Below are 57,270 nucleotides of genomic sequence, written 5' to 3' on the forward strand. Positions count from 1 at the left end.
GGTGGACGCCTGCGCCACCGCGACGACGAAGCACAGGTCGGAGAAGAGTTCCAGCGAGGTGGCGGATCGGTGCGGTTCGCCGGGGTCGCGGCCCGTCATGGCGCGCCACCGCCTGCCACCCCGGTCCGCCCGCATGGTCGGGGCGCCGTTCAGCGGAGGGCTCCCAGGGCCGCCTCGATCGTCCGGTGGAAGGTGGGATAGGTGTAGATCATGTGCCGAAGCCGGTCGACGGGCACCTCGGCGTGGACGGCCACGTTCAGCCCGTACAGCACCTCGCCGCCCATCGGCCCCGCCGAGGTCGCACCGATCAGCACCCCCCGGTCGGCGTCCTCGACGAGCTTGATGAACCCCTCGTTGCCCGCCCCGTGAATCCAGCCACGCGTCGAGGAGGCGACGCTCACCACGCTGGTGCGCACGCGCAGCCCCCGCTCTCGCGCCTGTAGCTCCGTCAGGCCGACGGCCCCGATCTCCGGATCGGTGAACGTGACGCGAGGCAGCGCCCGGTAGTCGGCGGCGGGTCCTGGCTGCCCGAGGATGTCCCGGACGGCGATCTCGGCCTGGTACATCGACACATGGGTGAAGGCGCCCCGGCCGGTGATGTCGCCGACCGCCCACAGCCCCTCCCCGGCCCGCATCAGCCCGTCCGTGGGGACGGCTCCCGCCGCCGGGTCGAGCCCCACCGTTTCGACCGCCAGCGGAGTCAGGTCGGCCTCGCGTCCGGTCGCGACCAGGAGCCGCTCAGCGCTCAGCAGCCGTTCATCGCCCTCAAGGCGGACGGTGAACCCGGAGCCGTCATGGCTGACCTGCCGCGCCCGGGTGCCCGTGAGGACGGTGACGCCGTCCGCGCGCAGCGCCTGAGCGGCCAGCTCCCCTGCTTCCGGCTCCTCCTGCGACAGCAGCCGGTCCTGCCCCTCGACCACGGTGACCGCACACTTGAAGCGGGCGAAGACCTGGGCGAGTTCGACGCCGATGGCGCCCCCGCCGAGCACCACCATGGAGGCCGGCAGTTCCTTGGCGGCCATGGCGTCCCGGTTGGTCCAGTACGGCGTTCCCCCCAGACCCGGCACCGGGGGGATCCGGGGCCGGGTGCCGGTGGCGAGCACGACACCGCGCCGGGCCTCGAAGATGCGGTCGCCGACCGTCACCCGGTGCGGCCCGGCGAGGCGCCCCCTCCCCCGGACGAGCCGACCGCCCTTCGCTGTGAAGCGGTCCGCGGCCACCTGGTCGTTCCAGTCGTCGGTGGCCTCGTCACGGATCCGTCCGGCGACCCTGGCCCAGTCCGGAGTCACGACCGCTTCACCGGAGAGAGCGGGCACCCGGCCCGCCTCGGCGAGCAGGTTCCCGGCCCGGATCATCATCTTGCTGGGCACGCACGCCCAGTACGGACACTCGCCTCCGACGAGTCCCGACTCGACCCCCACCACGTCCAGTCCCGCTTCGGCCAGCGTGCCGGCGACGTACTCGCCGCCCGGCCCCAGCCCGACGACCACAACATCCGCCTGCTCGTACGCGCTCATGCCTCTCCTCGTTCCGCCGGCTCCCCGGGGATGGACTCTCCCGGCCGACGCTAGAGCGGCCGGCAGGCGGCCCGAGTCCACCGGCGCACGGAAGCTTGCCCGAGAGCGAAACGAGGCACACGAGACGCTCCTCACCGACGCGCACGACGCCCTGTCGTCCGCATACGATGCGGCCAAGATCGAAGCCCGTCGCCTTCACCGCGGACGGAGCACTGCCTGACCGGGGAGCGGATGATGGATCTGCGGCAGATGGAGGTCGTCGTCTCGGTGGCGGACACGGGCGGTTTCACGGCGGCGGCACGGCGGCTGCACGTGGTCCAGTCGGCCGTGTCCAGCACGGTCCGCGCCCTCGAACGCGAACTGGGTACCCCCTTGTTCGACCGCACCACACACCGCGTCTCCCTCACTCCGGCCGGCGAGGCGTTCGTCCCCGCCGCGCGCGCGACGCTCCGCGCCGCCGAACTGGCCCGGGAGGCCGTCGACGCGGTTGGGGGGCAGCTGCGCGGGCGGGTGACGGTCGGCACGATGCAGGGGGTATGGGCGGGACTCCACCACGCCTTGGCCGCGCTGCGTGCGGAGCATCCCGGCGTGGTCGTGCAACTGCGGCAGGCGGCCGTCGCCGACATCCGGCAGGCACTGCGTGAGGGCACGGTGGACCTGGCCGTGGTGGCGCTCGACCGCCAGCAGCAGCGCGGGCTCACGACCCGGGTGCTCTCCAGCGAGGACATGGTGCTGCTGGCGGCGCCCCGGCGGGTGCTCGCCGGAGCGACACCGAACGGCGAGGTCCGGCTCGCCGACATCGCCCAGTCGCCCCTGGTGGACTTCACACCCGGCTGGGCCATCCGCTACGCGGTCGACCGGGCCTTCCGAGCCGCGGGCGTCGACCGCAGCACGACGTTCGAGGTGAACGACATCGTCGCGGCAGCCGAACTGGTCCGCAACGACCTGGGCGTCTGCATCATGCCCAAGTCCATTGCGGACCGCTTCCCCGATCTGCCCCAGTACCGGTTCGACCGGCATGCCCCGAATTGGAAGATCATGGTGGTACGACCTCCCGGCGAGGCGTCACCGGCGGTCGCCGCGCTGCTGCGGCACATCACCTGACGGCGACTGGGCCGCGCTCGGCCGCCGCCGTCGTCGTGAAGGGCAGCACCAGGCGGGAGGGGTGCGCCGCGTCCTGGTAGATCTTGTGGGTGACGGGCCGGCCCACTGGGAGGTGGAAGGCGTCCGGCGGCAGCAGCGCGTTGTGTTCGTCGGCGAGCGGCTCGTCGTTGGACAGTTCCGCGACCAGCCTGTGCCCCGGCAGGAAGGTCGCCGCGAAGGGGTAGATCCGCAGCACGTACTCCTCGATCTTCCCCGGCTCAGTTGGTGTCCGCTGGTCGATCTCGGCGAAGAGGTGGGCCGCGCCCTGGCCGATCATCTCGGTGGGCTCGGTGAAGGGGGCGGTGGACCAGCTGAGGATCTCCACCTTGTCGGTGACCGTGAGCGGTGCTTGGCAGAAGCCGTCGGGGGCGGCGTGTCCGGCGCCCATCAGCTCGGGTTCGAAGGAGAGTTTGCGGCGCGGGCGGAAGTACAGCGAACGGAACTCGACGTCCTTCGGGGGCCACTGCGCGCCGGTGGCGGTCTCGTGGGAACCTTCGACGTGGACGGTGACCGCGGGCTCGTCCATGACGCCGTTGTCGATCCCCTTGAGCCAGTACTCGTACCAGCGGAACATCTTGTCGTGCTCCTCGACCCAGGGACGCGACTGCATGGGCGGGTACGGGCCGATCTGGAGCCAGACCGGGATGTCGATGTTCGGTGCGAGGGTGATCGGGTTGCGTGCTTCGTACCAGTCGCCGTCGACCTCGTTCATCACGATGTCGAACCACGCCTCGTGGTGCTTCGGGTAGTTGAGCACATGGACCAGGTTGGGCCAAGCGGCCACGTCCGGGGCGTTCAGGCGCTCGGCGACCCGCTTCTTGATCTCCTCGGCCGAGTACGTCTCCAGCATGCGGGACTTGACACCGTCGGTGAACGCCCAGCCGGAGTCGCCGCCGCGCCCCTCTCGGGCGGCGCGCGGCATGAACCACATCACGCCGCCGTGGTACGTCGTCTCGTAGAAGTCGTAGTGGCCGCCGCTGACGAAGATGGCCTTGAGGCTCGGCGGGCGTTCGGCCGCGGCAAGTACCTGCATCGAGCCGAAGCAGGAGATGCCGATCATGCCGACGTTGCCGTCGCACCACGTCTGCGCGGCGACCCACTCGATGAGACGTCGTTGATCTCGTCCTCGGTCCAGCCCTGTCGGGAGATGCCCTGGAGCTTGTCGGTCACCGGCTTGCGGGCGGCCTGATACCGGACGAGGCCTTCCTTGAGGGAGCCCGCCTCGCGCAGGGCGTCGGCGAGCGCGCCCGCGTCCTCGATGGCGGAGTTGGCGCCCTGGCCCTGGTGGTGGAGCATCGAGTGCGCGGCGTCGCCGACGAGGACGACGGAGTCCGAGTGCCAGGTGGCGACCGGGTCGATGTCGTAGACGGCGCGGATGTTGACGGTGTCCATGTCGAGGCCGCGGGTGATGTCCACCAGGCGCTCGTCGAAACCCTCGACCGTGCGCAGCATGTCCTCCTTGGTGACCTGCGGCGTCCAGGTGCCGTCCGGGCACAGGGCGGTGATGTCGAAGGACACCTGGCCGCGGTGGCGCAGCGGCAGCAGGGCGCCCCGGGGTCCGCGGCCCACGGCCTGGCACTGGACGCCCTGGGCAGCGGATTCAGCACCGCGTTCCTGGTGTGCGCCGCGGCCGCGGCCCTCACCGTGTTCGGCATGATCGGCCTTCACACCGGCAATCGCGCCGCGGACGAGGCGCCCTCATCCGTGTCATCCGCTACGTGGTCAACTCCTTGACGTCGTTGCGGTTTCCGCCAATGAGGATGACCGCGAGCGACCTCGAAACCATGCTCGACCGCACCGGCCCGGCATCTGACGAGGCGGGCACCACGAGTCTCCGGGCGTCCTACTGGCACCACGCTCCGGGCAGGTCGTGTGAGGAATCCTGGGATTTATGCCACCGTTTCCCTGTGTCCGCGAACCGGCGGTTAGCGTGGCGCGGGTGACTCGACAGAGGACTTTCCGGACAGAGGCATCCCATCGATTACGAGCCAGACCGGCCGCCCTGATCAGGTCCGCCGCCCTGGCGTGCGCGGCCGCGCTGGTCACCCTGGCCGTCCAGGCGCCCCCGGCGCTCGCCGACGACGCCACGATCTGCGGCCACCATGTCGGTGGGGACATCCTGAAGAAGTACCAGGACATGGGCGGGGAGCAATCCCCCTTGGGCTGCCCCACGACGGACGAACTCACCACTCCGAACGGGCGCGGCAGGTACAACACCTTCACCGGCGGCTCGATCTACTGGACCGCCACCACGGGAGCACACCCGGTCTGGGGGGCGATCGGCGCCAAGTGGGGCGCCCTCGGCTGGGAGACCGGCACCCTCGGCTTCCCGACCGGCGACGAGCTGACCAACCCCGACGGTCAGGGCAAACGTCAGCAGTTCGAGGGCGGCACCGTCTACTGGCACCCCACCCTCTCCCACGGCGCCCATCCCGTGTGGGGAAAGATCGGGGAGTTGTGGGGGCAGTACGGCTGGGAGAGCGGGCCGTTCGGCTACCCGACGTCCGACGAGCAGCCGGATGACCCGGACAAGGAGGTCTTCCAGACGTTCTCGTCCCACGGTCTGTCCATCTTCTGGAGCGCGAGCAACGGCATCGAGGGGTGCCACGGCGAGTGCGTGGGCTACGAAGGCACCACGGGGACGGACTGGTTCAGGAAGGTCCGGGTCGAGATCCCGTACGGGACCAGCAATGCCGTGGTCCGGCCATACCCCACGGACGACGGATACCGTGACGCCCGCACCGACTTCCAGGGCGCGTGGGCGCAACTGTGGCAGGTGGTGCCCTATCCGAACGACGTGGACGAGACCGAACACCGTTCCCTGTTCGAGCAGTTCGCCTGCCATGCCAAGTTCGTCGTCGAGGATCCCCTGGACGACAGCGGCTGGAGCACCGGACCGACCTTCGATCTGGAGTCCTGGCACGCGGACGTAGGCATGGACAACGCCACGAGCCTGGTCTACTTCCTGCAGCATCGGTGCAACTGGGACTGAGCTTGTCCACACAGGGGGCCGGGCAACTCGCGTCCGGCCCCCTGTCGCGTCTGAGAGCCGTGCCGCGTCGAGGACGGCCTGGACGAAGACCGCGGGTGCCTTCTGGGGGAGGTTGTGGCCGATGCCCTCGACGACCCGGGTCTCGTAGGGCCGGTGAAGCGGTCGCGGGTGCCGTCGCCGGGCGCGGTGAAGGGGTCGAAACGGGGGTTCAGGGTGATCGTCGGGCGCGAGTCCCGGCCCACCAGCCCAGGACCGGGCTCCACGTCCCCGTCCTTCCTGGCGGCAATGGCCGGATACCTGGCGGCGCACCGGATCGACCATCTCAAGGCGGTGCCGTCCCACCTGGCAGCGGCGTTTTCGGCCGACGGCGCCGACAAGGTGATGCCGGCGAAGCCCGTGGTCCTCCGCCGGCCCGGCCCGGCCAGGGTCCGGCATCTGAGAGTCCCCCCGGCGAGGGGCCGGCGACCAGGCAGTCCTGGCTGGTCTCCCGGGGTCTGCTGCTCGAACCGGGGCCCCCGCGGACGCTGACGATCGCGACCTTCGTCAACCAGGTGGGCAGCGGTCTGTTCATGATCAGCGCGGCGCTCTTCTTCACCTGCTCCGTCGGCCTGTCGGTGGAGCGGGTCGGCCTCGGCATGGGTATCGGCGCGCTGGTCGGCCTGCTGTCCGGCGTACCGATCGGGCGGTTGGCCGACCGGCGGGGTCCCCGAGAGGTCTACCTCGTCACCCTGTGCGTCCAGGCCGCGGCGATAACTTCCCCGGTGCTGGTCCGCTCGTTCCGGCTGTTCGCACTGGTGGTCTGCCTCACCGAGGCAAGCGCGCTCGTCATCGGCCGACTGTCGCATCTGGAACCGCTCGGAGCCCCGGCCGGCGCCAGGCAACGCAGCGCGATGAAGGACTACCCGTACCTCGTCTCTGGCGCCCGCGCACGCCCCGGGCCAGTACCCCGGCATCTCCAAGATCGCCAACGGTCTGGCCGACATCGCCTCGCCGTCCGTTCTCGGCCTGCTCTGCATCAGTTGGGGCGCCCCGGGCTGGTTGTCGCAGGTCGAGCGAGCACTCGGTCCGTGACCGTTAGTAACCGGCGGCGCCAGTGTGGTTCGCCCAGTCGGCTTGGCGAAGCGGCTCGGCAGTCGCCGGTCAGGGAAGCGCGGTGGTGGTACGGCGGCCGCCTGTGACGCGAAGAAGGTCGAGTTTCCCCGCGTCGTCGCTTCCGGTCGCGGCCGTGTAGGTGACCATGCGCAGGTCGACGCCGGGGACGATGAGGACGTCGCAGTCGAGCAGGATGTCACCGATCTCCGGATGCCGGATCGTCTTGCGGTCAGTCGTGTGCGGGGCGGCGGTCGACTGCGTGGCCCAGTGACGAGCGAAGACGTCGGATGTCTCGCGCAGTTCCGTCACGAGTCGATCGAGTTGGGGGTCCGCGGGATAACGGGACACGGCGTCCTTGAGATCCGCGACGATCGACGCCTCGGAGGCGTCCGGTCCGCGCTCGGACCGGATGGGAGGCATCGAGGCGTGTGCGACGCCGTTGCCGAAGACCGCCCGGGCGAGGTTGCGTTCGGCGGTCGGGAGGGCGGAGGGGTCGCCGTGCAGCGCGCTCCACATGGTGTTCCACCACACCAGGGTCCAGCCGGCGGTGAACACGCCGATCGGGACGTCACCGAGGCGCACAGCAAGCCGTTGGATACTCGGGGGCACATGGGTGCTGACCGTCCCGTCCCGTGGCGGCAACAGCCCGGCGCTTCGGTACAGCTGGTCGCGCTCCGCACGGGAGAGCTGAAGTGCCCGGGCGAGGGCGCCGACCACTTGGTCCGAGGGGTTCCTCGCACGACCCTGCTCCAGACGCAGGACGTAGTCGACGGAAAGCCCCGCCAGTTGCGCCAATTCCTCACGGCGCAGCCCCGGAGCCCGACGGCCTGCCGCCACGGTGAAACCGGCGTCGGCCGGGGAGAGGCGGTCGCGCCAGGCTCGCAGGAGTGCGGCGAAATCGGAGCGGGAGGCGGCCATGACTCCATTCTCGCAGTGCGGCACCGCATCAGCCTGGGTACTGCCGGTCCTACTGACGAGGAGGGCACTGGTCGTTGGTGGTGGAAGCAACGAAGGTGCAACTGCGTCCAAGCCGGACACCATCGGCTGACCAGTGAGGGAGCCTTCCATGAAACACACCATCGTGATGACGGGCGCGAGCCGCGGGATCGGCCGCGTCGCCGCGGAACAGATCCTGCGCCAGTCACCGGATGTGCGCCTTCTCGTCGTCGCCCGAGGCTCCTCCGGCGCCCAGGTCGCCACGGAACTCGGCAAGGGCGGGAACACGGTCTCGCACATCGCGGCAGATCTCGGTTCGTTGGACAGCGTCCGCTCGGCCGCCACCCGGATCCGGGACCTGCTCGACAGCGGTGAGCTGCCGCCGCTGCACGGCTTCGTGGGCAACGCGGGTATCCAGTACACGAACGCGCTCACCGAGGGACCCGACGGGTTTGAGGCCACGTTCACGGTCAACGTGCTCGCCAACCACGTGTTCGTCCGCATGCTCCAGGACCGCTTCGTCGCTCCCGCCCGGATCGTGATCACCGTCAGCGACACTCATTTCGGCGACTTCAGGCACAACCTGGGCATGGTGCCCGGCCCGGCCTGGAAGTCGCCGGACGTCCTCGCCCGCACCGGCGCGTTCCCCGAGCCCGACACCGCGGCCGCCGGCCGCACCGCGTACTCGACGAGCAAGCTGGCCGCCATCTATCTCGTGCACGAGTACGCGCGTCGCCTGCCGGCCGGGATCGACATCGTCGGCTACAACCCGGGCTTCGTCCCCGGTACCGGCCTCGCGCGCAACGCAGACCCCGTCTCCCGGTTCGCGATGCGGCGCATCCTGCCGGCGATGACCCTCACTCCGTTCGCCACCAGCCGCCATGCGGCGGGCCGCTACCTTGCCGACGTCGTCCTCGGCTCGATCCAGGCGCCGACCGGTTCCTACGTCGACCGCAATCGTGTGGATCGCTCGTCGGAGGAGTCCTACGACCCGCGGCGTGAAGGCGAACTCTGGGATGCCGCTGAACGGTTCACCGCTGCGCGAGCGGCCAGGGATGCGTTCACGCTGTCTCGACCGTGTAGGCGTGCGGCGCCGAACACCGCCTGAAGCTTGAGGGCTTGAGGACTTGAGGGGTTGAGGGACGGTTCCGGGGGCGGAAGACCACCGCCGGCCTCGGCGGCGCTCCGGGAGCAGATCTCGTCGACCGCGCGCGTGCCGCAGCGAGGGGCCATGAGAGGGCCGCCGTACGCCGATGTTCGACGGGCCCTCAGTCCGGCTGGTGCGCGCGCAGGCGGTCGGACCAGTTCACGACGAGCGGTACGGCCTGGCCGACGGCGAGGAAGAGAGCTCCCATGACGAGCCAGCCCGGCTCGCCCCAGCCGAGGCAGACGAGGCCGAGCAGCGGCGGGCCGACGGCGTTGGACAGGCCCTGACCGATGGCGAACAGACCCGAGTACTGGCCCTGCGCGTGCTCCGGGGCGAGGCCGAAGGACAGCTCGAACGAGGCGGCGGAGTGCCACAGTTCGCCCACCGTGTGGACGATGACACCGAGTACGACGACGACCACGGCGATCCATCCGGGCGCACCGGCCGCGACCGCGATGAGAGCGGCGGCCAGGAGGAACGCCGCGCCCGCGCGGCGCGCTGTCCGGCCGGCCGCCGCGTTGTTGTCGACGCCGCGGCTGACCCGTACCTGGAGACAGACCACGAGGGCGGTGTTAACCGCCACACTCGCGCCGACGAACCATCGCGGCGCCTGAGTGTGCCCGATGATCCACAGCGGCAGGGCGAAGATCAGCACCTGGGTCTGGATGGACATGATCCCGTCCAGGACGGTGAGCACCACGTACGGCTTGTCCTTCAGGGCCGGCCAACGGCCGCCCTCCGCCGGGGCCCGCACCGGCGGCACGGACGGAACGCGGGAGGCGACGGCCGCGGAGAGAAGGAACATGACGGCGGTGCCGAGGACGAGGCTCACGTACGCGGTCCTGGTGTCCAGCTGGACGACGACGCCGGCCGCCAGGGCTCCGCAGCCGACGGCGATGTTGTTGAGGGCGCGCAGGTAGGAGCGGTAGCGGGTGGGATTGGGGGCGCCCAGGGCGCGGGTCAGCGGACCGCGGGCGGCGGTGCCGGCCGAGATGGCGAGTTCGGCCACGCACAGGAACACGATCAGCGAGGGAACGGCGCGCACGAACACCAGCCCCGCCACGGCGAGGGCCTGCACGACGACCGCGAGCCGGAAGACCTCGCGCGGGCCGCGCCGGTCGGCCAGGTGGCCCACGGGGACGCCGGCCGCGAGTCCGATCAGGGCGGCGGCGCCCAGGGCGAATCCGACCCGGGCGACCGGAAGGCCCACGGAGCGGGTGAAGAACAGCGCGGCCCCCGAGATGAACAGACCCTTGCCGATCTGGTTGACGAAGGTCGCAGCGGCGAAGGCGCGTTGGGGGCTCGTCTCGGGTATGAGGCCGCGGGCCACCAGCCAGGCCGGTAACCCTCCTGCGCTGCTCTTCTCGGCCGGCGTCTCGCTCTCGCTGTGCCGACGCCGCGTCCTGGTGTCCAACTGCTGTCCCTCCGACTCTGGTTGATGACGGACGCTCGGGCGCTCCCCTGGCGCAAGGGCCGTCCGCGCCGCGTGGCTGCCGGGTGCTCTCGGGTTCGCCCCCGGGTTCAGGCGGACCTGTGGCGGGCGCCGCCGTCGATGTGGATCGTCTCGCCGGAGACAAAGCCCGCACGCAGGAGCCACATCACCGCCTCGACGACGTCCTCGCTCTCGCCGTGGCGTTTGACGAGGGTCGCGTCCGCGCTCTTGCTCAGCAGGGCGGCCTTCCTGTCACCGAGGCGGTCCCATGCGCCCGAGTCCACGACACCCGGCGATACGGCGTTGACCCGGACCGGCGCCAGATCCGCCGCCAGGTGGCGCGCGGCGAACTCGACCGCGCCGTTGGTGACACCCTTGACGAGCGATCCGGGCCCGGGGCGCCAGCCGACCACACCGGAGAACAGCACCATCGACCCGGTCGGCCGCAGTACCGGCGCGAAGTGCTTGGCCACCAGCATCGGGCCGACCACCTTCGCCGTGAACGCAGCCAGCAGCCTGCCGCGGTCCAGTTCGGTGGCGCGGACGTCGTGCGGCGCCGAACCGGTCGTCACGATGTGGTCGATTCCGTCTTCCAGAAGCTGCGCGGCGGCCGCGAGCGTCGACTCGTCCTGAAGATCGACCCGTACCGCTGTGGCGCCGATCTCGCCCGCCAGCGCGTCGGCCGCCGCCCGGTCGCGGGCACCGACGACAACGTCGTACCCGTCCTTCGCCGCACGCCTCGCGACGGCCGCGCCGAGCGCCCGTGCGCCTCCGATGACCAGGATCCGTTCCATGCGTCTCGACTCCCTTTCGTAGGGTCAGATCTGACGGTATGGTTTTGATACCGGTATCTACAACGAAACTGGGAGCGGCGATGGGCAAGGCGTACAACGTGATGGCGGCGACCTGCCCGAGCCGCACGGTGCTGCACCGCATCGGCGCCCGCTGGACCGTGTTCGTCGTCAACGCCCTCGCCGACGGCCCCCGCCGCTTCACCGAACTCAAGGGACACATCCGGGGTATCACCCCGAAAGCGCTGACCGAGACCCTGCGCTCCCTGGAGGCCGACGGTCTGATCAGCCGCCACGACTACGACGAGAACCCGCCCCGCGTCGAGTACGCGCTGACACCGCTGGGCCGCTCCCTGCTCGTCCCGCTGCGCGCCGTGCGGGCCTGGGCCGAGGAGCATGTCCCGGACATCGAGGCGGCCCGCGCCCGCCAGCCGGTTCCTGACCCGTGAGCCGGCAGCCGGCACGAACCCTCCGGCCGCACGCTGGCCGCGGCCCGGGTGACCGTCGGCGGCAGACCCCAGAGCCCGCAGCTTTGTCGCCGTACCTGGGCGACGACGTGGCCGGGACCGGCGCCAGCCTCAACCTTCCGTCCTCCGGCTGCGCGAACGGAGGCACCAGGTGATGGGCGCATGGGCCGCCGTGGACCGGCTGGGGGGAGCAGCCGCGCGGCTGGCCTGGGCGTGCCGCTGCACTCCCTGTTCGCCTTGGACGAGCTGAGACGCCATCAGGTCTCGGACTGATCAGAAAGCACAACCGGATGCCCAACCTGCATGACGTATTGTCCACCAACCCGTATCCCGGCCGCGGAGTGCTGTGCGCACGCGCTCACTCCGGTGCCGTCCTGGGCGGCTACTTCCTCACCGGGCGCAGCCCGGCCTCGCGTGACCGTGCCCTGCGCCTGGTCGGGGGCGACCTCCTGGTCGGCCCGCTGACCGAGACGGAGCACGACCCGCTGCGCCACTACGCCGCTGCGACCACCGCCGGGGACTGGCTCGTGCTCGGCAACGGCGAGCAGGTGTCTCAGGTGGCGCAGCGCCTGACCACGGGAGCGGCACCGGCCGAAGCGCTCGGCGGGCTCGAGTACGAGCCGGACCCTCCCATCCGCACCTCCCGCATCACGGCGCTGCTCCACCGCGACGCGGGGCGCACCGCGGTGTTCGGCGCGGCCCGGCCCAGCCGTGGCAGCCGCCTGACGACCAACGTGATGACGCTGACCGTCCAAGCCCTGGAACCCGGCGAGGCTGTCCTGTTGACGACTTATTTCTCCGACGGGGAGCAGGTTGCCGTCGCGGATCCGTTCGTCGAGACCTCCGTCGAGGCGAAGACGGGTGAGAACCTCCTGGAGGAGATCTGGTCCGCGCTCGACCCCCGGTTTCGCATCGCCGCCACGGTGGTGGACCCCATACAGGGACCGGCCTCGGCGATCCAGCGCTCCGCCTGACCGACACCCTCCAGCCCGGCGGCCGGTCGGCCGCCGGGCCCGACCGACGTCACGCGAGATTTCCGGCGCATCACCACGCTCTGTGCCGCACACACAGGCCGCGTGTCGGCGTCGGTTGCCCTTCCAGACCCGGCCCTCGCCCCGTCCCCTGTCCTTGTGGACCTGGACGTTGGGCATGCCGTGCACTGGGATGGAGTTCCCCGGAACCTGAGGAGTCTGTGTGCGTGCGACTGGAAAGCGTCCCGATTCCGAGCGCCCGGAGCACCGTGGAGCCGCGATTGCGCCGGTCGAGAGAGTCCGTACGCCGGAGCGTGCGTACCGGCCCGGCCGGGGCCGCCTGTCGGTCGACCTGATACAGGACCTGCAGGGCACGGTCGGGAACCTGGTGGTGTCCCGGATGGTGGGCGGGCATGAGGGCCCGGCACCCGCACCGACCGGTGGGGTGCCGGTGCAGCGCGTACTGGAGCCTGCCGCGACGCGGCTGGAGCACTACGCGAATGCCTTCGAGGACGGTGGCGAGCGTGAAGGCATGGTGGCCAAGAACTCACCGGCGCTCGCCGCGTTCGGTGAGGAGTTGCCCCCGAAGTTCATCGAGTTGGACGAGACGACGTCGAACTACGTGCCGGATCCCGAGCAGCCGGAAGCCAAACCCCCGTTGTCCGGTGGGCACTTCAAGAACGTCTTCGGCAAGGACAAGGATAGTGACCGCGCTGTCGCCGTGATGATGGAGAACTACCGGGCCAAGGAGGAGAAGTACACGGCAAGTGACGCGTTCATCCACCAATGGTCCCAGGCGCAACAGCTCCTGGATCAGGAGGATGTCTCGCGCAGCCGGCTGGAACGGCAGGCGGCGGCCGCGCTCGGCAACCGCACGGAGGTCACGGACGTACCGGACCGCCTTCCGAACTCCATCTACCGGCAGAACGTCTCGGGGACAGCGGCCAAGGCGGTGCTGGGGGCGCTGCTGCCCGAAGGGAAGGACACGTTGACCTTCAAGGAGGGCGAGGATGAGTTCGAGAGTGTGATGGGGACGGTGAACGGCAAATCCACCCTCAACATCGTACGGACGTTCAACCAGATCAAGAAGGACTCAGGAGGCCCGCAGTACCGGATCAAGGGCGGCGGCCTCAGGCGGGTCGGCGAAAACTTCCAGCTGAGGTTCGACATCGTCGAGGCGTGAGGGCTGTCCCGGCTCTACTCCTGAAAGTACTCACGGCGCATCGTCGATCATTCCGAAGGCTTCGGGGAACTCATCGAGGAACTCGCGGCGAGCTGGGTCGCTCTCGGCGGCCGCCATCTCCCCGATCAGCTCGATCAGCTCCTGTCGCTGATCATTGGGCAACGTGCTGACCACGTGGGCGACGCCCTCCAGCACCTTGACCGCGTCGTCCGGGTTCATCTGCTCGTCTTCGCAGCCGTCGATGAACCACAGAACATCGACCAAGGCCTCGGCCAAGGCACGAGTCAGGGACGGGTACGAAGACGTCATCACGACGGCCTCCCAGCAGATCAACGGCAGAGTCCGGCCATCCCACCACGCCACACTGACATCACGATCCGTGAGCCCCCGCATGCGATAGGTCTGCCCGCCCAGTTTCTCCAGTGTGGCGCGGGGCGTTGAGGAGTCGCTCGCCCAGGACCAGCGCTCGGCCAGTACGCGGCAATGCCGTCGGGGCCGGGGCCAGGTGGTGCGGGTGCCGGGCGCCGACGTGGTCGACGGCCATCTGCGTGCCGCGCACGAACAGTTGGTCGCCGCGTTCGCGCGCGGGCCCGATATGCGCGTGCGCACGACACTGAGGGTGCCCATCACGTCATACGTGGCGATGGCAGGCCGGTCGGGCCAGAGGGCCAGCGACACGGTGATCGGAACGTGCGCCCACTGGTCGAGCTGGTCGGCCAGGGCATCGTGCTCACCGGCGTCGACGCCGCTCCCTCCGCCCCGGTTCTCGACGGAAGCACGGCGCGCAGATGGCGGGGGAACTGCCTGGCATCTGCCCTGCGCGGCGGTGCCACCGGCTGTTCTTCCGGCGAACCATGGCAGGACCTCGCCCGGATGCAACACGTGACAGACACCGACGGAGTCCGATGCCCAACTATCCGCGGCCGCCATCCGACCCCGAAGTCGAGGCGGCGATGACCGCCCCGGCCGAACAGATCCCGGCGCTTCCGCCCGGGTCGGTCCCGGTCTACGGCAAGCCCCTCTACCCGTCATCTCAGACGAGACCCTGTCCGCCGCCGGGATCACGCGCTGGAACGCGACCATTCCCGGCCGCCTGATCGGTGCCGGCGCTGGAGGAGAGTTCGTCGCAGGCACCGCGCTCTTGGCCCGCGACGCAATGGACCCGGACGGGATGGGAGGCCGCTGCTGGGCGACCGGTGCGGTACCGACGACGCGTCGGTCTACGCCGCACCCGTCCGCGCGCGACCGACCTCCAGTCGCACGTATGGCCCGGCAACTACCACGGACTCGACATGCTCGCGCCGGACTCCGGCAGACACGGGCGGCGATCGCGGCCCGGGACATGCCTGAGCGCGGGAGCGGCATACCTTCCGGCGCATGACGGGACGGTCCGCGCCAAAAGGAACGGTCACCGGGGATCGGTGGCCTCGGAAAAGGAGTTGAAGGAGAAATATGAAGGCAGCACGGTTCTACGGCAAGGAAGACCTCCGCATCGAGGAGGTGCCGGAACCCAGTCCCGGCCCGGGGCAAGTGAAGCTACGCAACGCGTTCGCCGGTATCTGCGGCTCCGACCTGCACTTCTTCTTCTATCCCGAGTCGCTGCCGTTCTCCCTGGACGAGCCGCACCCGCTGAGCGGGGCCACTCTGCCGCAGATCCTCGGTCACGAGTTCTCCGGCACTGCGCTCCCCCTCCCACCGTGGCGTCAGCACACGACGCACATCCGCTCCCCCGCATCGACCGCACCAACACAGCCGACAAAGGCCCCGTGAACCACCACACGCCGTCCCTTCCAAGCCCGAGCCCCGCTCCCCCCGATCGCAACCAAGGGGCCACAGCGAAGAGATCGCGGTTTCTCCGCGGGCACGCTGGTGTCACAGGCCTGCCAAGGCGAGGAGCCGGTGCATGTGTTCGGGCGGCAGGTTGGGGTTGCCGGCCGCGGCGGCAGCGACCGGTTCCGATGGATCGGCCAGCAACTGCGTCAGCTCGCGGGTCAAAAGCCGGGGATGGCGCGCGATCGCGCGGCGCACCGCGTGATCGGGATCGGCGGCCAGGCGATGGACGAGTTCCACCGGCAGGTCGGGGTCGCGCGGGGCCAGTTGCCGCATCCGCGGGTCGGGATCGGTGGCCAGACGCCGAAGGACGTCCGCCGGGAGGAGGAAGTCATCGACCGGACGCCACCGGGTCTTCTTCTCCGGGCGGTAGCCGCGATCGATGCGTTCGGCGGTGGCGGGGTCGATCCGGTCACGGGCGTGCAGGGCCATGGTCGTACGGACGCTGCTCTCCTCGTCGTCGAGCAGCCGGGCCACGACCGGCGCAGGGAGGCGGTCGGACATCGCGGCGGACGCTCGGAAGCAGACGTAGGGCGAGTCAACGTACGGCAAGGGGTCAGCGGTCACCCACGGCAGACGCAGTGCCCGGAGCTCCGCGTACGCGATCCGGCTCACGATCTGCCGTTCAAGCGCCTCGTCGTCCAAGACTTGGGGATCGGTGAGCCAGTCCGGCCCGGGCACGTCGGACAGGATCTGCGCGTGGATCGCTGCGCGGGTCGGCTCGGGGGTGTCCTGGCGGGCGAAGACGCGGAGCGTGACCCGCGGGCTGGGGTCCTCGGCAAGGATGTCACGCAGCGGCGGCGGGAGGTCGGGGTGCTCAGCGAGTTCCCTGCGCACCTCCTCGTCCGGGTCGTCGGCCAGCCGGCGGGCTCTGTCGGCAGCCAGCGTGCAATGGCGCACCGCTCCGGCGCGGGTGACCGGGTCGTCCATCAGCGCCGGGAGCAGGTCGGCAGGCGGGACGGGATGGGGAAGCCGTCGGTAGTAGGTCGCACAGGCTGCTGCGCGCACCGCGTCCTCGGGATCCGTCAGCAGAAGCCGACGCACCGCTTCCGGGGCCTGCGGCCACCATTGGGCAAGCGTCGCCCGGATCTTCGGTTCCGGGTCGGCCGCCAGCCGGGCGCGCAGATCCGCCGGCACGTGATCGCTCTCCGCCAGGTGCTGACGCACCCGCGGGTCGGCGTCGCCGAGCAGCCACTCGAACAGCTCTCGCGGCGCGTCGCCCGCGCCGACCACTACAGCCGCGCGTATCGCCGGATCCGGATGCTCGGCAAGCGTCATCCGGAAGGCATGCGGAAGGCTGCGGTTGAGCGCGAGCGAGTGCGTGAGCCAGTGATCGCCGAGAGCGGCGATCTCGGCGATCATGTCGTCGGTCAGGTCCGGGCGCTTGGCAACGCTGCCGAAGCCCCCGCGGTGGGCGAAAAGCCGGCGGACGAGCTCGGGCGGTAGCGCGGGGTTCCCCGCGAGTCCCTCCACCACCTTGTCGAGGTGGACCGGCGGCGTGACGTCCGACACGGCAAGCGCCCCTTCTGGCTCGGCGAGTTGACCGCCGAGTCTGTCATGCGCGGTCGTCCTTTGGCGCTCCGCCAAAGACAGACGGGGAACTTCATCGAGCGGTCTGTTCCATCACCGAGCCCGGAGTGGGCGGAACGGCGAACTCCCGGTGCGCGGCGAGCGTTTGCTGGAATCCCGGCGATCACATCCCCGCCGACGCGGGGACGTGCCGACAGGCCGAACCCCCTCCCCCTTGTCAAGCCGCGGACTTCAGCACCCAGGCCGTTCCCAGTCTGCTGCGCAGCCTTGACGGTATTGGTCTGGGCCAATACCGTCTGCTTCGCACAGAACTCCACATGTCTCAACACCGCGAGTTTTCATCAGAGTTGACGATGCGTCCGCCGGTCGGGGGACGAGTGCCCGGCGCCAGAGGCGGCACAGCGACAGACGCGATCATGTCCTTCCTCGGAGGCCAGACCTATGCAATTACCCCCTGCAAGGGCACAGCGCGGCGGGTGGAAGAGAGCGCTCTCTCTGATTCCCGTCGTCGTATTGACGGTGGCGGCCAGCCTCGCCACGGCACTGGATGCCCAGGCGGCAGTGCCCCCGGCACCGTCGGGCTTCACGCTCACTTGGAGCGACGACTTCAACGGTGCGTCCGGCACCGGCATCGACCAGAGCCTGTGGAAGTACGACACCGGGCCGGGCAGCAACTTCGGCACCGGTGAGATCGAGACGATGACCAACAGCACCTCGAACGTCTACTACGACGGGCAGGGTCATCTGGTCCTCCAGGCCCTGCACTCGGGTTCCGACGCCCGGAGCGGATGGACCTCCGGGCGCGTGGAGACCCAGTCGGCGGGCTTCGGCGCCCCGGCGGGCGGTGTCGTACGCATCGAGTCCGTCCTCCAGCAGCCCAACGTCACCACCGCCAACGGCGCGGGCTACTGGCCGGCCTTCTGGATGCTCGGCGCGCCGCTGCGCGACGGTGTGACCTGGCCGAAGTCCGGCGAGATCGACGTCATGGAGGACATCAACGGTCGCAGCTCCGTCTTCAGCACCCTGCACTGCGGTGTGAACCCGGGTGGGCCGTGCAACGAGTCGACCGGCATCGGCTCGGGTGAACGCGCCTGTTCGGGCTGCCAGACCGGCTTCCACGACTACGCGGCGGAGATCGACCGCTCGGTGTCACCGGAGCAGATCAGGTTCTACCTCGACGGGAACAACTTCTTCACCGTCAACGCCAACCAGGTGGACGCCACGACCTGGTCCGACGCGGTCGACCACCCCTTCTTCATCATCTACGACCTGGCGATCGGCGGCGGCTTCCCGGACGCCTTCGGCGGGGGCCCGAACGCGTCCACGGTCTCCGGCGGCAAGCTGGTCATCGACTCGGTGGCCGTCTACAACAAGACGCCCGGCTCCGGAGGCGGTGGTGGCGGCGGTTCGGTGAACGGCCAGACGATCACCGGACCCGGCGGCAAGTGCGTGGACGTGGCGGGTGACGACACCGGCGGCGACGGCACCGCGGTCCAGCTCTGGGACTGCCAGTCGGCGGCCAAGGACCAGCACTGGACCTGGAGCGGCCAGACCCTGCAGACCCTCGGCAAGTGCCTGGACATCGCCGGCGGCAACAGCGCCGCCGGTACGCAGCTGCAGCTCGCCACCTGCAACAGCGGCGGCTACCAGTCGTGGGTGCGGCAACCCGACGGCTCGCTGCGGAACCCGACCAGCGGCCGGTGCATCGACTCGCCGTCGGGTGCCACCGCGAACGGCACACGCCTGCAGATCTGGGACTGCAACGGCTCCGCCGCCCAGCAGTTCGCCATCGGCACCCCGATCTACGGACCGGGCGGCAAGTGCGTGGACGTGGCGGGTGACGACACCGGCGGCGACGGCACCGCGGTCCAGCTCTGGGACTGCCAGCAGGCCACGTCGCTCGACCAGAAGTGGACCTGGAACGGCCAGACCCTGCGCACGCTGGGCAAATGCCTGGACATCGCAGGCGGTGTGAACGCGGCCGGCACGAAGCTCCAGCTGGCCAACTGCAACGGCGGCGGCTACCAGAACTGGGTCGCCAACGCCGACGGCTCGATGTCCAACCCGACCACCGGCCGGTGCATCGACTCGCCGTCGGGTGCCACCGCGAACGGCACACGCCTCCAGATCTGGGACTGCAACGGCTCCGCCGCCCAGAAGTTCTCGCTGGCGTGATCGCCGGCATGAGCAAGGTGCACCCGGTCTGAAATGAGACGGGGCGCACCGAAGGGCCGCACCTCGACCGGTGCGGCCCTTCGCTGTATCGCCGCTGCGCAACGAATCCGCTGATGCCTTGCTCTAACAGCAAGCTCGCCCGGGCGGGCATGATCCGCGGCACCGACCAGCCCGAGAGCACCCTGCGAATGACGCAGATCGCTGAACTGCTCGGCCGCCCCAAGACCCGCTTGACCTATCAGGTGGCCTGCCTCCAGCACGCGGATCTGGTCGCACGCGACTCCGTCTGCGGCGACCGGCGCGGCGTCGCCCTGACGCTGACCGACAAGGCCCGGCGACTGCTCGCCCAGCACTTCCCCATCCTGACCGAGACGGTCAACCAGGTCCTGGCCGACGCCCTCGGCCCCATGCAGTTCGAAGCCCTCACCAACCTGCTCGCCCAGGCATCCAACGCTGCCACCGCGACACCGGCCCCGGACTCCCGCACCGGTGGTTCGAAAACGGCCGGCTGAACGCTCGGGACGGGAGAATCACCCCACGTGTCAACCCGACGCAGGCGGGGTGGAATGCACAGGGATCGAGCGCGGCCGGGGCCCGCATGCTGTCAGGCGGATTCAAACTCAGGGGGTGGTCCGTCTCGACCCCGAGCCGGCCGTGTTCCACGCGATGCTGGACGGCTGGTCGAGGCAGCAGCGGTCGCGGTTCTTGAACTTTGATGCCACAGTCAAGCCGCGTCTGGCGCTGCTGAAGCGGTTCGCGCCCTACGACGGTGGCGCCGACGTTTTCCTCGCCACGTCAGAGGAACGGGACCGGGTGTGCGATCGGCATACCGGCTGGCTTTCCCGTTATCCCTCGGCTCTGTGACCCGCTCGGATCTCCGCCCCACTCAGAATCGTCTCCACCGCGAATACCGGGTCGAGAGGCTCCACGAGCTCTTTGTGGGCGACGGCCACGAGCCGCGCGGGCGCATCACCGTCCAGCAATGCGCTCACATATTCGATGGCCTCCGCAGGCGAGAACATCGGCAGCCTCTGGCGCAGTGTCCGCACGGCGTGCAGGCGTCCGCGAGCAACGGCGACTTCGCACAGCGCATCGTGCAGATCGTCTACGGCGGAGCGCACCGGCAGCCCGCGTATCCGGGCTCGATAGTCGGCCTCCCACTTCCCGGTTACCGCGGAGACGACGCCGACGCAGTGCAGTCCCCCGTCGACACGGTCGACCAGGTAAGGCCCGTTACCGGCCAGCATGAACTTCGGGTTCCGCGTGCGTACGAACTCCTCAGAGGTCCAGGTGACGATCCACACCAGCTCGTGCTCCCTGACGTCGACCACAGCCATCCGCATCGCGTCCACGTCCGCAGCCCGCCACTGCTGATAGTCCCGCTCCAACTGGTCCTCGACAGCCCGAACGGCGGCCTCTCGCTCAATCACGCATGCAGCTTCCCGCACAGGCCCCTCCCTCGACCAGCGAATTCGCCCGGACCAGGGGCACCGTGGCCGCCGCCCCGGGCAAGCCCCTCGCGCGAAGGGCTTGCCCGGCGGCGTGCGCGGCGTCAGCGGCCGACGGGCTCTGGGTGGCGCCGGCAACGCCGGTCAGGGTCGTCAGCGTTGATCTCCATGAGGGGCGGGGTGTTCGTCAGGCGGGAAGTGGCTCGATGCGGGCGGGGACGTGCTTGTGCCAGGGAGTTCCGGCGATGGGGTCGCGCCAGGTGAGGTCGGTGAGGGTGTTCAGGGCGACGCCGGTGCGTTCGGTGCCGCCCTCCTCGGTGGGCAGGTCGAGGCCGAAGCCGTTGGGCAGGGCCGCATGACCTGGCTGGAGGCGGTCGTCGACCTCGACGAACGCCTGCGCCGTCCCGCGCGACGTGGTGATCCGGGCGAGGGCGCCGTCGGACAGCCCGAGTTGTTCGGCGTCGTGCGGGCTGACGCGCAGCGTGCCCTGCTGGTCGCGCTTGCGCCAGGTGTTGTCCCGGAAGATGGTGTTCGCGGTGAAGGCCCGGCGCTGGCCGGCGGCCAGGACGATCGGGAAGTCGTCGCTGGTGTGCACGGCCGGAGTGGTGTCCAGGCCGGCGAGCAGGCCGAGGAGTTCGGGGATGGGCAGCGGGATGCGGTGGCCGGGGTGGGGCACGTAGTTCCAGGCGTCGGCGTACTCGTCCTCGGTGAACGTGATCCCGGAACGGCCGCCCAGCATCGCGTCGAACAGCGCGTCGGCGCTCGGGTGCCCGGCCCGGCGCATGGCGGCGGGGTACTCCTTGGCGATGCGCTGGGCGAGCGCCCACAGCACCGCGGCGGAGCGGGCGCCGTCGGGAAGAGTGGGTCCGAGGGTCTCGTACAGCAGGTACGGGGCCATGGCGAAGGTGCTCTTGTCGACGGCGGCCAGGGCGGCGAAGGCGAGCTTGTAGGGGGTACGGCCCAGGCGGGCCGCGGCGCGCAGCAGGGTCAGCCTGCTGCCGGGGACGGCGTTCAGCTCGCGGACGAGGCGGGCGTAGATCTCGGGTTCGGGCAGGGTGCCGGGCAGGGGTTCGAGGACGGGGGCGCGCAGGTGGAAGGTGTTGTGCGGGAACTCGAAGGTGAAGAAGGTCGCTTCCCACTTCTCGAACTGTGAGGCGGCCGGGAGTACGTAGTCGGCCTGGCGGCCGGTCTCCGTCAGGGCGACGTCGATGACGACGACCAGGTCGAGTGCGGCGAGTGCCTCCGTGAACGCCGCGGAGTCCGCCAGGGAATGCGCCGGGTTGGACGACTCGATGATCATCGCCCGGAAGCGGTCGGGGTGGTCGGTGAGGATCTCCTCGGCGATGACGTTGCAGGGGACCAGGCCGCCGAGCATCCGCGCGCCGGTGACGGGGGTGCGGCGCGGGCGGGTCGAGTAGCGGGCCAGCGGGGCGATCCACGAGTGCGGCTGCATGGCGCCGGGCTTGGCGAAGTTCCCGGTCAACAGCCAGGTCAGCTTGTTGAGGTAGGACACGAGCGTGCTGTTGGGGCTCTGCTGCACGCCCAGGTCCTCGTACGTGGAGACGCTGGAGGCGGTGCCGATGACGCGGGCCGTCCGGCGCAGCAGATCCTCGTCCACACCGCAGGTCCGCGCGCAGCGGGCGACGTCCACCGTCCTGAGCTGCTGGAGCACCGTGTCCGCGCCGGTGGTGCGGGTGGTGAGGAAGGAGTGGTCGACGAGGTCGTCCTGGACGAGGACACCGAGGATGCCGGCCAGGCACCAGGCGTCGGTTCCGGGCCTGACCTGGAGGTGGATGTCGGCGAGGTCGGCGGTCTCGGTGCGGACGGGGTCGATGACGATCATCGTGCGGGCGGGGTCCTTGGCGATGTCCTTGAGCACGGTGCGGGCGCGCGGGACGCCGTGGGACTGCCAGGGGTTCTTGCCGAGGAAGAGGGACACTTCGGCGCGGGTGAAGTCGCCGGCGGTGTGTCCGCCGGTGAGGTGGGCGTCGACGTGTCCCTCGCCCGTCTTCTCCTGCGCGAGGGGGTTGGAGCGGTAGCGGGCGCCGAGGGCGCGCAGCAGGGCGCCGCTGTAGGCGCCGCCGAGGTGGTTGCCCTGTCCGCCGCCACCGTAGAAGAAGATCGACTCACCGCCGTGGGTGTCGCGCACGTTCTTCAGCCGTGCGGCGATCTCGCGGATGGCGGTGTCCCAGTCGATCGGCGTGAAGCTGCCGTCCGCCTCCCGTCGCAGCGGCGTCGTCAGCCGCACGCCACCGTTTTGGTAATGGTCCAGCCGCAGGGCCTTGTTGCAGGTGTAGCCGGCGGTGGCGACGTGTTCCTTGTCGCCGCGGATCTTGGTGAACCGGCGGCCGTCCGTCTGGATCTGGATGCCGCAGTTGTTCTCGCACAGGATGCAGGCGCTCTTGTGCCAGGCGGTGTCGGCTGTCATTGCCCTGTGTCTCCTCGTGCGGTGGGTGGTCGGGGCAGCCCGCGCCCCTGGGACGTGCCCGACGGCGCGGGGGTGAGCGGTCGGTGAGGTGCTGGTCAGCCGAGCGGGTCGGCGGTGTCCCGCAGGGTGGCCAGGACCGGGGCGTACATGCGGGCCTTGATGGTGCCGAGGGTGTCGCCGGCCCTGGTGACCTGTGCCTGGGCGATCCCGATCGCGGTGGACCGCACGGCGTCCTCGCTGACGGCCTGGTCGACGATGCCAAAGGCCGCGGCGTCGGCGCCGCCGTAGCGGCGGGCGGTGAGCATGGCCTCGTGCGCGGTCTGCGGTGCCAGCCGCGACTGGATGAGGGCGGCCATGCCGGGGGTGAAGGGGATGTTGATGTCCGCTTCGGGCAGGCACCAGTAGCCGCGGTCGGCGCGCATGACGCGGAAGTCATGGGCGAGGGAGAACATCGCGCCGGCGGCGAAGGTGTGCCCCTGTAGTGCGGCCACCGTGATGACCGGCAGCGACAGCATCCGCGCGAGCAGCTCGTGGACGGAGACGACGTAGTCCCGGTGCTGGTCGGCATGGGCGAACAGCCAGTCCAGGTCGAGTCCGTTGGACCAGAACTTGCCGGTGGCGGCGGTGACCAGGGCACGCGGCCCTTCCGCCTTCTCCACCTCGTCGAGCGCGGCACTGACGGCGGTGAGCCAGTCGGGGTGGAAGCGGTTCTCACCGTCTCCCAGGTCGAGGACGAAGACGTCGTCCTGACGGTCGAGCGCGGGCATGGCGGCTCCTTCGAGCTGAGCTGATCTGATGGTGAAGAGATGGGGCGGCCGCGGGCTACGGCCGGGGTTCGGCACCGGGACGGTCGCGCAGGGCGTAGAGGAGCAGGTCGTGGATCTCGGCGGCGGCTGCCTCGATCGGGGCGGTGCTCTGCTCGGCCCGGCACATGATCACCGCGCCTTCGACCGCGGCGATGATGAAGGCACCGAGCCGGCGGCTGCGCTCCTCGGTCAGGCCGTGCCGGACGAAGAGGGCCGCGAGGGCCTCCTGCCAGCGGGCGAAGACGGCGGCGGCGGAACGGGCGAGTTGCGGGACGTCGTCGTTGGTCTCCACGGCCACCGCCACGATCGGGCAGCCGGCCCGGAAGCCGCTCTCCACGAGCCGGTCGCGCCAGAGCACGAAGAAGGCGTCGACGGCCTCCACCGGATCGTCCGCCTGCGTGGCGGCGTCGATCAGACCCGCGATGAAGTCCCCCGCCAGCGCCACCGCCTCGTCGATGAGCTGCGCCCGCCCGCCGGGGAAGTGGTGGTACACCGAGCCTCGCGGGGCTCCGCTGTGCGCGAGCACCCGATCGATGCTGGTCGCGCTCGCCCCGAACTCACGGAGCAGAACAGCGGCACTGAGGATCATCCGCTCCCGGCTGTCACTCTTGCGCGGACTCACACGCCATCGCCCTCCCGTCGACATGGCGGCCCGCCGAGCGGGCTACCGGTTGGTAACTTATGGGGTATGGCATAGAACATGCAAGAGGCTGTAGCGATCATTCCTCCAGTACGACGAATGCCGCTCAGGCGAGGCGTCGCGCTCGGACCGACACCTCGGGCCGCCGGCGGCGAGCGGGAACCCGCTGTCCTACGACGCGACGCACGCTGCCCGGCACGATCCCGGCCGTCCGGGCGCTGCAACTTGCGCGGTACCGCGCACGGCTGACGTCCGGCGGGCGGATCCGGCATACGCTGCTGCGATGCGGATCCGCCCTCTCGCCGTCGACGTGCTGATCGCGGCGGCGCTGGCGAGCGTGGCCGTACTGCTCGGGCAGGACGCCGTGCACCAGGGGCACGATCGACTCGGCGCGGCCGCCTACACGTTGGTGCTCCTCGTCCACCTGCCACTGGTGTTCCGCGGACGGGCGCCCGTCGCGGTCTGCTGCCTCATGCACGCGACCTGGCTGCTGTACATCAGCGGCGGCTACTGGCCCGTGGTGTGCAGCTTCGGCCCCATGCTGGCCGTCTACACCGTCGCCTCCCTGCGGTCGCCGCGCATCGCCGTCCCCTGCGCCGCGCTGATGGGCGCGACCTGGATCTACGCGGGCGCGGTGAGCCACACCGACGGCTGGCCGTCCGTCGTGGGGCAGGCCCTGATCTACCCGGCAGTGTTGTGGCGCTTCGGCGAGACCGCCCGCCGCTCGGCCGAGCTGACCCGGCAGTTGCGCCGCGAGCAGGCCGAGCGGGCGCGGCGCGAGGTGGCCGAGGAGCGCGGCCGCATCGCCCGCGAGCTGCACGACGTGGTGGCCCACCACATATCCGTGATCTCCGTGCAGACGGGCCTGGCCCGCTTCGTCTTCGCGTCCGACCCGCGGACCGCGCGCGGCGCGATCGACACCATCGACGCGTCGGCCAAGGAGGCCCTCGACGAGCTGCGCCGCATGCTCATGGTGCTGCGCTCCGACGACGAGGGAGCCCCGGCCTCCCCGATGCCGGGCCTGGCCCGCCTGGAGCAGATGGCCCAACGCCTGCGCACCGGCGGTGTCCCGGTGGCCCTGACCGTCGAGGGCACCCCGCGCCCGCTCACCCCGGGCGTGGAGCTGTGCGCCTACCGGGTGGTGCAGGAGGCGCTCACCAACGTGGTGAAGCACGCGCCCGGCGCGAGCGCCGAGATACGACTGGCGTACGAGGCGCACCAGGTGACGGTTTCGGTCACGGACGACGGGCAGGGGGTGATTCAGGACAGAGTACGGACCGACGGCGGGCACGGCTTGCTCGGCATGCGGGAGCGGGCCAAGCTTTACGGCGGGCGGATCAGCGTCGGTCCGCAGGAGCAAGGCGGCTTCGCCGTGCGGCTGACCCTTCCCACCGCCGCGCGGACGGCCGGGCAGGGGGACGACACCACCACATGATCACCGTGCTCGTCGTGGACGACCAGTTCCTCATCCGCGCCGGTCTGGTGGGGCTGCTGCGCGCCGCGCCCAGCATGGAGGTGGTGGGCGAGGCGAGCGACGGCGCCGAGGCCGTGGCGCTCGCCGCCGAGACCAACCCCCAGGTGATCCTGATGGACGTCCGGATGCCCGGCCTCAACGGGATCGACGCCACTGAGCGCATCCTCGCCCGGGCCGCTGACCCGGCGCCCCGCGTCCTCATGCTGACCACTTTCGACCTCGACGAGTACGTGTACGGGGCGCTGCGCGTCGGCGCGTCCGGCTTCCTCCTCAAGGACGCAGGTCCGGAACGGCTGTTCGCCGCGATCAACGCGGTCGCCAACGGTGACGCGCTCTTCGCCCCGAGCGTCACCCGCCGCCTGGTCCAGGCGTACGCCCGCCAGCTCGCCAGGGAACGGCCCCCGGCCCTCGACGCGCTGACGACCCGTGAACTGGAAGTCCTGAAACTGACCGCACGCGGCCTGTCCAACGCGGAGATCGCGGAGCGCCTCTACATCAGCGAGGCCACCGTGAAGACCCACCTCAACCGCACGATGGCCAAGCTGGACCTGGGCAGCAGGGCGCAGGCCGTCGTGGTGGCGTACGAGTCGGGCCTCGTCGTCCCCGGCCGCTGAGGCGTGTTTCCGAAGTCCCATCTGGCCCGGTCGCTGCGCCGGAGGTCAACCGCTGTGCGCGGATGGTCAATGCGGGCCGTTCCGGCCGGGGCGACGATCGGTGCACCCGTCGTACCTGGACCGAGCGGAGGCGGTGCGCGGTGCGGATCGTGTGCGTGGACGAGGACGGCGAGCGGGACGCGGAGCTGCGGTTCGGGCGGCCTGACGCGACGTTGGGCGATCTGGCGGCGGCGCTGGGGCTGTCCGGGCGGGTGCTGGCGGTGGACGGGCGGCTGCTGCCCGAGGACACGGTGCTGGCCGAGTCCGGGCTCGTCAACGGTTCCCGGGTGGCGGGCACCGCCCGGTCCGGCGCTCTCGGGCTGCGCAAGCCCGGGGCCGTCCTGCGGGTGGTGGGCGGGCTGGAGGCCGGACGGGAGCTGCCGCTGCCGGCGGGCCGTACCGTCGTCGGGCGGGGCCGGGACGCCGGCGTCCGGGTCGACGCCACGGGCGTCTCGCGGCGGCACGCGGTCTTCGAGGTGCTGCCCGAGGGGCGGGTGACCGTCACGGACGCCGGCTCGGCCAACGGCACCGACGTCAACGGCGCCCGGATCGTCGGGCAGGCCGCGATCGGGCCGGACGACCTGGTGTGCCTGGGCGGCGAGGTCCTGGTCCGCGTCCTTCCGGCCGGCCCGTCCGGAACCGTCCAGCGCGTCGACCCGGTCCGGCAGGCGGGTTCCGCCGGGACACTGCCGTTCAACCGGGTGCCGCGCGGCGGCCGACCACAGGAGCCGGCGCCGCTCACCGCCCCGGAGCCGCCGCCGCGTACGGACAAGACCCCGTTCAGCGTGTCCGCCATGGTCGGACCGCTGCTGCTGGCCGCGGCCACGGTGGTGCTCACCGGCGATCCGCGGTTCGCCGCCCTCGCGGCGCTGACCCCCCTGATGTTCCTGGGAAATTTCATCGAGGAGCGGGTCCGCGGCAGGACCGGTGGCAAGCGGGGCCGGCGCGACTACACGGCCCGGCTCACCGTGTTCGAGAAGCTCGTGGACGAGCGGCGGGCCGCGGAGACTCTCCGGCGGCGGTCGGCGCTCCCCGATCCCGCGGAGGTGGTCTTCCGGGCGACCGCCCCCTCCGTCGCGCTGTGGGAACGGCGGCCCGGCGCCGAGGACTTCCTGCGGGTGGCGGTGGGGTGGGCGGACCTGCGCTGGACGCCGCGGCTGGGGAGCGGCCGGGCTGAGCCCGCCGCCGAGCCGACCGCGATCCTGGCCGAGCGCGCGGTGCTGCCGCAGGTGCCGGTCGTGGTCACGGTCGAGGCGGGGCGGGCGGTGGGGTTCGAGGGGGACCGTGCCGCGTCGCTGGCCGTCGCCCGCTCGCTGCTCTGCCAAACCGTGGTGGGCAGCGGGCCCGCGGACGTCACGGTGGCGCTGTTCACGGACCCCGACAGGCTCGCGGACTGGGACTGGACGAAGTGGCTGCCGCACGGCACCGACCCGGTGTCGGGGACGGCCCGCCTGGTGGCCGTCGGCCCGGAGCAGAGCGACGCGCTGGCCCGCCAACTGCTCACCGCCGGGTCATCGGCCGCGGAGCCCCGACCGGCCCGGGCCGCGGGCGGCACCGAGCAGGCCGGGCCGGTGACCCTGGTCGTGGTGGACGGCGCGGCCCTGCTGGAGGGCCGCCCCTGTCCGCTGCGGGAGCTGATCGCGGGCGGGAGCGTGCGCTGCGGCGCGCTGGTGCTGACCACCCGGCTGCCCGCGCTGTGCACGACCGTGGTCACCGCATCGGCACCCGGCGGCGGCCGGGTCCGTGACGTCGCCTCGGGCGAGGTGGTGGCCGGCGTGCTGCTGAACGGCATGCCGGTGCCGCAGGCGCGGGAGACGGCCAGGGCGCTGGCCCGCTTCGAGGACCCCGAACTGGGCTTGCCGGGCGCGGGCCTGCCCGACCGGGTGTCGCTGCTGCCGCTGCTCGGCCTGGAGCGCGCCGACGGCGCCGCGGTGGCCGGGCAGTGGCGGCGGCGGGCGCCCGAGCTGCGGGTACGGGCGGTGCTGGGCGTCACCGAACGGGACGTCTTCGCCGTCGACCTCGACGACGACGGGCCGCACGCCCTCATCGCCGGAACGACCGGTTCGGGCAAGAGCGAGCTGCTGCGCACGCTCGTCGCCGGCATGGCCGTGGACGCGGACCCCGAGCACCTCACGTTCGCGCTGGTGGACTACAAGGGCGGCGGGGCGCTGGACGAGTGCGCGGCGCTGCCGCATGCCGTGGGCCTGGTCACCGACCTCGACGAGCAGCTCGGCGAGCGGGCCCTGCGCTGTCTGGAAGCCGAACTGCGCCATCGCGAGCGGCTGTTGCGGGACACCGGGCTGAGCCATGTGCGCGACTACCAGCGGCTGCGCGACACCGGCCGGGCCGATCTGGAACCCATGCCCCGGCTGGTCGTGGTCATCGACGAGTTCGCGACGCTGGTCAAGGCCCTCCCGGACTTCGTGGACTCGCTCGTCGGCATCGCCCAGCGCGGCCGCAGCCTGGGCGTGCACCTGGTGATGGCCACCCAGCGGCCGGCCGGCTCGGTCAACGACGCCATCAAGAACAACGTCAAGCTCCGGATCGCCCTGCGGCTGGAGAGCGTCTCGGACTCCCAGGACGTGATCGACGACCCGGCCGCCGCCACGATCGGCACCCGGCAGTGGGGCCGCGCCTACTACCGGCTCAGCGCCCGGGAGGTGCTGCCGGTGCAGACCGCCCTGTCCACTGGCGTCACGGCCGCGTCCGGTGCGACCGATCCCGTCACCGCCGTGCCCTTCGCCCTGGGGCTGCTCTCGGCCGGCCAGGACGAGGCGGATCCGGACGGCAGCACCGACCTGCAGCTCCTGGTGGCGGCGGCGCGCGACGCGGCCGCCCGGTCCGGCTTCGCCCCGCCCCGCCGCCCGTGGCCCGACCCGCTGCCGCCGGTGGTGCCCGCCGCCGGCCTGCCGCCCACGGCGGAGCGCGGCCTGCAGACCGGCACCGCGGACCTGTCCGCGTACGCCCTCGCCGACGACCCCGACGAGCAGCGGCAGTACCCGGTCGGCTGGGATCCGGCGGCCGGCAACCTCGTGGTCTACGGGGCGGGCGGCGCCGGCACCTCCACCGCGCTGGCCGCCCTCGCCCTGGCCGCGGCCGGGGCCGCGCCGCCGGACCGCTGCCATCTGTTCGTCCTGGATCTCGGCAGCGGCGGGCTGCGGCCGCTGGCCGGGCTGCCGCACACCGGCGCCCACGTCGGTCCGGCCGAGCGCGAACGGCAGATCCGCCTGATCAGGCTGCTGCGCCGCGAGCTCGACGCGCGCAAGGGCAGCGGCGAATCCGCCGCACCCGACTGGCTGGTGCTGGTGGACGGCCTAGGAGCGCTGCTGTCGGACTTCGGCAAGGACCTCGCCGGGATGAACCTGATGGACGACCTCGCGCGGGTCTACGCCGACGGCCCGGCGGTCGGCATCCGCTTCGCGGTCACCGCCGACCGCTCCGGCGCCGTGCCGTCGTCCTGGGCGGCCCTCACCCAGCAGAAGCTGCTGATGCGGCTGGCCGATCCGGGCGAGTACGGCTACTTCGACGTGCCGCGCGCCGCCGTCCCCGGCTACGTGCCGGGCCGGGCGCTGGTGGCCGCGACCCGGCAGGTGGTCCAGATCGCCTGGCCCGGCGACGACCTCGCCGCGGCCGTCGCCGCCGTCGCCGCCCGCCGGCCCGGGGCGGCCCGCACCGCGCCGGGGGTCGGCCTGCTGCCCGCCGATGTCGCCCTCACCGGTCTGGACGCGACGGTCTCGGCCGGCGCCGAACCGTGGCTGCTGCCCCTCGGGCTGGACGACGGGACGCTGCGGCCGGTGGGCCTGCGGCTGTACGAGCGGGACCACGCGCTCGTCGCCGGGCCGCAGCGGTCGGGCCGCAGCACCGCGCTGTGCACGCTCGCCCGCCTCGCGGCCGGCGCCGCCGACCCTCCCGCCGTCGTCGCGTTCGCGCCGCGCCGCTCCCCGCTGCGGGAGGTGCCGGGGCTCGCCGCGCTCGTCACCGACTACGCCGAGCTGGCCCCGGCCCTGGCCCCGCGGCCCGGCCCCGTCCTGTTGCTGGTCGACGACGCCGACACCGTGCCGGACGAGCTGGGCGTGCTCGACCGCTGGCTGGCCGAGGCCGGGCCCGGCGCCCACCTGGTCGCCGCCGGCCGCTCCGACGCCCTGCGCCGGGTCTACGGCCACTGGACGCAGGCCCCGCGCGACAGCCGCTGCGGGGTACTGCTGTGCCCCGACCACGACCTGGACGGCGATCTGCTGGGCACCACACTGCCCCGGCTGGACCGCATGGCCGCGCTGCCCGGCCGCGGCTACCTCGTGACCGACGGCGTCGCCTGCGGTGTGCAGCTGGCCCGCTGACCGGGGATGTGCGCCGGGCGTCAACGGCGGTGCGCTCTACGTCAATGACCTCCTCCGGCACCGCCGGAAGACTGCTGGTGACAAGCCGCAGGCACCCGAGGGGAGAAGCACCATGACCACGGTGAAGTCCACCGACCTGGCGCACCAGGAAGCCGCGAAGATGCTGAGCCTGATCAACAGCCAGATGCCGGGTCTCATCCAGCAGCTGAACGCCCACGGGCAGACGCTGAGCGACCCGAACAACTGGGACGGCCCGCTCGCCCAGCGGTTCCGGGGCGAGGTGTGGCCGCAGGCCAAGGGCGATCTGGACCGGATGAGGACGTCGCTGGAGCAGCTCCAGCACCAGGTGCAGAACATCCTCACCAACATCTCCCACGCCGGCGGCGCCTGACCGGTCCTCGGACAACGCCGCCAGCACGGTCGGTACGGGAGCGAAGGCGGGAGGTTCACCATGACGCACATGTCCGGGCCGGACGGTCCGACGACGGCTCCGGGGGGCGGCGGGGGTCCTGGGGCGGCCGGTGTCCGGGAGCTGGGCGCCGCCGACCTCGACGTGCTCGGCGCGCGGGCGCTGCGCCGCTCCGACCCGCCGGAGGCCGGGCCCTACCGGGTGCTGGCCCGGCTGGGCGGCGGCGGGATGGGCCGGCTGTACCTGGCGCGGGAGGCCGCGCTCACCGGCCCGTACCAGGCCGGTTCGCTGGTCGCGGTCAAGGTGATCCGCCCCGAGTACTCCGAGGACGAGCGGTTCCGCCGCCGTTTCTCCCGGGAGATCGACGCCGTCCGGCGGGTGCACGGGACGTACACCGCCGTACTGCTCGGTTCGGGCTTCGAGGACGACGAGCTGCTGTGGATGGCCACGGCGTACGTGCCCGGCCCGAGCCTGGCGGACGCTGTCGCCCGTGCCGGACCGCTGCCCCGCGCGGCCGTCTGGCGGCTGGCGTACGAGATCGCGCAGGCACTCACCGCGATCGCCGCGGCCGGCATCGTCCACCGTGACCTGAAGCCGTCCAACGTGCTGCTGGGCTCGGACGGCGCCCGGGTGATCGACTTCGGTGTCGCGCACGCCGCCGACGCCAGCGCGCTCACCCTCACCGGCCAGCACCTGGGCACGCCGACGTTCATGTCGCCCGAGCAGGCCGAGGGCCGTGCGGTCGGTACCGCCTCCGACGTCTTTTCCCTCGGCTCGGTGCTCGCCCTCGCGGCCACCGGCTCCCCGCCCTTCGGGGAGGGCTCCACCGGCGACGTCGTCCACCGGGTGATCTACGCCCCGCCCCGCGACGAGGTGCTGGCCGACCTGGCGCGCCTGGACCCGGCCCTGGCCGAGACGGTGGGCCGCTGCCTGGACAAGGATCCGGCACGGCGGCCGAGTCCCCAGGAGGTCGCGGACACCGCCCGGGCCCGTGTCGGGGCCACCGAGCCGTGGCCCGAGCCGGTCGCCGAGGTGATCCGGGCCCGCGCGGGCTGGACGGGGAGGGCGCTCACGGTTCCCGTGGCCGACCAGGAGACCGTCCTGCGCCGCGCCCCGGCCGCGGACGTCCGACCGCCCGTCCGGGCCCGCCGCCGCACGCCCCTGATCGCCGCGGCCGTCATGGCCGCCCTCGCGGCGGGCACGGCGGCCGTGGTCGCCGCCGGAGGGACGGGCGGCGGGGGGTCGGTCGGGGCGCACGAATCCGCGGCCGCGGCCTCCCGGGGCGCCGCCGTGGCGCCGGCCGCCCCGCGGCACCCGTCCTCCCCCGCTTCCGGAAAGCCCCGCGCCTCACGCCCCGCCCCCGCCCGGCCGCCGGGCGCCCCGGCCGCCGACGACGCGCACACCGTCGGTGCCGACGGCACGTCAGACGGCGGGGCCACCGGCGGGTCGGTCGGCGCCGCTTCCGGCAGCGGAACCGGCGGGACGGCGGGCAGCACGGCCGGCGGCACCCAGAAGGGCACCCCGCCGCCCGCGAGCCCCGCCGGGCCGTCGACGCGACCGCCGGCGACCACCCGGCCGAAGCCCTCCGCCACCCCCTCGCCGGCCGCGGCCCCGGCCCCCGCCGCCCAGGCCTGGAACTCCTGCCACTACTACTCGGGCACCGCCCTGACCCAGTACGGCAACACAGGCTCCCGGGTGAAGGAGGTGCAGTGCATCCTCAAGTCCCGCGGCTACAACATCGGTCCGGCCGGCGTGGACGGCATCTTCGGCCAGGACACCCTCACCGCGGTCAAGCGCTTCCAGCGCCTGCACGGGCTGGAGGTGGACGGCCAGGTCGGCGTGCACACCTGGGCGAAACTGCGGGACTGAAGGCCCCTCGGACGCGACGGTCGCACCCGGCGCGGGGCCAGGCCCGGCGCGGGGCCCCGCTCACAGCCGCCGCTTGCGGTACTCCCCGGGCGGGAGGCCGTACGCGGCCTTGAAGGCGCGGCCGAAGACCGCCGCGTCCGCGAAGCCCCAGCGGCCGCGGATCCGGCCCACGCTCCAGTCGGCGAGGTGCGGGCTGGCGAGGTCGGCGCGGCAGCGCTCCAGGCGCTGGGCCCGCACGTGGCCACCGACCGTCAGTCCGTTCTGGCGGAAGAGGTGGTGCAGGTAGCGCACCGAGATGTGGTGGGCGGCGGCGATGCGGGCCGGAGACAGACCGGGGTCGTTCAGGTGGCAGTCGATGTAGGTCTTGATGTCGAAGAGCAGCGCGGCCCCGGGCGAAGGCTGCTCCGGCGCGTCCCGCACCAGGTCGGTCAGGAACGCGGCGCACAGCTGCGCCACCGCCGTGCCCAGCCGCATCGCCTGCGGCGGCGGGACGTCATCGGCCGCCTGGCCCGCCAGGGTTTCCACGACACCGGCCAGCAGCGCGCCGGGCCCCTCGTCGGCGGGCAGCGGAAGGGCGGCGAGGTGCTCCAGCGCCCGGTCGGCGACCGGGACGGAGCTGCCGGGCAGGTGCACCACGACCGCCCAGGCGGACAGGCCGCCGGCGTCCGTGCCGGCCCTGCACGGCCGGGACGGCTCCCACAGGGCGAGCTGGCCGGGCCGCAGCCGCGTCGTGCCCCGCTCTTGGCGCAGCGCCAGCGGCCCGCCGAACGCCAGCACCAGGCGCCAGGCGCGCGGCCCCAGGCGCACGGGCAGCACCGCCGGGGGTCGCAGCCGCGACAACCGGACGGGCCCCAGCTGTAACTCGGTCCAGCGACAGGTTCCGTTGCCGCTCCCCACCCGGGCGGCCGGCGACTGTGCGACGTACATGCGCGGTCGTGCCTTTCCCGGGGTCCGCCCGGCTCTGCCACCGGACGCCCCCGTGCGTTCGTCGGCGGGCCTCGTCCGTCCCGGTCTCGCACGCGGTCCGGTCCGGTACGCCTCGCCTGGTCGCTTACGAGGCTAGGCCGGGACCGGCCGGGGGTGCGCCCTTCAGCGGGTGGACTTCGCCGTCGAACCGGGGCGGTAGCCGGCGCGGGGGTAAACCTGCGCGGTAGGCGCCCGGACTGCGGGGCTCACTCCCCGTAGATGAGACGCGCGAACGGGGACTGTGGATCGACGTAGTGCGCCCCCGTGTTGAAGCCGTCGATGACCAAGGCCACCGAGGACACCGTCTGCCCGACCTTCCCGGTCGCGGGGCCCGTGACGTAGTAGTCGTGGGTGTGCTTCATGATTCTGGTGAGCAGCACCATGTCGTCAGGGCCGCCGTGCAGTTCGAGTACCTTCCGGTTCCCGTCCATCACCTTGCCGCTCGCCACCAGCGAGGCGACCAGGGCCGACCAGCCGGCCTGCGCGTCGATCGCGGCGTTGAGGGTGATGACGTCCCGGTTGCCGTTGTAGCCCTTCATCAGCCCGCCCAGGCCGAGCGCATTCGTGGGGTCCTTGGCGGCGGCCGCACTCTCCAGCCCGCCCACCACGAAGTTGAGGGCCGCGGTCACAGCCAGCTTCGCGGCGACACCGCTCGGCGGGTTGGCGAACGCGAGCGGAGTGGTGAGCGTGTTGATGACCGCCCCCTGGAAGACGCTCTTCCAGAACGCGTCGGAGTCGTTGACCTTGATGTCCGCCGCCTTGAGGAGTGCGAGGTACGGATTGATCTCCCGGGCCACCCTGTCGCCCATGGCGGGCGCCCACTTGTCCGGCGCCTGGGTGCCGATAGGGGTGACCGAGCCGGTGACGCCGGTCATGAGGAACCGGGTGAGGTCGGGGAGCAGCGCGTGCAGTTCCTCGGGCCCCTGCCGCTCGAAGTAAGGCACGACCGTGCGCATCAGCTGCTCGATCTCGGTCGGGGACATCCCCGACATCCCGCTGGTGACGACGTTCAGGAGCAGTTTGCGGTTGGCGACCATCTCCGGGCTGTCGGGATCCGGCGCCGACAGCTTGTACTGCACGCCGTTCAGGGCCGTCCCGTCGGCGGCCTGGCCGGTGAAGCCGATGCTGAGGAAGAACGTGAGCTGCGCGGGGGTGAGCGCCTTCATGAAGGCCGCGCAGAATGCCGGGTCGTCGCTGTTCTGCCTCAGCAGGGCGAACATGCCCGCGGGATCGGAGCGGAGGCGCGCGAGCGCGAGCAGCGCCACCTGGCGGGGCGCGTCCGCGACCGCCGCGTCGGTCGTCCGGATCACCCGGTTGGCCTGCTCCTGCCGCCCGCCGGGCACGCCCATCGGGCCGGACCCGCCCGCCTCCATGAAGGCCCGGCCCGTGAGCCGGACGTTCCTGTCCGTGTAATACACCGCGGCGATCTGCGGTGCGAGATCGGCGACCATGCCGTCGACGGCCCGTGACACCGCCGCGGTGTCCACGGTGACGGCCCCCGTTCGCGCCGCGGCGCCCCGCAGATAGTTCTGCAGGGCCGGTACGAACGCGGTGCGGACCCACGTCTGCACCTCCTCGGCCGCGTGCGTGCACTGGTCCGAGTAGTCGTACAGGTTCTGCGGGATTGCCGATGCGGCCCCGTGCTCGGTCATGCCTAACCTGCGCTTCCCGTGCCGTGGATGAGGAGCTTGCGTGCTTCCGCGGTGGCCGTCTCCGTCGCGGCCTCCACCCGCCCCATGAGCGTCATCGCCTGCTCGGCGAACGCGTGCAGGGCGCGGTTCTCCCGCTCGCGCTCGGCGTCGAAACGAACCCGTTTGGCGCCCGTCCACGAATCCGGCTGATCGTCGAGGTACTTGGCGCTGTTCGGGCCGCGCATCCACACCAGCCAGTTGAGCTTCTCCCTGAGCTGAGCGCACGCCCGGCTCAGCGCCAGCGCCGCGTCGAAGTCGTACGCGACGTCCTTGGGTTGCGACATGGGTCCGCCTTCTTCCGGGGAGACTGGGGCCGTTGACCGGCAGCGTTGCCACCAGCAGACGCCATCCCCGCACCGCCCGTCATTGACGGCGAGCGCACGTCCGTTGACGGTCGGCGCAACGCTCGGCGCCGTCCGCTTTCTATTTCTATTCGACGATCAGACAGGTCGGTGTGGATCGGTCGTCTGTCGGCCGCTGGATGCCCAGATCAGGAGGGCGCACATGGCGAAGGCGGCACCGAGGACGGCGGAGCCGGTCCACCCCGTGGTGGCGAACGCCGTGGTCGTGGCGGTTGCTCCGAGGGCTGATCCGAGGGAGTAGAAGATCATGTTGCCGCCGATGACGCTGCTGGTGCGGTACGGGTACGCCGTGGTGAGGAGGTGCTGGTTGCTCACGTGCACGGCCTGCACGGCGAAGTCGAGCATGAGCACGCCGGCGCCGACCGGCCACAGCGACCACGATGCCTGACCGATAGCCAGCCATGAGGCGGCGAGAAGCACGAGCGCCCCGCCCGTCACGACACGGACGAATCCGGCATCGGCCCACCGTCCGGCCCGGGCGGCGCCGAGCGCGCCGGCGAGGCCCGCGATCCCGAACAGGCCGATCCGCGCCGTGCTCAGATGCCACGGGGCTGATCGGAGCGGCAGCGCCAGACCACTCCACAGCGTGCCGAAGGAGGCGAACAGAAAGAAGGTGATCAGCCCTCGTGAGACGAACAGGCGTTCATGGAACAGCCGCCCCAGCGACGTCAGCACCTGCCGGTACGCGGCACGGTCGGCGCGCGGGTCGGGTGGCAGGAATCTCATGACGAGGTACGCCAGCGCGATCAGGAGTACGGCAAGCGCGGCATAGACGCTGCGCCAGCCCCACACTGCCGCAAGGGCGCCTGCCGCCACGCGTGCGCCGAGGATGCCGACGACGACCCCGGAGGTCACCATGCCGAGGGTACGGCCGCGCTCGTCGGGTGTGGACAGGGCGGCGGCGTAGGCGACCGTCGTCTGGACGACGACCGCGAACAGGCCGGCGATGGCCAGCCCGACCAACAGCAGCCACGTACGGGCGGCAGCCGCGGCCAGCAGCGTACCGACCGCGGCCAGCACCAGGTGCGAGGCGATGAGCCTGCGCCGGTCGATCATGTCGCCCAACGGGACGAGGAGGGCCAGCCCCACCAGGTAGCCGAGCTGCCCGGCGGTGACGATCCACCCCAGATCGGCGTCCGGCACGCCCAGGTCGCCACCGACCTGGGCGAGAACGGGCTGTGCCGCGTAGATGGTCGCGACGGCGACCGCGCAGACAACGGCTGCCAACACTCTGCGGCCAAGGGTCAGGCCCATCCACACTCCTTCAATCAGTAGCAGATTGCAACCGTTTCACGGTACGGCAGAATGGTTTCGATCAGCAACTCTTTGGAGGCGTGATGACCCAGCCGGAGATCCGTGCCGACGACGTGACCTGGACCGACCCGACCTGCCCGGTCGCTCGCACGCTGGATCTGGTCGGCGATCGATGGAGTCTGCTCATCGTTCGCGACGCCATGGACGGCGCGCGAGCCTTCACCGACTTCCAGCAGCGCACCGGCATCGCGCGCAACATCCTCACCGACCGGCTGCGCCGGCTGACCGAGCGCGGCATCCTCGACCGACGGACGGCGCCATCCGGAAAACGGCAGGTCTACTCACTCACCCCGGCCGGGCGTGACCTTTTCACCGTTGTCGTTGCCCTGCGCCAGTGGGGTGAGCGTCACGCGTTCACCGCCGGCGAGGCTCATTCGGTTCTCCTCGACCACCGCGGTGACCAACTGCCCGAGCTGCGGCCCACGGACTCACACGGCGCTCCGATGAACCCGGACACGACATCCGTACGCAGGGAACGCTGACCGCGCAGAACCGTCCGGGTCAACCCAGGTGAGTTCGGCCAACTTCACCTAGCACAGGTGTAGTTCACCCGCAGTCGGGTGGTGGAAACGCCGTACGGAGGGCTGGAAGGCGGCCGTCTCCCGGTGCGCGTACCAGCGGGCCGCGTCGCGGTCGGTGAGCGGTTCACCGGCCAGTTCGGCGAACCGCGAGTCGTGGGGGCGGCGGGCGGCCCGGGAGCGGAACTGGCCGAGCAGAGCGCGCGCGTCATACTCCCAGTCGGCAAGCAGGGCCCGGGCCGGCGGCCAGCGGAACACCACTCACCATCTCTACGGTTCACAGGCACCGGAACGGGCCTGCGGACCACGCGATGTCAACCCGAAGCCGGCCCTCGCTCTGTTGGTGCCATAGAACTTGCCGTCGGTCTGGACGGCGGCGATCCCGTTGTTTGCCGGCTCATCCAGCATTCCTTGCAGAGAATCGACCATGTGGCCGTCGAGTTCGAGGCACACAGGCTGCTGGACGTCCTGCAGCACTTCGGCCCGACGGGCCACGGCTGGGGCGCCCAGGCCCGGCACTTCGCAGCCGTACTCGCCGAGTGCGCCGCTTCGGTGGGTCGAGCGGTTCCCGGTCAGCGGTGATTCCACGATCAAGGCACACACTTCATGGACGCGAGATCGTCGCGGCCGTGATCGATGGTCAATCGCCAGCACCGCGTCCTCGTGCCAGTACGGGACGCGGCGGCCGGGCGGCGGGATCAGCGATGGTGGAGAAGGGCGACCGCTTCGGCGAAGTCGGCATGCGCGGGTTCGAAGGAGCGTGCCGCGACGAGGAACATCGACCGGTCGGTGAGGGCGCGAGCGAGGCGGGCGGGGTTGTCGGGCAGGAGGCGGGCGAGCGCCACACCCTCGTCGAAGTATGGCGTGAACCGCTCCTCGAACTGGTAAGGGCGGCCGCCTTCGCGGACGGCCGCGCGGATGCTGATCCTGCGTTGGACGTCGACCAGCTCGGGCAGCCGGTCGGCCGCGCGCAGTCTCGCCGCCTCCGCTTCGAGTCCCGGCAGCATGCCGAGAAAACCGTCCCGCACGTCGCGCGACCATCCGAGCTCCGTGCCGAACGGCGGCATCGGGGACTCGGGGCTCGCGGCGGGTTCGGCTGCCCGTCCCGACAGGACGAAGAGCGTGCTCCACCACTCGAGGACGCAACTCCAGCTCTTCGGCTCGCCCGTGGTCGCGAGTTCCTCCAGGACACTCAGGGCCTCTCGCCGGGCGGCCGCAGCACCCGCCCCGTCCCCGACGGAGTCCCGCATCCGGGAGAAATGAACCAACTCCCAGGTGAGTATCGCCAGAGCGGTGCGCTGTTCGGCTGCCTCACGCCGGGTCCCCTCAATGAGCGTGCGGAAGAGGGTAGATGCGGCGTCGTGCAGTCCGGCGCCCTCCAGGTTCGCCGACCACCGCACCATGTCCCAGAAGGAGCGCTCCGGGGTTCCGTTCCGAGCGGCTTCTTCGTCGAGCTCCGCGGCCTCCCTGAAACGCCCCTCCTCGGCCAGAACGCGCACCAGGGGCCCGCTTCGGCCGGCCTCGGCCAGCTCCTCACAGATCGCGCGTCCTTCCTCCCTGCGCCCGAGGGCGAACAAGGAAGCCTGGTAGGCGTCCAAGGCCCAGCGCAACCGCTCCGCCCGGTTCGGCTCCCCGACCTCTATCCTGCGAGCGGCCCGGGAAGCCTCGGCGGCCAACGCGACGTCCACCTGCGGATCCCGGCTCTCGTGGCGCAGATCAAGCAAGGCGTCGACCAACTTCGGCACATACGCCTTCGGACTCACCTCGGCCAGAACCCGGGACGCGCGGACCAGTTCGGCCCGGCTCGGCCGGCCGGACCCCAGCAGCAGCACACGGGCCCGAAGCACCGCGTCGTGATCGATCGTCACCATTCCCCCTGTCTCCGGATGACGCACGAAGGAGATTCTGAGAGGCGGGGAACGGACGGGACAAGCATCGCGAACTGTGCGTTCCGTCCTACGAAAATCGGCGCTGACCTGTCATGATGGACATGCTTTCGTCCTGAATCCACGAGCGGTGAGCCGCACCGAACGCCTCCCGCACCGCACACGGCACCCCGTTTCGCCTCGGCTGCGAGGATGCGCCCTGCGGTGAGCGCCGAGGATCGGGGCCGCATCCGGCACGGCCTGCGTCTCAGGCAGCGCTGGTGGACTTCGATCCCGAGGTGGGGCCCTGATGGGACAGTCCCTCGGGGTGTTCTGGCCGGATCGCAGAGGCGGATGCAGCCACGTGCCGGACTTCTTCGCGAGACTTCGCCCCTGGTCTGCCACCGGATGCGCCCGGCGGGGGTGACGCCGAGGCCTGACTACGATCCGGCAGCACCGAGTCCTACCGCGTTGCCAGCACCGGGGCGACGGCCGAAGCACCCGCCAAGGCCGGCTGACTGCTGCCGGAACAAGCTGGGCCTGGATCCTGTTTCGCTCGCGATCAGCTGAACGGACCCGCTCGTCGAGCGACAGAGCCCGTAGTCAGGCAAGAAGGACTCGCGGCGGATACAGAGCACCGGGCTCGGCCTCCCGCACCGCCGCGAACGCGGGCAAGCTGAACTGCCGCCTTGGATAGAGGAACACAACGCTTCTCCATCGCCGAGTCCGCGCCCGCCGCGAACACGCTTTCCCCTGGATGAAGGGCTGGAAGGTACACCGTCACTGCCGCTTGAAAAGCATGGCCCGTACTTCACCATGCTCGGCATCGCACGTCCGTATAAGAGACCGCGCGGATAGGCGCGGTGGGGGCCTCAGCGACAGAACCCGGACACAGGTCCTGGCGATCATGGAGTTGCGACGCTCTGTGATCAATGAGGAGATCTGTGCCCGCGCTGCCCTCATGGCTGAGCGAACCGCTCCGGGACCAATTCGCGGCCCCGCTGCCCGAGCGGCCGATATACCACCCGGACCATCCACTCGGCTGGGCTCGGGCATGACGAATGGATACGGCATTCCGCCGGGTCGTGTCCTGGCCGGTGCCAACCGCCACGACTCCCCGCTGCCCGCCCCGACCCTGGACCGCCTGGACGCCCTTGGGCCGTTGCACCGCTGGGCCGAACGCGCGAACCGCCGCCCATGACCGCACCCCTGTCCCGCGACCTGTGCCCGTTTGGAATGGTCAGTTGAGCGCGACGTCCGGAGCCAACTCGGAAGGCGCAAGGCGATCGCGCTCAGAGTGGAGGAGGTGGCTGAAGGATCAGCTACCTCGGATGGTTCGCTGGTAGGCGCGGAGGGCGTCGGGGTCGTCGATGCTTCCGTGGTGGTGATACTGGCGCCAGCCGCCCTCCTCGAAGCGGAAATACCGGCTGGTGCGGATCTCGAGGGGGACGGCTGCGCCGTCGGGAGCGGTGTAGGTGCCGATCTCCCGGCCGGCGAACACAGCATGCCGATCGCCCAGGTAGGCAACCACGTCACCAAAGGTGACCTGGACATTCACGGAGCCGTTGAAGATCTTTGCGTAGAGTTCGGCGATGGCGTCTCCTCCCCGCAAGATGCCGCCGACCGGATTGTTGAGCTGTGCGAGCGGGTTCGGGGACCAGCCGGCGCGGAGCGCGTCGATGTCGCGGCTATTCAGGCTGTAGTAAAACGATTCGAGTGCGGCCTCGGCGCCCTTATCCGATGGATCGTTCGTCTCGGACAGCCTGTTGCTGGAGGCAGGGCCGAAAGAGATGTCGGTCTTCTCGATCATGATTCCCTCAACACCGACACTCACTGGACGATTCCCCTTGCGCAAGCTGGCAGTCCAGGCACAGGTCTCCCCATGATCACAGAGCGTCTCAACTCCATGATCGCTAGGCATTGTGCTTCTTCGACCCCCGGGCACCTCCATCGCGCCTATCCGCGCGAACTCTAAGCAGGTCCTGAGTACGGTCCTGACTACTTGTCAGCCCTCGCTGCCGCCCTCACCTGCTGGCAGAAGCTCGCTCGAATCAGCATTCGGGGCAGGGTCCTGTTGACTCATCGTGGTGACGAGGGTGGAGGAGATGTGGGCCAGGGCGGGGTCGGCAGCGAGGAAGAACGTTTCTACTCCGGCCAGCTCGTGGTTCATGCGGGCCATCGGCATTTCGTAGTCCAGGTCGGCAACGCCCCGGACCCCGCGGACGACCACGTCGATTCCGACTTGGCGGCAGTAGTCGACCAACAGGCCGTCGGTGTAGGAGTCGACCGTGACGTTGCTCAGGTCGGTTGCCGCCGCGCGGAGCCGGTCCAGCCGCTCCGCGATGGGAAAACGGCCGGTCTTGTTCGAGTTGAACATCACGCACGCGACGACCTCGTCGAACAGGAGGGCAGCGCGCCGGAGTACGTCCTGGTGCCCTTGAGTGACCGGGTCGAATGATCCTGGGAAGAGGGCTCGCATGATCGGAAAGAGTAACAAGCAGCCGCCCCCGGTGGTGAAGTGCCAACGCAGCCAAAGCTCCACGCACTTGCTGAAACGGCAGCGCCGGAGCCGGCAGCAGCCCGCCCGGCGAGCGATCGAGCGGGACGACTCGGCGGTCGAGGTGTGGAGGAAGGAGACCTGGCCGCGGGTAAGACGTCGTTTCACTTGGTCGGGCGGCATTCCGCTCCCCGTTGCAGCACCCTGCACCCAGCCAGGTGGACGCCGAGGCGCGGTGACGTTCCCCACCGAACGCGCCCCCACCCCCAGGCGCGGCCCCCGCGATCCTCACTCCGAGAGGGGCGCCCCATTCGTGCGAAGGTGGTCCAGGGCCGCCCGGGCCGCAGTGCCGAGGACGTCCTCACGGGTGGATGCCCCGAGCGTCAGCGGCCGGGTGAGGACGGCAATCGCATACCGCCGCCCGTCGGGAAAGGTGACCACGCCGACGTCGTTGCTGACGCCACCCGGCACGGTGCCCGACTTGGACGCGACCAGTACTTCCGGCCCGAAGCCGGTGGCGATCTTCCGGGTGAGCCGCTGCTGTCCCATCACGCGGCGCAGGTTCGAGCACGCTTCGGCAGGACCGGCCTCGTCCCGCCAGACCGCGCGGACCAGGGCGGCCAGGTCGTCGGCGGTCGCGCTGCTGATCCGTCCCGGCCGCATCCCCGGCGACGCCAGCACCCGCTGCCACGTCGCCTCGCCCTCCTCCGGCGACGTGGCGTCCCGAATCCCGTCGGCCATCGCGCCCCAACCGGTGAATCCGGCGTCGCGGGCCGCGGTGTCGAGCTCGTGCTGGATCGTGCCCGGGAGGTGAAAGCCGGTGAAGCCCAGCCCGGTGAGGCGCGCTCTGACCCGCTCGATGCCGATCCGGCGGATCAGCACGTCGGTCGCGGTGTTGTCGCTGATGGTCAGCATCAGCCGGGCAAGGTCCCGCAGCGAAATCTCCACCGAGTCCTCGGTGATGCAGAGCCCCTGGCCGCCCAGCGACGCTTCGGCCGGCGATACAACCACTCGCTCGGTGGGGTCCAGCTCCCCCTCCGCAGCCTGGCAGAAGAGCTCCAGGCCGATGGTGATTTTGAACGTGGAGGCCGCCACCGCGAGTTCTCCGCCCGCCACCGACAGCCGTCCTGGCCCGTCGATCTCCAGCGCGCTCAGGCTCCCCCAGCAGCCGCCGGCCGCGAACACCTCTTCAATCGTTTCTTCAATCATCCGTTCACGGTGGTACCCGGCGACCGCGCTGGGCAGAGATGTTCGCCATGAGCGTGTCCGCTCTCGGCTTCATGGGCTACCGGGCGGACGACCTCCGGCCCCGCGTTCGTAGCGTCGGTGCAGCCGTCGGCAGTCGGACAGTCAGGACATGCCGCGCTCGACTACCCACCAGTGCCGACCGAACATCGGCGGCAGTTGCCGCCAGGCGCACCCGGTCGTCGCCACGAACACGATCGCGGCCAAACACTCTGGTCAACGGCTGTCTGGCGGCCACGGGCCTGATACTGGAGGCCGAGGTGTCTCAGTCCCTCCAGTTCGCGTAATCGCCCATCTCTACGTCGTCGCACAGGGTCTCCCAGAACCCGTTGTGGGCGAGTGCGGTGTCATCAAGGGTGGTGACGAGCTCGCGCAGCTCGTCCGCCGCCGCCTGGAATCTCTCCTCCTCGCCTTCCTCGTAGAACGGGAAGCGGGCGATCGTGGCCGCGACGCACTCGTGGAAGATTCCAAGGTCCCTGTTCACGTGGTTGGTGGTTGCGGACTCGGGCGTGGGAATGTGCACCACGCGACGTGACGCCACGTCGATGCCGAGCCGTCCGAACAGGCCGCTGGTCCCGAAGACGACCGACCCGCTCTCACCGGTCCCGTCCAGGAGCGTCGCCTCGCTCAGCGGTTGGTACTCGTAACCGATCAGCCCTGCCGGCACGCCCTTCTGCCGTAGATCGCCGGAGATCTCGTCGGGCACGTCTGCTGAGCAGCCGATGCGCACGACGGCGTACTGGGGCAACGGCAATGGCGGCAGGTCCCGAATCACGCGGACATCATCCTCGCGCTCCGGCCGCCCGGGAAGCCCCGTCATCACGCGTTCACGTTCAGTCGTCGGCCGCTTCGCGTTCCCACCGGCAGGACTTCGTTCCGCCATCGGCCGACACCCGCACCCGCCGTCCGAGCCGTGCGCCGACCGAGCCGGCACCCGCCTGCTGTAGAAAGGTCAGGCTGCTGTATACAGCAGAGGAAATCTATGGAAGGGGTTCCTGGAGGGGAAGCGCGATGAGGCTGACCGTGTTCCCGTGCGAGGGAACAGCCGAGAAGCTGGACGCCGCCCAGGCGTTGCGCGAGCCGACCCAGCCGGTGCCTGGCGGTGACGGCAGGGTGGGAGAACGTCAGGCGTTCGTGGGCGCCCGCGGCACCGACGAACTGGCAGGCCGCGTAAGGATCCTCTCGCCGTCCCCGGGCCTGCCCGCCGAAACCGAAAGTTCCTGGACCTCTCCGTGATCCGACTCAAGAAACATCAGGTAGATCAGAAGGCCGCTTTCCGGAAGTGGGTGGGATTCCCGTCACGGTCAGCCGTACTCCCGCAGGGCGCACGGGGCACGATCGTCTCGGCGACCGGCTCGGGAAAGACGATCACCGCTTCCGCGTGCGCACTGGAATGCTTTCCCGGCGGCCGGATCCTCGTGATGGTGCCGACCTTGGACCTGCTCGTGCAGACCGCTCAGGCGTGGCGCCTGGTGGGTCACCGGGCCCCGATGGTCGCCGTGTGCTCGCTGGAGAACGACCCGGTGCTGGACGAGCTGGGGGTGCGTGCCACCACCAACCCGATCCAGCTCGCCCTGTGGGTCGGGCACGGACCCGTGGTCGTGTTCGCCACGTACGCCTCCCTGGTGGACCGTGAGGATCCGGAGGCCCCGATGACGGGTCAACGGAAGGTGCGCGGGCCACTGGAGGCCGCTCTGGCCGGTGGGGAGCGCCTCTTCGGGCAGCAGATGGAGGGCTTCGATCTCGCGGTCGTGGACGAGGCCCACGGCACGGCCGGTGATCTCGGGCGTCCGTGGGCGGCGATCCACGACAACCAGCGGATCCCGGCGGACTTCCGGCTGTACCTGACCGCGACCCCGCGCGTCCTGGCGGCTCCCCGACCGCAGAAAGGCGCGGGCGGCCAGGAGCTGGAGCTGGCGTCGATGGGCCAGGACTCCGAGACGTACGGGCCGTGGCTGGCCGAACTCGGGCTTTCGGAGGCGATCGAGCGGGGGATCCTCGCGGGGTTCGAGATCGACGTGCTGGAGATCCGCGATCCCTCCCCTGTTTTCGGGGAGTCGGAGGAAGCGCTGCGGGGCCGACGCCTGGCGCTGCTGCAGACGGCGCTCCTGGAGCACGCGGCCGCGCACAACCTGCGTACCGTGATGACGTTCCACCAGAAGGTGGAGGAGGCCGCCGCGTTCGCGGAGAAGCTGCCGCAGACGGCCGCGGCGCTGTACGTCGGCGATGCCTCGGACGACGACCTGGCGGCCGCGGGCCGGCTTCCCGCGTCGTCGATCGACGCGGAGTTCTACGAGCTGGAGGCCGGCCGACACGTACCCCCGGACCGGGTGTGGTCGGCGTGGCTGTGCGGCGACCACCTCGTGCCCGAACGGCGCGAGGTGCTGCGGCAGTTCGCAGGCGGCATCGACGCCGCGGGCCGGCGCGTGCACCGGGCGTTCCTCGCGAGCTGTCGCGTGCTCGGGGAAGGCGTCGACATCACCGGCGAGCGAGGCGTGGAGGCCGTCTGCTTCGCCGACACCCGTGGCTCGCAGGTGGAGATCGTGCAGAACATCGGCCGGGCGCTGCGGCCCAACCGTGACGGCAGCACGAAGGTCGCCCGCATCATCGTGCCCGTCTTCCTCCAGCCCGGCGAGGACCCGACCGACATGATCGCCTCCGCCTCCTTCCGCCCCCTGGTGGCCGTGCTCCAGGGCCTGCGCAGTCACGACGAGCGCCTGGTCGAGCAGCTCGCCTCACGCGCCCTCACCAGCGGACAGCGCAAGGTGCACGTCCGGCGGGACGAGGACGGGCGGATCATCGGGGCCGGCGGCGAGGGCCGGGGGGAGGACGGCATCGAGGGGGTTGCCGAGTCGGCCCTGCTCCACTTCTCCTCTCCCCGGGACGCGGCGACCATCGCGGCCTTCCTGCGCACCCGGGTCTACCGGCCGGAGTCCCTGGCGTGGCTGGAGGGCTACCAAGCCCTCGTCCGCTGGCGGAAGGAGCACGAGATCACCGGCCTCTACGCCGTTCCTTACGACGCCGAGGCCGAAGTGGGCGTCACGAAGGGCTTCCCCCTTGGCCGATGGGTGCACCAGCAGCGGAAGGCGCTACGAGCGGGGGAGCTGGAGCCGCGCCGCAAGGAACTGCTGGACGCCCCCGAGGCCGGGATGGTGTGGGAGCCCGGCGAGGAAGCGTGGGAGAACAAACTCGCCGCGCTCCGGGCCTACCACGGGGCCACCGGACACCTCGCGCCTCGGCAGGACGCCGTCTGGGGCGAGGGCGAGGCGATGGTGCCGGTCGGGCAGCACATGGCCAACCTCCGGCGCAAGGGGGCGAAGAACGGCCTGGGCAAGGACCCGGAACGGGCCGCCGCGCGCGCGGCGCAGCTCACGGCGATCGACCCGGACTGGGACTGCCCCTGGCCGCTGCACTGGCAACGCCACTACCGCGTACTCGCCGACGTGGTCGACGCCGACGGCAGCCTCCCCGAGATCCGGCCGGGCGTGCTGATGGACGGCGACGACATCGGCAGATGGCTCCAGCAGCAGAAGCAGCCGGCCACCTGGGCGCGGCTCATGCCCGAGCAGCAGGAGCGGTTGACCGCACTGGGCATCAGGCCCACTGAGGCACCGTCTCCCGCCCCGGCAGCCGGGCCGGCGAATGGCCCGAGCAAAGCACAGCAGGCATTCCAGCGCGGGCTGGCGGCTCTCGCGCAGTGGGTCGAGCGGGAAGGCGCGAGCCGGCCCGTACCACGCGGCCACAGCGAACGGATCACCATCCACGGCCAGACAGAACCCGTGACCGTGAGACTCGGGGTCTGGGTCTCGAACACCAAGCAGCGCTGCGGCAAACTCACCCAGGAGCAGCAGGCCGCCCTCGCCGCACTGGGCGTCCCCTGGGCAACAGCCGTACCGGTGCCGAGCCGCCCATGCGCCCCGGCCGCGGTGTGCGGTACGACCCCGGTGGGCGCTCTTGTGGTGCCCCGCCGTCAGTTCGATTAATTCGTTGGGCGCTCGCCAGGGGTTGTGATGGGATCAGGAGCAACGGGGGCGGCTCCCCGGCGCGCATCCTTCTCACCTTCTTCGAAAAGACTCAGCGCGCCCACTCTCCGTCCCCGTTCTTCTGTTCCAGGTCGTCGTGGAGGGGAATCCCCTGTTGCTCGCTGCCGAGTCCGTACTGCTGCGCCGTATCCAGACCGTCTACGTGGACACGGCGTCCGCGTCCGGCGGCGGAACAGGACCGGCGCTGCGTCGGCTGGAGGCCGAGCTGCTCGGCCGCGGTCACGTCCTCTCCCCCGCGCTGCACGCGGCGCTCCGCTCGCTGTCCTCCGAGGATCTGGCGGCCGCGCACGCCCGCCTGGTCGGGCTTACGGATGACCTGCTCGGCTCCGACCGCACCCACCTCCCGCTCTTCCGCCGCTTCCCGCGCACCGTGCCCCGGGACACCGAGGCGCTGTACGTGGACCGGGTCTTCGCCTTCCTGCTTCAGCAGCCGGACCAGCCCTGCGTGCTGTGCGGCGAGGCGCGCACGGTGTTCCCCGTCTCGCCCTGCGCACACCTGGTGTGCCGGCTGTGCTGGGACGGCTCCGGCTACGCGGGCTGCCCGGTCTGCCACCGCCGGATCGACGCGGATGACCCCTTCCTGCGGCCGGTGCGTGCCGTCGGTGCCGCCAAGGCGCCCGTGCCCGGTCCGCTGCGGCTGCTGCGCTACGGCACCGACCGGGCCGCCGACGCCACCGCCGTGGTGGACTCCCTGTTGGCCCGTCGCACCCCGCTCTCCCCGCAAGACCGCGACGACCTGCTCACTCTGCTGCCGCTCACTCCGGCCGGCCAGGGCCTGCTGCCGGAGGAGATCCCGGTCCGGGAGACCAAGGCGATGGTGTTGGGCGCGCTGGTGCGCGAGGCGCCGGACGGCCTCCCGACAGGGAAGCTGTTGACCGAGCGGCTCACCACCGCCACCGACGTGTTGCGGCTGCTCGCCGTGCTCTCCGGCGGCGACGCCGGGCTGGTGACGCCGTCGCGCTTCACCAGCCTGCCGCGCCCGCTGCGCCGCGAACTCCTGGCGGTCCTCGACGGTTTGCAGACGCCGTACCTGGTGGAGGACGTGCTGCGGCACCCCACGGCATGGAAGCGGGCCGCGGAGGTCCTGCACCCCTTCGAACGGCACGCCCGGCATCCGCGCGCCGCTCTTGCCTTCGCCGTGCTGCGCGGGACCCCGGTGGATCCCGGTACCGCCTTCGGCGCCGCCCTGCTGGAGACGGCCGCCGCCCATCCGGACGCCGTCCGCGTGGAAGGTGTCCGGATCCGTCCGGCCACCTGGGCCGGGCGACTGGAGCAGGCGGTGGCCGAGGGCGACGCGGGCCGGGCCGCGGCCCTCGCCGGGGAGCGTCCCGGCGAACTGGTGCGCCGTCTGGACCTGCTGCTGCGCCTGCACACCTCCGACGACCTCGACCCGGAACTGGAGAAGGCCCTGGTACGCGGGCTGCCGAAGGTGGGGCCGGGGCCGCTGCTGTCGGCGCTCGGGGCACTGCGGGTCCGCGCCGAGGACCGCACCGGCCGCCGCCGGGTGTTCTTCCCACGCGGCGAGGTCACCCGGGCTCTGTCCGTTCCGGAGCGGCGGGCTCCACTGCCCGCCGGGCTGGTCACGGCGGCGGTCACGCTGCTGCGGGCCGAACTGCTGCGCCGGTTCGCCGCGGGGGAGCCGTACGCGCTGTCGGTGCTGGATGCGGGCCTGGTCGACCTCATCGTGCCGTTCACCGAGCGGTCCACCGCGAAGGCTCTGGTGGCGGTGCCTCGTGGCAGCACGCAGACGCTGCCCGAGGGTGCGGTGCTGCGGCTGTTCCTGCACTGGACCGAACCCCAGGGCAACCGCACCGACCTGGACCTGTCGGTCGCGTTCTTCGACGCCGACTGGAATTTCACCGGCCTGTGCGACTACACGAACCTGGTGCACGGCACGGAGGCCGCGGTCCACTCCGGCGACCTCACCTCCGCCCCTGCGCCGCGGGGCGCCACCGAGTACGTGGACCTGGACCTGGAGCGGCTGGCGGAACGGGGGGACGTCTATGCCGTCCCGCTGGTCTTCAGCTTCAACAACGTGCCGTTCGAGGAGTTGCAGGACGCCTTCGCGGGCTTCATGGCGCTGCCCGAGCAGGGCCCGCGGGACGCCTCCTACGACCCGCGCACGGTCCGCCAGCGCTTCGACCTGGCGGGCGAGTCGCGCGTGTGCCTGCCGATGGTCGTGGACCTGGGCCGGCGCCGGATGCTGTGGACGGACACCCATCTGCCGTCCACGGACGGCTTCCAGAGCATCCGCTCGCACGGCGGCGCTGTGCTGGCCACTGTGGCCCGGGACCTGTGGGAGCAGTTCGGCTCCGGCAGCCGGGCCACCCTGTGGGACCTCGCGGTGCTGCGGGCCGCGGCCCGCTCCCGCGAGGTGGCCGTGGTGTGCCGGGAGCCGGAGCCCGCCCTGCTGCGGTATCGACGGCGACCGGACGAGGACACGGCCGCGTTCGCCGCCCGGGTGTCTTCCATGGAGGAGGCCGAGGAGCGGCCCCCGCACCCGGACCCCGGCGCGGCGGCGGCCGAACTCGCTTCCGGCAGGCGGGTGTTCCTGGCGACGGTGCATGGGGACATCGGGCCGGCGCGGGCCTCGGGCACCTTCTACCGGCTGTTCCCCGGGGCCGGGGACGCCTCGGAGACCCTGGTCCGCGTGACCGCCGGTGACCTGGTCGCCGAGCTCGCCAACACCTCCGCGTCGGCCCGCGCGCTGCCCCCGTCATGACGGGGCCGGTAGGTGCTCCCACCGTTGCCCCCTCACCCCACGCTCACCAGGCCGCCGCCCCCGTTGGTGCCGTCCGTCGTGTCGCTGTCCCGCGCGAGGGCGCCTGCCGCCCCACCGCCGAAGCCGCGCGAACTGCCACCGCCGCCGGTCGAAGCCCGCCGCCAGCCGCCGTGCCCGAGGCGCGACTCGCCGCCTTCTCCGGATTGGCCCTCGCCGCCGCTGAGCCCGGAACGCTCCCCCACCAGGGCCACCGCCCTGGGCGAAGTCCCCGGCGCCAGCAGCCGGGCCGGACGTCCCGGAGAAGCACACCGGCGTGGCACCGGTCGACATCACCGCCTGCCCACCCGCACCACCATTCGCGGTGCACAGGCCGCCGAAGGAAGAGTTGCCGCCCGGCCGCCGTCCGGGGTGGCCGTGCCAGCTGCGCCGCCCGCACCGGCCACAACCGCCTCCGTCGCCCCGAGCGCCGAGACGTCGATCAACTTCTCCGAGTAGCCGCCGCCCGATCCGCGGGCTGCGCGACCAGCTGGCCCGCGCTCGCCCGCGCCCCGGCCGCGCCGCCGCCGCCCGCCTGGACCCTCACGAAGACCCGCGTCAGCCACAGGTAATCGGCCTTCTTGAACGAGTACGTGCCGGCGGTGTTGAAGTAGAGCACCTGGCGCAGGCCCTGCCGGCCAGGGATCAGGCACAGCCGCCCGTCATCGCCGACAGTGAAGTAGTCCGAGCACACGCAGACCGATGCCACAACTCACCCCTCGGGTGCGAAGTGAGCCCGGCCCAAAACCAGCGGCGCGACATCGAGGTTAGCCCCAAGTTTGCGCCGTGAGGCGCTGTTGGTTCGGGTGGAGGTGGATGACATATACCAACCAACCTGCCGTCGCAGCAGTGGGGTTGAAGCTGAGGGCAGCCTGATCCGTGTGATGGCGGGGAGGGCGAGAGCAGCCCTGACAACGCCGGGACGCGTCCAGTACTGCCAGATGGGATGGGTCCGACAAGCGTGATGAAGAGGAAGGAGTATTCGCTCCCGGGCTAATCGCTGTGCACTCGGAGGCATTCGATCGGCTGTGCAAAACCTAGGCTCGCCGTCAGTACAGCCGCAGCAGAACATTCGCATCTGCTGCGGAGCGCTGCCCACCCGAGTGCCGATAGCGGCCGTGTTCGCAGGAGCAGGAGTGGGTCTTTTGAAGGAGCGATCGGTATGTCGACCAAGACCAGTCAACCCGGCCGGCGGTCAAAGCTGTGGGCCATAGGGGCCTCGGGCGCGCTCGCGCTGGGATCCCTTGCCGCCTGGCCGGCGGGAGCGGCCGTGCTCGGGGGCCACACGGCCTCGGGCGCCCAGGTCAAGGCAAGTGGTCCCGTGCAGCCGGACTGGGCCAGCGCCGGGCAGAACAACCACAACACCCGGTATGCCGCGACCGAACACACCATCAACTCGGCGAACGTAGGAAAGCTGAAGCCCAAGTGGACCTTCACCACCGCCGGTAACATCTCGGCCACGGCGACCGTGGTCAACGGAGTGGTCTACGTACCGGACTGGGGCGGGAAGCTCTGGGCGATCAACGCCACTACGGGAAAGGCCATCTGGTCCCGCGACATCAGCTCCTACAACGGCATCCCCGGTGATGTGTCGCGCACGAGCCCGGCGTACTGGAACGGCGAGCTCGTGATCGGCACCGGAGCACAAGGCGTCTCAGCGATGAAGAGCGCCTACATAGTGGGCATCGACGCCCGCACCGGCAAGATGCGGTGGCGTACCAAGGTCGACCAGGACCCGGCCACAATTGTCACCAGCTCGCCGACCGTGGACAACGGAGTGGTCTACTTCGGCACATCCTCAAAGGGCGAGACCCTGAGCGGGCCGCAGACCTTCCGCGGATCGGTGATCGCGGCCAGCGCCACCACCGGCAAGATTCTGTGGAAGACCTACACCATTCCCAAGGGCTACACGGGCGGCGCCATGTGGGGCAGCCAGCCGGTCGTCGATCACAAGACCGGCAAACTCTTCGTGGCCACCGGCAACAACTACACCACGCCTCCCGGTGTTTGCACCGACCCGGGTGAAACCGACTGCACCCCGCCGATCGCCGCGGACCACATCGACAGCATCCTGGCGCTCAACCTCAAGAGCGGCAAGATCGACTGGGCCCGCCCGACGCTGACCGCGGACACCTGGACCGTACCCGTCCCGAACGACGCACCCGACTACGATTTCGGCAGCGCGCCCAACCTCTACACCACGACCGTGAACGGCAAGCGCACCGACCTGCTCGGCATCGGCCAGAAGAGCGGCATCTACTGGGCGCTCGACCCGGCCACCGGCAAGGTGGTCTGGAAGAGCCAGGCCGGGCCGGGCGGAGCGCTCGGCGGCATCGAGTGGGGGTCGGCCACCGACGGCAAGCACATCTACGCCGCGATCGCGAACGGGTCGCACAAGAGTTACACGCTGACGGCGTACGACGGAAAGAAGACCACGACGACCGGTGGCCTGTGGGCGGCCCTCGACGCGGCCACCGGTAAGGTCGTATGGCAGGTCGCCGACCCGCAGGGCGACTACATGGACGACGGCTTCGTCTCCGCTGCCAACGGCGTGGTGTATGCCGGCTCCGGCGCGCCCACCGGCGACAACATGTATGCCTTGGACGCCGACACCGGCCAGATCGAGTGGGCCTTCCCCAGCGGCGGCTCTGTGTGGGCCGGCGCGTCGGTCGTCAACGGAACCGTCTACTGGGGCAGCGGCTACCGCACCGCCGGGCTCGGTCTCGGCTACAAGGGCGACAACGACAAGCTCTATGCCTTCTCGCTCGACGGAAAGTAAGTGACGACTGTGACCGTGTCGCTGGACGACGGTTGCGCGGTGGGGCGTGGACCAGGGTTCGCCCAAGGGGCTCGAACGCTTCGACCGTGAAGCGGCCCGTGGGACACACCGCCCAGATCGGCGGTGTGTCCCACGGGCCGAGCGACCGGACCCGCCAGCGCCCCCGTCCAGCGCGATCACGTGCACCTGCACACCCGGCCCGGCCGGCTCGGCAACCCCCGTGCCGCGCCGCGCCCGCGTCCGCCAGGCTCGTACGGTCACACACCATGCGGTGACCTCCTCCAGCGCCACGAGCACGGTGCGGTCGCCGCCGTCCGGTGACGGGTCCACCGCCACCGCGGTGGCCGCCGGGCACGCCGGTACGCGGCCGGGAACGTCCAGCGGATTCGGCCGTCCTCGTCGGTGAGCAGCACCGTCCCAGCGGGCCCGGCCGGGGCCAGGGGCTGCGGCTCGCGCCGAGGCGGGTCGTCCTCCACCGGCCCGCCGGCCGGGCGCCTTCGTGCGGCTGTGCGTGCCTGGTGGTCGAGGTGGCCGAGGACCCCGGCCAACGGGTTGCCGACGATCCGCCGCACGGGCGATCCCCGCGTCGCCACCAGGCCGTCTCCGCCCCGGACGCCGCGACCTGCACCTGTACCGACTCGCGGCCCGCGGTGTTCTCGTCGCCACCTGCCTCGGACACCTTCACCCCGACGATCTTCAGCCGCTGTGTCACCTTCCGGCAGGTCTCCGCGCTCGTCACGTCCAGCGACCAGCCCGGCACCAGGCTCGGCACGTCGGCGGCGGCCTCCGGGGAGATTTCCCTCGGCTACCGGCGCGTCTGGAGCGAGCTGGTCTGCGGTCTGGGGCGCCTGTACTCCGTCGAGCCCAGCGAAAAGGCGCTGAGGTGTCTGCGCAGGCGCTTGGGTGTCGGTCCGTTCCAGGCGCTGTTCTCGGTGGTGGCCGGGCCCCTCGCCCAACCGTCCACGCCTGGAGTGCGCTACCGGCGCTGGCGCACTGTGGCCTTCGACGCGTGCAGCGCGATCAAGGCACCTGACTCCGAGAGGAACCGGGCCTGGCTCGGCAGGCTCCAGGCCCGCCTGGGATGGGCCGGTTACCCGCTGCTGCGGCTGACCACCCTGTGTGAGACGGGAACCCGCGGCTTGCTGGGCGCCGTGTTCGGGCCGACCAGCGAATACGAGACCACATACGCACGGCAGTTGCTGCCACTGCTGGACGAGAGCATGCTCCTGCTGGCCGACCGAGGCTACGACGCCAACGAGTTCCTGGCCGACGCAGCCGGCACCGGGGCGCAGTTCGCCATCCGTATCACCGCCCGGCGCCGCCCGGCCGTACTCGCCGTTCTGCCGGACGGCTCCTACCTGACCAGGCTCGGCACCCTGAAGGCCCGGGTCATCGACGCGACCATCACCATGAAGGTCGACGGCGGGGAGGAGACCCGCGAGCACTACCGCATCGCCACCACTCTCCTCGACCACCGCCGTGACCCCGCCGAGGCGCTGGTGAGGCTCTACCGGGAGCGATGGGAGATCGAATCGGCCTATTACGCCCTGCGCCACACGCTCCAGGACGGCCTGGTGCTGCGCTCCCAGGACCGCGTCGGCCTGGAACAGGAGATGTGGGCGCAGCTGACGGTCTACCAGCTTCTGCGGACGATCATGGTCGATGCCGTGGAGTCGCAGCCGGGCACCGGCGTATTAGTCGGTGCCATCGGACGGACGGTCCTGGCCGGGCTGTTGCCATCACGACGGCCCCGGACCAGCCCCCGCATCGTCAAGGCCGGACGCTCGCGCTATCCCTCCCGCCCGGCCGAGTCCCGCCCCCGGCAGAGCCGCTCGATCACCGGCCTGCACGTCCGCCTGCGGGCGGCGCCCGCTACCCCTCCACCGCTGCCGACGGATCCGCACGGTGACCTCCGCAAGGCGACGGCCGGGCTCCGGCCGATGAGTGCGGGCAACAGGAACAGAACCTTCCACCTCATGGCCGCCGACCCAAAGCGATCGTGGCGCCCCCGCGAGGTCGCCACGGCCCTGGGCATCCACAACACCGCGAGCTTCGCTACCCAGATGAACCAATGGGCAGCCGAGGGCCTCCTACAGAAGATCTCCTACGGCACCTACATGCTTGCCGACTCCTCGAGAAGCAGGAGTTGACGGATGCGGCGGATGCGTAACTCCGCGGTCTTGGGCGTCCGCGACGTGCTGATGCTGGTCTGCGACGGGCTCAAGGGCCTTCCCGAGGCGGTGGAGACCGTCTGGCCTCGCACGGTCGTCCAGACGTGTGTGGTTCACCTGCTGCGGAACTCGTTCCGATATGCCGCCCGCCAGGACTGGGACAAGGTCGCCAAGGCCCTCAAGCCCGTCTACGCCGCACCCGGTGAGGACGCGGCGACGGAGCGGTTCCTGGAATTCCAGGAATCCTGGGGCCAGAAGTATCCGGCGATTGTGGAGCTGTGGTCGGACGCCTGGGCCGAGTTCGTGCCCTTCCTCTCCTTCGACGTCGAGATACGCAAGGTCATCTGCAGCACGAACGCGATCGAGAGCGTCAACGCGCGCATCCGCAAGGCCGTCCGCGCCCGCGGACACTTCCAGAACGAGGCCGCCGCGTTGAAGTGCATCTACATGGCGCTGATGAGCCTGGACCCGACGGGCAAGGGCCGCAAGCGGTGGATCATGCGTCGGAAGGCGCCTCTGAACGCGTTCCAGATCGCCTTCGACGGCCGCCTGGCCCCGAGCAACAACTGACCGCTTAACAACCAAGATCAGCCGTTAATTTGACACACTCACTGGTACGCACCGTGACCGGACAGTGACCCGGGCGGGCCCTGGGCCTGTACCAACCTACGGCGGAGCCGGGCCGGAGTGCCCTTCTGGGGGCAGGCCGGCCCGGTGTCCTGCGGCTAGGGCAGCGGCCGTTCAGCCGGGATCAGTCGACCTCGTCGCTCTTGCAGACGGCCACGTCGTCACTGGTGCCGGGCACCGCAGCGGCACGCACAGCCTGGAAGTTGGCCTCGAAGGCGCTGTACACCGACGGCGTGGTGACGCGGAGCATGGCCTCGTCGTTGTTGCGCAGCGCCGGTCCGCTCCAGTTGTGACTGCCGGTCCACATGACCTTCTGGACCGTGCCCGCGTACATCCCGTCGATCATCCAGTTCTTGGAGTGCACGATCCGCCGGGGGGTCGAGGCATCCGCGTCGTCGTCCTGCTGGTAGCAGCGGTTGGTGATGCCGGAGACACCGTGCAGGGCACTCCAGGTGCCGGCGTCCGTCTCGCTGTAGACCAGATCGACCAGACACCCCTCCCCCGCCAGCGCGCGCAGCTTGTCCGCGACGGCCTGTCGGGTGATCTTCAGCATGGCGGCGTGGACGGTGGTCCGGTGCGCACCGGCGGTGTCCAACCAGCGGCACGTGATGTTGTCCAGGGCGTTGACCACGGTGTCGGTGCTCGCGTCGCTTCCTGCCCTGGGGAAGAAGTAGTACTTGTAGTCGCCCGCGTTGCCATAGGTGTAGGACCAGCTGGAACGGTCCTGGGCCGGCAGGCGCGTGAAGTACCCGACGTAACCGTCGTAGAGGTCGCTGTTCCCGGCGACGGTGAGCGAACTGTTCCAGTAGCGGCTGTAGTTGGACGGCGTGAGGTTCGAAGTGAGCTGGACGACGACGTTCTTCTGGGCGCCGTCACCCACGCTGCTCGCGAGCAGGTACTTGTTGTGGTTGATGCCCGTCCCGGCCGGCCCGAGGCACGACGAACCGGAGGCGCACAGGGCGACGAAGGACGACGCGGAGGTGCTGGTGCCGAGCGCCGCCTTGAGGGTGTCGTAGGAGGACGGGTAGTCCAGGGTGCTGTGGTCAAGGACGATCCGGACGCTGACGCCCCGGTCCTTCGCGGCGACGAGGTCCGCGGCGATCGTGTCGTCCCACAGGTGGTACATCGCGAGCCGCAGGATCGATCCGCTGTCCGCGTTGGCGA

Annotated in this window: 49 protein-coding genes and 6 pseudogenes (2 of these 55 only partly in view); 27 read left to right on the top strand and 28 right to left on the bottom strand. The window is 71.0% G+C overall.

Annotated features, from left to right (window positions below):
- Together AB0927_RS22485 and AB0927_RS22490 are read right to left on the bottom strand one after the other, a co-directional pair.
- A protein-coding gene (locus AB0927_RS22485) for a low temperature requirement protein A (RefSeq protein WP_366669449.1) crosses the window boundary here: on the bottom strand, positions 1-99 show its beginning. Its footprint begins 1,029 nt before the window's first position; the window shows 99 of its 1,128 coding nt (coding positions 1-99); its start codon is at positions 97-99; its stop codon lies off the left edge, out of view.
- A 50-nt stretch (positions 100-149) separates the two neighbouring features.
- Positions 150-1,517 carry an NAD(P)/FAD-dependent oxidoreductase gene (locus AB0927_RS22490; RefSeq protein ID WP_366669450.1) on the bottom strand — a complete coding sequence of 456 codons (1,368 nt, stop codon included), beginning with the start codon at positions 1,515-1,517 and terminating at the stop codon, positions 150-152.
- 234 nt (positions 1,518-1,751) lie between these two features.
- On the opposite strand from AB0927_RS22490, the gene AB0927_RS22495 reads away from it, so the two are divergent.
- A complete protein-coding gene (locus tag AB0927_RS22495; RefSeq protein WP_366669451.1) occupies positions 1,752-2,621 on the top strand; it encodes a LysR family transcriptional regulator in 870 nt (289 codons plus the stop codon).
- Here the strand turns inward: AB0927_RS22495 and AB0927_RS22500 are convergent.
- Together AB0927_RS22500 and AB0927_RS22505 are read right to left on the bottom strand one after the other, a co-directional pair.
- Positions 2,614-3,795, bottom strand: a complete 1,182-nt coding sequence (locus AB0927_RS22500; RefSeq protein ID WP_366669518.1) for a CocE/NonD family hydrolase — start codon at positions 3,793-3,795, stop codon at positions 2,614-2,616. The genes AB0927_RS22495 and AB0927_RS22500 overlap by 8 nt on opposite strands.
- Positions 3,717-4,229 carry an FAD-dependent monooxygenase gene (locus AB0927_RS22505; protein WP_366669519.1) on the bottom strand — a complete coding sequence of 171 codons (513 nt, stop codon included), beginning with the start codon at positions 4,227-4,229 and terminating at the stop codon, positions 3,717-3,719. Before AB0927_RS22505 ends, AB0927_RS22500 begins: the two co-directional genes overlap by 79 nt.
- 370 nt (positions 4,230-4,599) lie before the next feature.
- On the opposite strand from AB0927_RS22505, the gene AB0927_RS22510 reads away from it, so the two are divergent.
- Positions 4,600-5,652, top strand: a complete 1,053-nt coding sequence (locus AB0927_RS22510) for a hypothetical protein (RefSeq protein WP_366669452.1) — start codon at positions 4,600-4,602, stop codon at positions 5,650-5,652.
- A gap of 54 nt (positions 5,653-5,706) precedes the next feature.
- Here AB0927_RS22510 and AB0927_RS22515 read toward each other — a convergent pair.
- A pseudogene (locus AB0927_RS22515) lies at positions 5,707-5,876 on the bottom strand (alpha/beta hydrolase); the annotation flags it as partial.
- A gap of 327 nt (positions 5,877-6,203) precedes the next feature.
- On the opposite strand from AB0927_RS22515, the gene AB0927_RS22520 reads away from it, so the two are divergent.
- Complete coding sequence (locus AB0927_RS22520) at positions 6,204-6,830, top strand: hypothetical protein (protein ID WP_366669453.1); 627 nt, start codon at positions 6,204-6,206, stop codon at positions 6,828-6,830.
- Here AB0927_RS22520 and AB0927_RS22525 read toward each other — a convergent pair.
- A complete protein-coding gene (locus tag AB0927_RS22525; RefSeq protein WP_366669454.1) occupies positions 6,793-7,662 on the bottom strand; it encodes a helix-turn-helix transcriptional regulator in 870 nt (289 codons plus the stop codon). The two genes, AB0927_RS22520 and AB0927_RS22525, sit on opposite strands and share 38 nt — an antisense overlap.
- 148 nt (positions 7,663-7,810) lie before the next feature.
- On the opposite strand from AB0927_RS22525, the gene AB0927_RS22530 reads away from it, so the two are divergent.
- Positions 7,811-8,788, top strand: a complete 978-nt coding sequence (locus AB0927_RS22530; protein ID WP_366669455.1) for an SDR family NAD(P)-dependent oxidoreductase — start codon at positions 7,811-7,813, stop codon at positions 8,786-8,788.
- 160 nt (positions 8,789-8,948) lie between these two features.
- Here the strand turns inward: AB0927_RS22530 and AB0927_RS22535 are convergent, their stop codons facing one another.
- Positions 8,949-10,241: an MFS transporter gene (locus tag AB0927_RS22535; protein ID WP_366669456.1), complete on the bottom strand. Its 1,293-nt coding sequence runs from the start codon at positions 10,239-10,241 to the stop codon at positions 8,949-8,951.
- A gap of 107 nt (positions 10,242-10,348) precedes the next feature.
- A complete protein-coding gene (locus AB0927_RS22540) occupies positions 10,349-11,053 on the bottom strand; it encodes an SDR family oxidoreductase (protein ID WP_366669458.1) in 705 nt (234 codons plus the stop codon).
- Between the two features lie 80 nt (positions 11,054-11,133).
- Between AB0927_RS22540 and AB0927_RS22545 the strand changes: the two genes are divergently transcribed.
- The 3 genes from AB0927_RS22545 (at position 11,134) to AB0927_RS22555 (ending at position 13,671) form a co-directional block, all read left to right on the top strand.
- Positions 11,134-11,499 (top strand): helix-turn-helix domain-containing protein, encoded by a 366-nt coding sequence (locus tag AB0927_RS22545; protein ID WP_366669459.1) that lies wholly within the window; start codon positions 11,134-11,136, stop codon positions 11,497-11,499.
- Between the two features lie 308 nt (positions 11,500-11,807).
- Positions 11,808-12,491 carry an IMP cyclohydrolase gene (locus AB0927_RS22550; RefSeq protein WP_366669460.1) on the top strand — a complete coding sequence of 228 codons (684 nt, stop codon included), beginning with the start codon at positions 11,808-11,810 and terminating at the stop codon, positions 12,489-12,491.
- Between the two features lie 220 nt (positions 12,492-12,711).
- Positions 12,712-13,671, top strand: coding sequence for a hypothetical protein (locus AB0927_RS22555; protein ID WP_366669461.1), 960 nt, complete (start codon positions 12,712-12,714; stop codon positions 13,669-13,671).
- Between the two features lie 30 nt (positions 13,672-13,701).
- Here AB0927_RS22555 and AB0927_RS22560 read toward each other — a convergent pair whose 3' ends face one another.
- Positions 13,702-14,553, bottom strand: coding sequence for a hypothetical protein (locus tag AB0927_RS22560; RefSeq protein ID WP_366669462.1), 852 nt, complete (start codon positions 14,551-14,553; stop codon positions 13,702-13,704).
- Positions 14,554-15,123: 570 nt separating this feature from the next.
- On the opposite strand from AB0927_RS22560, the gene AB0927_RS22565 reads away from it, so the two are divergent.
- Complete coding sequence (locus AB0927_RS22565; RefSeq protein WP_366669463.1) at positions 15,124-15,441, top strand: alcohol dehydrogenase catalytic domain-containing protein; 318 nt, start codon at positions 15,124-15,126, stop codon at positions 15,439-15,441.
- Between the two features lie 102 nt (positions 15,442-15,543).
- On the opposite strand, the gene AB0927_RS22570 is transcribed toward AB0927_RS22565, so the two are convergent.
- Positions 15,544-17,013, bottom strand: coding sequence for a hypothetical protein (locus AB0927_RS22570; RefSeq protein ID WP_366669464.1), 1,470 nt, complete (start codon positions 17,011-17,013; stop codon positions 15,544-15,546).
- 537 nt (positions 17,014-17,550) lie between these two features.
- Between AB0927_RS22570 and AB0927_RS22575 the strand changes: the two genes are divergently transcribed.
- The 3 genes from AB0927_RS22575 (at position 17,551) to AB0927_RS22585 (ending at position 20,070) form a co-directional block, all read left to right on the top strand.
- The gene (locus AB0927_RS22575) at positions 17,551-19,206 is read left to right on the top strand and encodes a ricin-type beta-trefoil lectin domain protein (RefSeq protein WP_366669465.1); all 1,656 of its coding nucleotides are present in this window, start codon (positions 17,551-17,553) and stop codon (positions 19,204-19,206) included.
- A gap of 113 nt (positions 19,207-19,319) precedes the next feature.
- Positions 19,320-19,718 (top strand): MarR family transcriptional regulator, encoded by a 399-nt coding sequence (locus AB0927_RS22580; RefSeq protein ID WP_366669466.1) that lies wholly within the window; start codon positions 19,320-19,322, stop codon positions 19,716-19,718.
- A 115-nt stretch (positions 19,719-19,833) separates the two neighbouring features.
- Positions 19,834-20,070, top strand: coding sequence for a hypothetical protein (locus AB0927_RS22585; RefSeq protein ID WP_366669467.1), 237 nt, complete (start codon positions 19,834-19,836; stop codon positions 20,068-20,070).
- Here AB0927_RS22585 and AB0927_RS22590 read toward each other — a convergent pair.
- The 4 genes from AB0927_RS22590 to AB0927_RS22605 all read right to left on the bottom strand — a co-directional run bounded on the left by AB0927_RS22590 (position 20,052) and on the right by AB0927_RS22605 (position 24,510).
- The gene (locus AB0927_RS22590; protein ID WP_366669468.1) at positions 20,052-20,636 is read right to left on the bottom strand and encodes a YrhB domain-containing protein; all 585 of its coding nucleotides are present in this window, start codon (positions 20,634-20,636) and stop codon (positions 20,052-20,054) included. The two genes, AB0927_RS22585 and AB0927_RS22590, sit on opposite strands and share 19 nt — an antisense overlap.
- A gap of 205 nt (positions 20,637-20,841) precedes the next feature.
- Positions 20,842-23,082 carry a molybdopterin-dependent oxidoreductase gene (locus tag AB0927_RS22595; RefSeq protein ID WP_366669469.1) on the bottom strand — a complete coding sequence of 747 codons (2,241 nt, stop codon included), beginning with the start codon at positions 23,080-23,082 and terminating at the stop codon, positions 20,842-20,844.
- A gap of 95 nt (positions 23,083-23,177) precedes the next feature.
- A complete protein-coding gene (locus AB0927_RS22600; protein ID WP_366669470.1) occupies positions 23,178-23,849 on the bottom strand; it encodes an enoyl-CoA hydratase-related protein in 672 nt (223 codons plus the stop codon).
- Positions 23,850-23,904: 55 nt separating this feature from the next.
- Positions 23,905-24,510 carry a TetR/AcrR family transcriptional regulator gene (locus AB0927_RS22605; RefSeq protein WP_366669471.1) on the bottom strand — a complete coding sequence of 202 codons (606 nt, stop codon included), beginning with the start codon at positions 24,508-24,510 and terminating at the stop codon, positions 23,905-23,907.
- A gap of 301 nt (positions 24,511-24,811) precedes the next feature.
- On the opposite strand from AB0927_RS22605, the gene AB0927_RS22610 reads away from it, so the two are divergent.
- From AB0927_RS22610 to AB0927_RS22630, 5 genes are all read left to right on the top strand, one after another.
- Entirely contained in the window at positions 24,812-25,963 is a 1,152-nt protein-coding gene (locus tag AB0927_RS22610; protein ID WP_366669472.1) for a sensor histidine kinase, read from the top strand.
- On the top strand, positions 25,960-26,616 hold the full coding sequence (locus tag AB0927_RS22615) for a response regulator transcription factor (RefSeq protein WP_366669473.1): 657 nt from the start codon (positions 25,960-25,962) through the stop codon (positions 26,614-26,616). Before AB0927_RS22610 ends, AB0927_RS22615 begins: the two co-directional genes overlap by 4 nt.
- A 140-nt stretch (positions 26,617-26,756) precedes the next feature.
- Complete coding sequence (locus AB0927_RS22620) at positions 26,757-30,992, top strand: FtsK/SpoIIIE domain-containing protein (RefSeq protein ID WP_366669474.1); 4,236 nt, start codon at positions 26,757-26,759, stop codon at positions 30,990-30,992.
- Between the two features lie 112 nt (positions 30,993-31,104).
- Positions 31,105-31,383 (top strand): hypothetical protein, encoded by a 279-nt coding sequence (locus AB0927_RS22625; RefSeq protein WP_366669475.1) that lies wholly within the window; start codon positions 31,105-31,107, stop codon positions 31,381-31,383.
- 60 nt (positions 31,384-31,443) lie between these two features.
- Positions 31,444-33,270, top strand: a complete 1,827-nt coding sequence (locus tag AB0927_RS22630) for a serine/threonine-protein kinase (RefSeq protein WP_366669476.1) — start codon at positions 31,444-31,446, stop codon at positions 33,268-33,270.
- 60 nt (positions 33,271-33,330) lie between these two features.
- Here the strand turns inward: AB0927_RS22630 and AB0927_RS22635 are convergent, their stop codons facing one another.
- From AB0927_RS22635 to AB0927_RS22650, 4 genes are all read right to left on the bottom strand, one after another.
- A complete protein-coding gene (locus AB0927_RS22635) occupies positions 33,331-34,197 on the bottom strand; it encodes a helix-turn-helix domain-containing protein (RefSeq protein ID WP_366669478.1) in 867 nt (288 codons plus the stop codon).
- Positions 34,198-34,442: 245 nt separating this feature from the next.
- Complete coding sequence (locus AB0927_RS22640; protein ID WP_366669479.1) at positions 34,443-35,888, bottom strand: hypothetical protein; 1,446 nt, start codon at positions 35,886-35,888, stop codon at positions 34,443-34,445.
- A 2-nt stretch (positions 35,889-35,890) separates the two neighbouring features.
- The gene (locus tag AB0927_RS22645; protein ID WP_366669480.1) at positions 35,891-36,211 is read right to left on the bottom strand and encodes a hypothetical protein; all 321 of its coding nucleotides are present in this window, start codon (positions 36,209-36,211) and stop codon (positions 35,891-35,893) included.
- A 156-nt stretch (positions 36,212-36,367) separates the two neighbouring features.
- Positions 36,368-37,537, bottom strand: coding sequence for an MFS transporter (locus AB0927_RS22650; protein WP_366669520.1), 1,170 nt, complete (start codon positions 37,535-37,537; stop codon positions 36,368-36,370).
- 89 nt (positions 37,538-37,626) lie between these two features.
- Here AB0927_RS22650 and AB0927_RS22655 point away from each other — a divergent pair, with 89 nt between their 5' ends.
- Entirely contained in the window at positions 37,627-38,085 is a 459-nt protein-coding gene (locus AB0927_RS22655; RefSeq protein WP_366669481.1) for a helix-turn-helix domain-containing protein, read from the top strand.
- A 48-nt stretch (positions 38,086-38,133) separates the two neighbouring features.
- Here AB0927_RS22655 and AB0927_RS22660 read toward each other — a convergent pair whose 3' ends face one another.
- The 3 genes from AB0927_RS22660 to AB0927_RS22670 all read right to left on the bottom strand — a co-directional run bounded on the left by AB0927_RS22660 (position 38,134) and on the right by AB0927_RS22670 (position 39,992).
- Positions 38,134-38,379: a hypothetical protein gene (locus tag AB0927_RS22660; protein WP_366669482.1), complete on the bottom strand. Its 246-nt coding sequence runs from the start codon at positions 38,377-38,379 to the stop codon at positions 38,134-38,136.
- Between the two features lie 12 nt (positions 38,380-38,391).
- Positions 38,392-38,715 (bottom strand): hypothetical protein, encoded by a 324-nt coding sequence (locus AB0927_RS22665; RefSeq protein ID WP_366669483.1) that lies wholly within the window; start codon positions 38,713-38,715, stop codon positions 38,392-38,394.
- Between the two features lie 104 nt (positions 38,716-38,819).
- On the bottom strand, positions 38,820-39,992 hold the full coding sequence (locus AB0927_RS22670; RefSeq protein WP_366669484.1) for a hypothetical protein: 1,173 nt from the start codon (positions 39,990-39,992) through the stop codon (positions 38,820-38,822).
- A gap of 616 nt (positions 39,993-40,608) precedes the next feature.
- Here AB0927_RS22670 and AB0927_RS22675 point away from each other — a divergent pair.
- From AB0927_RS22675 to AB0927_RS22685, 3 pseudogenes are all read left to right on the top strand, one after another.
- Positions 40,609-40,844, top strand: a pseudogene (locus AB0927_RS22675) (IS5/IS1182 family transposase); the annotation flags it as partial.
- 86 nt (positions 40,845-40,930) lie between these two features.
- Positions 40,931-41,029: pseudogene (locus AB0927_RS22680) on the top strand (IS5/IS1182 family transposase); the annotation flags it as partial.
- A 5-nt stretch (positions 41,030-41,034) separates the two neighbouring features.
- Positions 41,035-41,133: pseudogene (locus tag AB0927_RS22685) on the top strand (IS5/IS1182 family transposase); the annotation flags it as partial.
- A gap of 171 nt (positions 41,134-41,304) precedes the next feature.
- On the opposite strand, the gene AB0927_RS22690 reads toward AB0927_RS22685, so the two are convergent.
- Positions 41,305-41,796 carry a nuclear transport factor 2 family protein gene (locus tag AB0927_RS22690; RefSeq protein ID WP_366669485.1) on the bottom strand — a complete coding sequence of 164 codons (492 nt, stop codon included), beginning with the start codon at positions 41,794-41,796 and terminating at the stop codon, positions 41,305-41,307.
- A 195-nt stretch (positions 41,797-41,991) separates the two neighbouring features.
- Positions 41,992-42,465: a pantetheine-phosphate adenylyltransferase gene (coaD, locus tag AB0927_RS22695; protein ID WP_366669521.1), complete on the bottom strand. Its 474-nt coding sequence runs from the start codon at positions 42,463-42,465 to the stop codon at positions 41,992-41,994.
- Here coaD and AB0927_RS22700 point away from each other — a divergent pair.
- A pseudogene (locus tag AB0927_RS22700) lies at positions 42,464-42,574 on the top strand (hypothetical protein); the annotation flags it as partial. The gene coaD and the pseudogene AB0927_RS22700 sit on opposite strands and share 2 nt — an antisense overlap.
- Positions 42,575-42,771: 197 nt before the next feature.
- Here AB0927_RS22700 and AB0927_RS22705 read toward each other — a convergent pair.
- Both AB0927_RS22705 and AB0927_RS22710 read right to left on the bottom strand, forming a co-directional pair.
- Positions 42,772-43,692 (bottom strand): serine hydrolase, encoded by a 921-nt coding sequence (locus AB0927_RS22705; protein WP_366669486.1) that lies wholly within the window; start codon positions 43,690-43,692, stop codon positions 42,772-42,774.
- Positions 43,693-43,993: 301 nt separating this feature from the next.
- Positions 43,994-44,548, bottom strand: a complete 555-nt coding sequence (locus AB0927_RS22710; RefSeq protein ID WP_366669522.1) for an SUKH-4 family immunity protein — start codon at positions 44,546-44,548, stop codon at positions 43,994-43,996.
- 191 nt (positions 44,549-44,739) lie between these two features.
- Between AB0927_RS22710 and AB0927_RS22715 the strand changes: the two genes are divergently transcribed.
- The 3 genes from AB0927_RS22715 (at position 44,740) to AB0927_RS22725 (ending at position 50,493) form a co-directional block, all read left to right on the top strand.
- A complete protein-coding gene (locus AB0927_RS22715) occupies positions 44,740-44,964 on the top strand; it encodes a hypothetical protein (protein ID WP_366669487.1) in 225 nt (74 codons plus the stop codon).
- Positions 44,961-47,711, top strand: a complete 2,751-nt coding sequence (locus AB0927_RS22720) for a Helicase associated domain protein (protein WP_366669488.1) — start codon at positions 44,961-44,963, stop codon at positions 47,709-47,711. The genes AB0927_RS22715 and AB0927_RS22720 overlap by 4 nt, the downstream gene beginning before the upstream one ends.
- 154 nt (positions 47,712-47,865) lie before the next feature.
- The gene (locus AB0927_RS22725; protein ID WP_366669489.1) at positions 47,866-50,493 is read left to right on the top strand and encodes an MXAN_6230/SCO0854 family RING domain-containing protein; all 2,628 of its coding nucleotides are present in this window, start codon (positions 47,866-47,868) and stop codon (positions 50,491-50,493) included.
- Between the two features lie 32 nt (positions 50,494-50,525).
- Here the strand turns inward: AB0927_RS22725 and AB0927_RS22730 are convergent, their stop codons facing one another.
- Together AB0927_RS22730 and AB0927_RS22735 are read right to left on the bottom strand one after the other, a co-directional pair.
- Positions 50,526-50,735 (bottom strand): hypothetical protein, encoded by a 210-nt coding sequence (locus tag AB0927_RS22730; protein WP_366669490.1) that lies wholly within the window; start codon positions 50,733-50,735, stop codon positions 50,526-50,528.
- A 236-nt stretch (positions 50,736-50,971) separates the two neighbouring features.
- On the bottom strand, positions 50,972-51,238 hold the full coding sequence (locus AB0927_RS22735; protein ID WP_366669491.1) for a hypothetical protein: 267 nt from the start codon (positions 51,236-51,238) through the stop codon (positions 50,972-50,974).
- A 453-nt stretch (positions 51,239-51,691) separates the two neighbouring features.
- Here AB0927_RS22735 and AB0927_RS22740 point away from each other — a divergent pair, with 453 nt between their 5' ends.
- The 3 genes and pseudogenes from AB0927_RS22740 to AB0927_RS22750 all read left to right on the top strand — a co-directional run.
- Positions 51,692-53,308 (top strand): PQQ-binding-like beta-propeller repeat protein, encoded by a 1,617-nt coding sequence (locus AB0927_RS22740; protein ID WP_366669492.1) that lies wholly within the window; start codon positions 51,692-51,694, stop codon positions 53,306-53,308.
- A 527-nt stretch (positions 53,309-53,835) separates the two neighbouring features.
- Complete coding sequence (locus AB0927_RS22745; RefSeq protein WP_366669493.1) at positions 53,836-55,458, top strand: IS4 family transposase; 1,623 nt, start codon at positions 53,836-53,838, stop codon at positions 55,456-55,458.
- A 33-nt stretch (positions 55,459-55,491) separates the two neighbouring features.
- A pseudogene (locus AB0927_RS22750) lies at positions 55,492-56,049 on the top strand (transposase); the annotation flags it as partial.
- A gap of 181 nt (positions 56,050-56,230) precedes the next feature.
- On the opposite strand, the gene AB0927_RS22755 reads toward AB0927_RS22750, so the two are convergent.
- A protein-coding gene (locus AB0927_RS22755; protein WP_366669494.1) for a phospholipase D-like domain-containing protein crosses the window boundary here: on the bottom strand, positions 56,231-57,270 show its 3' portion. Its footprint extends 199 nt past the window's final position; the window shows 1,040 of its 1,239 coding nt (coding positions 200-1,239); its start codon lies off the right edge, out of view; its stop codon occupies positions 56,231-56,233.

The organism is Streptomyces sp. NPDC048106 (genome assembly GCF_040706415.1).
Lineage (GTDB): Bacteria > Actinomycetota > Actinomycetes > Streptomycetales > Streptomycetaceae > Streptomyces.

Coding starts and splice junctions, on each gene's coding strand:
- AB0927_RS22670 (WP_366669484.1), bottom strand. CDS start 39,992: ATGGTGACGATCGATCACGACGCGGTGCTTCGGGCCCGTGTGCTGCTG.
- AB0927_RS22580 (WP_366669466.1), top strand. CDS start 19,320: ATGCCTTGCTCTAACAGCAAGCTCGCCCGGGCGGGCATGATCCGCGGC.
- AB0927_RS22540 (WP_366669458.1), bottom strand. CDS start 11,053: ATGGAACGGATCCTGGTCATCGGAGGCGCACGGGCGCTCGGCGCGGCC.
- AB0927_RS22645 (WP_366669480.1), bottom strand. CDS start 36,211: ATGTCGCAACCCAAGGACGTCGCGTACGACTTCGACGCGGCGCTGGCG.
- AB0927_RS22565 (WP_366669463.1), top strand. CDS start 15,124: ATGAAGGCAGCACGGTTCTACGGCAAGGAAGACCTCCGCATCGAGGAG.
- AB0927_RS22635 (WP_366669478.1), bottom strand. CDS start 34,197: ATGTACGTCGCACAGTCGCCGGCCGCCCGGGTGGGGAGCGGCAACGGA.
- AB0927_RS22490 (WP_366669450.1), bottom strand. CDS start 1,517: ATGAGCGCGTACGAGCAGGCGGATGTTGTGGTCGTCGGGCTGGGGCCG.
- AB0927_RS22705 (WP_366669486.1), bottom strand. CDS start 43,692: ATGATTGAAGAAACGATTGAAGAGGTGTTCGCGGCCGGCGGCTGCTGG.
- AB0927_RS22655 (WP_366669481.1), top strand. CDS start 37,627: ATGACCCAGCCGGAGATCCGTGCCGACGACGTGACCTGGACCGACCCG.
- AB0927_RS22710 (WP_366669522.1), bottom strand. CDS start 44,548: ATGACGGGGCTTCCCGGGCGGCCGGAGCGCGAGGATGATGTCCGCGTG.
- AB0927_RS22550 (WP_366669460.1), top strand. CDS start 11,808: ATGCCCAACCTGCATGACGTATTGTCCACCAACCCGTATCCCGGCCGC.
- coaD (WP_366669521.1), bottom strand. CDS start 42,465: ATGCGAGCCCTCTTCCCAGGATCATTCGACCCGGTCACTCAAGGGCAC.
- AB0927_RS22530 (WP_366669455.1), top strand. CDS start 7,811: ATGAAACACACCATCGTGATGACGGGCGCGAGCCGCGGGATCGGCCGC.
- AB0927_RS22690 (WP_366669485.1), bottom strand. CDS start 41,796: ATGATCGAGAAGACCGACATCTCTTTCGGCCCTGCCTCCAGCAACAGG.
- AB0927_RS22495 (WP_366669451.1), top strand. CDS start 1,752: ATGGATCTGCGGCAGATGGAGGTCGTCGTCTCGGTGGCGGACACGGGC.
- AB0927_RS22600 (WP_366669470.1), bottom strand. CDS start 23,849: ATGCCCGCGCTCGACCGTCAGGACGACGTCTTCGTCCTCGACCTGGGA.
- AB0927_RS22610 (WP_366669472.1), top strand. CDS start 24,812: ATGCGGATCCGCCCTCTCGCCGTCGACGTGCTGATCGCGGCGGCGCTG.
- AB0927_RS22595 (WP_366669469.1), bottom strand. CDS start 23,082: ATGACAGCCGACACCGCCTGGCACAAGAGCGCCTGCATCCTGTGCGAG.
- AB0927_RS22545 (WP_366669459.1), top strand. CDS start 11,134: ATGGGCAAGGCGTACAACGTGATGGCGGCGACCTGCCCGAGCCGCACG.
- AB0927_RS22630 (WP_366669476.1), top strand. CDS start 31,444: ATGACGCACATGTCCGGGCCGGACGGTCCGACGACGGCTCCGGGGGGC.
- AB0927_RS22740 (WP_366669492.1), top strand. CDS start 51,692: ATGTCGACCAAGACCAGTCAACCCGGCCGGCGGTCAAAGCTGTGGGCC.
- AB0927_RS22615 (WP_366669473.1), top strand. CDS start 25,960: ATGATCACCGTGCTCGTCGTGGACGACCAGTTCCTCATCCGCGCCGGT.
- AB0927_RS22715 (WP_366669487.1), top strand. CDS start 44,740: ATGAGGCTGACCGTGTTCCCGTGCGAGGGAACAGCCGAGAAGCTGGAC.
- AB0927_RS22525 (WP_366669454.1), bottom strand. CDS start 7,662: ATGGCCGCCTCCCGCTCCGATTTCGCCGCACTCCTGCGAGCCTGGCGC.
- AB0927_RS22625 (WP_366669475.1), top strand. CDS start 31,105: ATGACCACGGTGAAGTCCACCGACCTGGCGCACCAGGAAGCCGCGAAG.
- AB0927_RS22640 (WP_366669479.1), bottom strand. CDS start 35,888: ATGACCGAGCACGGGGCCGCATCGGCAATCCCGCAGAACCTGTACGAC.